At 71.7% G+C, this 55,624-nt stretch carries 57 protein-coding genes and 6 tRNA genes (1 of these 63 cut by a window edge); 39 read left to right on the top strand and 24 right to left on the bottom strand.

Going from position 1 to position 55,624, the window contains the following annotated elements:
• A protein-coding gene (locus ACLQ24_RS03595; protein WP_425889006.1) for a pyridoxal phosphate-dependent decarboxylase family protein crosses the window boundary here: on the top strand, positions 1-1,008 show its 3' portion. 504 nt of this gene lie to the left of the window's left edge; 1,008 of the gene's 1,512 nt are visible here — the last part of the coding sequence; the start codon falls outside the window, past its left edge; it ends in the stop codon at positions 1,006-1,008.
• Positions 1,009-1,168: 160 nt separating this feature from the next.
• Here ACLQ24_RS03595 and ACLQ24_RS03590 read toward each other — a convergent pair whose 3' ends face one another.
• The gene (locus ACLQ24_RS03590; RefSeq protein ID WP_425888962.1) at positions 1,169-2,374 is read right to left on the bottom strand and encodes a hypothetical protein; all 1,206 of its coding nucleotides are present in this window, start codon (positions 2,372-2,374) and stop codon (positions 1,169-1,171) included.
• A complete protein-coding gene (locus ACLQ24_RS03585; RefSeq protein ID WP_425888961.1) occupies positions 2,367-2,903 on the bottom strand; it encodes a SigE family RNA polymerase sigma factor in 537 nt (178 codons plus the stop codon). Before ACLQ24_RS03585 ends, ACLQ24_RS03590 begins: the two co-directional genes overlap by 8 nt.
• 178 nt (positions 2,904-3,081) lie before the next feature.
• Here ACLQ24_RS03585 and ACLQ24_RS03580 point away from each other — a divergent pair, with 178 nt between their 5' ends.
• Positions 3,082-3,663, top strand: coding sequence for an NADH-quinone oxidoreductase subunit B (locus ACLQ24_RS03580; protein ID WP_425888960.1), 582 nt, complete (start codon positions 3,082-3,084; stop codon positions 3,661-3,663).
• A gap of 34 nt (positions 3,664-3,697) precedes the next feature.
• Positions 3,698-5,014, top strand: coding sequence for a DUF2252 domain-containing protein (locus ACLQ24_RS03575; protein ID WP_425888959.1), 1,317 nt, complete (start codon positions 3,698-3,700; stop codon positions 5,012-5,014).
• On the opposite strand, the gene ACLQ24_RS03570 is transcribed toward ACLQ24_RS03575, so the two are convergent.
• Entirely contained in the window at positions 5,015-6,061 is a 1,047-nt protein-coding gene (locus tag ACLQ24_RS03570) for a glucose 1-dehydrogenase (RefSeq protein WP_425888958.1), read from the bottom strand.
• Positions 6,062-6,200: 139 nt separating this feature from the next.
• On the opposite strand from ACLQ24_RS03570, the gene ACLQ24_RS03565 reads away from it, so the two are divergent.
• Positions 6,201-6,995 (top strand): NADH-quinone oxidoreductase subunit C, encoded by a 795-nt coding sequence (locus ACLQ24_RS03565; protein ID WP_425888957.1) that lies wholly within the window; start codon positions 6,201-6,203, stop codon positions 6,993-6,995.
• Positions 6,995-7,957 carry a complex I subunit 1/NuoH family protein gene (locus ACLQ24_RS03560; protein ID WP_425888956.1) on the top strand — a complete coding sequence of 321 codons (963 nt, stop codon included), beginning with the start codon at positions 6,995-6,997 and terminating at the stop codon, positions 7,955-7,957. Before ACLQ24_RS03565 ends, ACLQ24_RS03560 begins: the two co-directional genes overlap by 1 nt.
• A 232-nt stretch (positions 7,958-8,189) precedes the next feature.
• Here ACLQ24_RS03560 and ACLQ24_RS03555 read toward each other — a convergent pair whose 3' ends face one another.
• Complete coding sequence (locus ACLQ24_RS03555) at positions 8,190-9,236, bottom strand: glutathione S-transferase family protein (RefSeq protein ID WP_425888955.1); 1,047 nt, start codon at positions 9,234-9,236, stop codon at positions 8,190-8,192.
• A gap of 103 nt (positions 9,237-9,339) precedes the next feature.
• Between ACLQ24_RS03555 and ACLQ24_RS03550 the strand changes: the two genes are divergently transcribed.
• A complete protein-coding gene (locus ACLQ24_RS03550; protein WP_425888954.1) occupies positions 9,340-9,771 on the top strand; it encodes an ester cyclase in 432 nt (143 codons plus the stop codon).
• On the opposite strand, the gene ACLQ24_RS03545 is transcribed toward ACLQ24_RS03550, so the two are convergent.
• Positions 9,752-10,327, bottom strand: coding sequence for a Uma2 family endonuclease (locus tag ACLQ24_RS03545; RefSeq protein ID WP_425888953.1), 576 nt, complete (start codon positions 10,325-10,327; stop codon positions 9,752-9,754). The two genes, ACLQ24_RS03550 and ACLQ24_RS03545, sit on opposite strands and share 20 nt — an antisense overlap.
• Before the next feature lie 95 nt (positions 10,328-10,422).
• Here ACLQ24_RS03545 and ACLQ24_RS03540 point away from each other — a divergent pair, with 95 nt between their 5' ends.
• From ACLQ24_RS03540 to htpX, 7 genes are all read left to right on the top strand, one after another.
• Positions 10,423-11,031, top strand: a complete 609-nt coding sequence (locus ACLQ24_RS03540) for a NuoI/complex I 23 kDa subunit family protein (protein ID WP_425888952.1) — start codon at positions 10,423-10,425, stop codon at positions 11,029-11,031.
• A gap of 25 nt (positions 11,032-11,056) precedes the next feature.
• Positions 11,057-11,608 (top strand): NADH-quinone oxidoreductase subunit J family protein, encoded by a 552-nt coding sequence (locus ACLQ24_RS03535; protein WP_425888951.1) that lies wholly within the window; start codon positions 11,057-11,059, stop codon positions 11,606-11,608.
• Positions 11,605-11,958, top strand: coding sequence for an NADH-quinone oxidoreductase subunit NuoK (gene nuoK, locus ACLQ24_RS03530; RefSeq protein ID WP_425888950.1), 354 nt, complete (start codon positions 11,605-11,607; stop codon positions 11,956-11,958). Before ACLQ24_RS03535 ends, nuoK begins: the two co-directional genes overlap by 4 nt.
• Entirely contained in the window at positions 11,955-13,889 is a 1,935-nt protein-coding gene (locus tag ACLQ24_RS03525; protein ID WP_425888949.1) for an NADH-quinone oxidoreductase subunit L, read from the top strand. Before nuoK ends, ACLQ24_RS03525 begins: the two co-directional genes overlap by 4 nt.
• A gap of 55 nt (positions 13,890-13,944) precedes the next feature.
• Entirely contained in the window at positions 13,945-15,453 is a 1,509-nt protein-coding gene (locus ACLQ24_RS03520) for a complex I subunit 4 family protein (protein WP_425888948.1), read from the top strand.
• A gap of 40 nt (positions 15,454-15,493) precedes the next feature.
• A complete protein-coding gene (locus ACLQ24_RS03515) occupies positions 15,494-16,981 on the top strand; it encodes an NADH-quinone oxidoreductase subunit N (protein ID WP_425888947.1) in 1,488 nt (495 codons plus the stop codon).
• Between the two features lie 104 nt (positions 16,982-17,085).
• Positions 17,086-17,961: a zinc metalloprotease HtpX gene (htpX, locus tag ACLQ24_RS03510; RefSeq protein WP_425888946.1), complete on the top strand. Its 876-nt coding sequence runs from the start codon at positions 17,086-17,088 to the stop codon at positions 17,959-17,961.
• 66 nt (positions 17,962-18,027) lie between these two features.
• Here htpX and ACLQ24_RS03505 read toward each other — a convergent pair whose 3' ends face one another.
• Both ACLQ24_RS03505 and ACLQ24_RS03500 read right to left on the bottom strand, forming a co-directional pair.
• Entirely contained in the window at positions 18,028-19,221 is a 1,194-nt protein-coding gene (locus tag ACLQ24_RS03505; RefSeq protein ID WP_425888945.1) for a hypothetical protein, read from the bottom strand.
• A complete protein-coding gene (locus tag ACLQ24_RS03500) occupies positions 19,221-20,063 on the bottom strand; it encodes a DUF6065 family protein (protein WP_425888944.1) in 843 nt (280 codons plus the stop codon). The genes ACLQ24_RS03505 and ACLQ24_RS03500 overlap by 1 nt, the downstream gene beginning before the upstream one ends.
• A gap of 191 nt (positions 20,064-20,254) precedes the next feature.
• Between ACLQ24_RS03500 and ACLQ24_RS03495 the strand changes: the two genes are divergently transcribed.
• On the top strand, positions 20,255-21,514 hold the full coding sequence (locus ACLQ24_RS03495) for an MFS transporter (protein ID WP_425888943.1): 1,260 nt from the start codon (positions 20,255-20,257) through the stop codon (positions 21,512-21,514).
• Positions 21,515-21,542: 28 nt separating this feature from the next.
• Entirely contained in the window at positions 21,543-22,109 is a 567-nt protein-coding gene (locus tag ACLQ24_RS03490; RefSeq protein ID WP_425888942.1) for a dihydrofolate reductase family protein, read from the top strand.
• A gap of 18 nt (positions 22,110-22,127) precedes the next feature.
• Here ACLQ24_RS03490 and ACLQ24_RS03485 read toward each other — a convergent pair whose 3' ends face one another.
• Positions 22,128-22,622 carry a YajQ family cyclic di-GMP-binding protein gene (locus tag ACLQ24_RS03485; protein WP_355053333.1) on the bottom strand — a complete coding sequence of 165 codons (495 nt, stop codon included), beginning with the start codon at positions 22,620-22,622 and terminating at the stop codon, positions 22,128-22,130.
• A gap of 148 nt (positions 22,623-22,770) precedes the next feature.
• Here ACLQ24_RS03485 and ACLQ24_RS03480 point away from each other — a divergent pair.
• The 11 genes from ACLQ24_RS03480 to nusG all read left to right on the top strand — a co-directional run bounded on the left by ACLQ24_RS03480 (position 22,771) and on the right by nusG (position 29,451).
• Positions 22,771-22,854: transfer RNA gene (locus ACLQ24_RS03480), tRNA-Tyr, on the top strand.
• Positions 22,855-23,630: 776 nt separating this feature from the next.
• On the top strand, positions 23,631-23,771 hold the full coding sequence (locus ACLQ24_RS03475) for a hypothetical protein (protein WP_425888941.1): 141 nt from the start codon (positions 23,631-23,633) through the stop codon (positions 23,769-23,771).
• Positions 23,772-23,821: 50 nt separating this feature from the next.
• A complete protein-coding gene (locus ACLQ24_RS03470) occupies positions 23,822-26,356 on the top strand; it encodes a putative bifunctional diguanylate cyclase/phosphodiesterase (RefSeq protein WP_425888940.1) in 2,535 nt (844 codons plus the stop codon).
• A 92-nt stretch (positions 26,357-26,448) separates the two neighbouring features.
• A tRNA-Thr gene (locus tag ACLQ24_RS03465) sits at positions 26,449-26,521 on the top strand.
• Between the two features lie 24 nt (positions 26,522-26,545).
• Positions 26,546-26,618: transfer RNA gene (locus ACLQ24_RS03460), tRNA-Met, on the top strand.
• A gap of 129 nt (positions 26,619-26,747) precedes the next feature.
• A complete protein-coding gene (gene rpmG, locus ACLQ24_RS03455) occupies positions 26,748-26,915 on the top strand; it encodes a 50S ribosomal protein L33 (protein WP_341717669.1) in 168 nt (55 codons plus the stop codon).
• Positions 26,916-27,041: 126 nt separating this feature from the next.
• Positions 27,042-27,488: an FAS1-like dehydratase domain-containing protein gene (locus ACLQ24_RS03450; RefSeq protein ID WP_425888939.1), complete on the top strand. Its 447-nt coding sequence runs from the start codon at positions 27,042-27,044 to the stop codon at positions 27,486-27,488.
• A gap of 1 nt (position 27,489) precedes the next feature.
• Positions 27,490-27,882, top strand: coding sequence for a MaoC family dehydratase (locus tag ACLQ24_RS03445; RefSeq protein ID WP_425888938.1), 393 nt, complete (start codon positions 27,490-27,492; stop codon positions 27,880-27,882).
• A gap of 129 nt (positions 27,883-28,011) precedes the next feature.
• Positions 28,012-28,084, top strand: a tRNA-Trp gene (locus ACLQ24_RS03440).
• A 212-nt stretch (positions 28,085-28,296) separates the two neighbouring features.
• Positions 28,297-28,689, top strand: coding sequence for a preprotein translocase subunit SecE (secE, locus tag ACLQ24_RS03435; protein WP_357134040.1), 393 nt, complete (start codon positions 28,297-28,299; stop codon positions 28,687-28,689).
• A 39-nt stretch (positions 28,690-28,728) separates the two neighbouring features.
• On the top strand, positions 28,729-29,451 hold the full coding sequence (gene nusG, locus ACLQ24_RS03430; RefSeq protein WP_355053308.1) for a transcription termination/antitermination protein NusG: 723 nt from the start codon (positions 28,729-28,731) through the stop codon (positions 29,449-29,451).
• A 67-nt stretch (positions 29,452-29,518) separates the two neighbouring features.
• On the opposite strand, the gene ACLQ24_RS03425 is transcribed toward nusG, so the two are convergent.
• Positions 29,519-31,096 carry an MDR family MFS transporter gene (locus tag ACLQ24_RS03425; RefSeq protein WP_425888937.1) on the bottom strand — a complete coding sequence of 526 codons (1,578 nt, stop codon included), beginning with the start codon at positions 31,094-31,096 and terminating at the stop codon, positions 29,519-29,521.
• A gap of 112 nt (positions 31,097-31,208) precedes the next feature.
• Here ACLQ24_RS03425 and ACLQ24_RS03420 point away from each other — a divergent pair, with 112 nt between their 5' ends.
• Positions 31,209-31,823, top strand: a complete 615-nt coding sequence (locus tag ACLQ24_RS03420) for a TetR/AcrR family transcriptional regulator (RefSeq protein ID WP_425888936.1) — start codon at positions 31,209-31,211, stop codon at positions 31,821-31,823.
• 11 nt (positions 31,824-31,834) lie between these two features.
• Here ACLQ24_RS03420 and ACLQ24_RS03415 read toward each other — a convergent pair whose 3' ends face one another.
• Both ACLQ24_RS03415 and ACLQ24_RS03410 read right to left on the bottom strand, forming a co-directional pair.
• A complete protein-coding gene (locus ACLQ24_RS03415; RefSeq protein ID WP_425888935.1) occupies positions 31,835-32,344 on the bottom strand; it encodes a GNAT family N-acetyltransferase in 510 nt (169 codons plus the stop codon).
• Positions 32,341-32,562, bottom strand: a complete 222-nt coding sequence (locus ACLQ24_RS03410) for a biotin/lipoyl-binding carrier protein (RefSeq protein WP_007464729.1) — start codon at positions 32,560-32,562, stop codon at positions 32,341-32,343. The genes ACLQ24_RS03415 and ACLQ24_RS03410 overlap by 4 nt, the downstream gene beginning before the upstream one ends.
• 209 nt (positions 32,563-32,771) lie before the next feature.
• Here ACLQ24_RS03410 and ACLQ24_RS03405 point away from each other — a divergent pair, with 209 nt between their 5' ends.
• Positions 32,772-32,846, top strand: a complete 75-nt coding sequence (locus ACLQ24_RS03405; RefSeq protein ID WP_369814844.1) for a 50S ribosomal protein bL37 — start codon at positions 32,772-32,774, stop codon at positions 32,844-32,846.
• Positions 32,847-32,964: 118 nt separating this feature from the next.
• Here the strand turns inward: ACLQ24_RS03405 and rsrA are convergent, their stop codons facing one another.
• From rsrA to ACLQ24_RS03380, 5 genes are all read right to left on the bottom strand, one after another.
• On the bottom strand, positions 32,965-33,252 hold the full coding sequence (rsrA, locus tag ACLQ24_RS03400; RefSeq protein ID WP_425888934.1) for a mycothiol system anti-sigma-R factor: 288 nt from the start codon (positions 33,250-33,252) through the stop codon (positions 32,965-32,967).
• 1 nt (position 33,253) lies between these two features.
• Entirely contained in the window at positions 33,254-34,072 is an 819-nt protein-coding gene (locus tag ACLQ24_RS03395; protein ID WP_425888933.1) for a sigma-70 family RNA polymerase sigma factor, read from the bottom strand.
• A 215-nt stretch (positions 34,073-34,287) separates the two neighbouring features.
• On the bottom strand, positions 34,288-34,806 hold the full coding sequence (locus ACLQ24_RS03390; protein WP_425888932.1) for an alpha/beta family hydrolase: 519 nt from the start codon (positions 34,804-34,806) through the stop codon (positions 34,288-34,290).
• Between the two features lie 53 nt (positions 34,807-34,859).
• Complete coding sequence (locus ACLQ24_RS03385) at positions 34,860-35,252, bottom strand: WhiB family transcriptional regulator (RefSeq protein WP_425888931.1); 393 nt, start codon at positions 35,250-35,252, stop codon at positions 34,860-34,862.
• A 195-nt stretch (positions 35,253-35,447) separates the two neighbouring features.
• Positions 35,448-36,158: an SOS response-associated peptidase gene (locus ACLQ24_RS03380; protein WP_425888930.1), complete on the bottom strand. Its 711-nt coding sequence runs from the start codon at positions 36,156-36,158 to the stop codon at positions 35,448-35,450.
• Positions 36,159-36,260: 102 nt separating this feature from the next.
• Here ACLQ24_RS03380 and aroA point away from each other — a divergent pair, with 102 nt between their 5' ends.
• The 4 genes from aroA (at position 36,261) to ACLQ24_RS03360 (ending at position 40,455) form a co-directional block, all read left to right on the top strand.
• Entirely contained in the window at positions 36,261-37,562 is a 1,302-nt protein-coding gene (gene aroA, locus ACLQ24_RS03375) for a 3-phosphoshikimate 1-carboxyvinyltransferase (RefSeq protein WP_425888929.1), read from the top strand.
• A 121-nt stretch (positions 37,563-37,683) separates the two neighbouring features.
• Positions 37,684-38,694 (top strand): ribosome small subunit-dependent GTPase A, encoded by a 1,011-nt coding sequence (gene rsgA, locus ACLQ24_RS03370; protein WP_425888928.1) that lies wholly within the window; start codon positions 37,684-37,686, stop codon positions 38,692-38,694.
• Positions 38,695-38,722: 28 nt separating this feature from the next.
• The gene (hisN, locus tag ACLQ24_RS03365; RefSeq protein ID WP_425888927.1) at positions 38,723-39,541 is read left to right on the top strand and encodes a histidinol-phosphatase; all 819 of its coding nucleotides are present in this window, start codon (positions 38,723-38,725) and stop codon (positions 39,539-39,541) included.
• A gap of 26 nt (positions 39,542-39,567) precedes the next feature.
• Entirely contained in the window at positions 39,568-40,455 is an 888-nt protein-coding gene (locus ACLQ24_RS03360; protein WP_425888926.1) for a hypothetical protein, read from the top strand.
• Between the two features lie 48 nt (positions 40,456-40,503).
• On the opposite strand, the gene ACLQ24_RS03355 is transcribed toward ACLQ24_RS03360, so the two are convergent.
• Positions 40,504-41,703 carry a glycosyltransferase gene (locus ACLQ24_RS03355; RefSeq protein ID WP_425888925.1) on the bottom strand — a complete coding sequence of 400 codons (1,200 nt, stop codon included), beginning with the start codon at positions 41,701-41,703 and terminating at the stop codon, positions 40,504-40,506.
• Positions 41,704-41,905: 202 nt separating this feature from the next.
• Here ACLQ24_RS03355 and ACLQ24_RS03350 point away from each other — a divergent pair, with 202 nt between their 5' ends.
• Positions 41,906-42,901, top strand: coding sequence for an SDR family oxidoreductase (locus ACLQ24_RS03350; RefSeq protein ID WP_425888924.1), 996 nt, complete (start codon positions 41,906-41,908; stop codon positions 42,899-42,901).
• A gap of 51 nt (positions 42,902-42,952) precedes the next feature.
• Positions 42,953-43,525 (top strand): DUF5709 domain-containing protein, encoded by a 573-nt coding sequence (locus tag ACLQ24_RS03345; protein WP_425888923.1) that lies wholly within the window; start codon positions 42,953-42,955, stop codon positions 43,523-43,525.
• Positions 43,526-43,530: 5 nt separating this feature from the next.
• On the opposite strand, the gene ACLQ24_RS03340 is transcribed toward ACLQ24_RS03345, so the two are convergent.
• Both ACLQ24_RS03340 and macS read right to left on the bottom strand, forming a co-directional pair.
• Positions 43,531-44,178, bottom strand: coding sequence for a response regulator (locus ACLQ24_RS03340; RefSeq protein ID WP_425889005.1), 648 nt, complete (start codon positions 44,176-44,178; stop codon positions 43,531-43,533).
• Positions 44,179-44,192: 14 nt separating this feature from the next.
• Complete coding sequence (macS, locus tag ACLQ24_RS03335) at positions 44,193-45,317, bottom strand: MacS family sensor histidine kinase (protein ID WP_425888922.1); 1,125 nt, start codon at positions 45,315-45,317, stop codon at positions 44,193-44,195.
• 118 nt (positions 45,318-45,435) lie between these two features.
• Between macS and ACLQ24_RS03330 the strand changes: the two genes are divergently transcribed.
• Positions 45,436-45,876, top strand: coding sequence for an ATP-binding protein (locus ACLQ24_RS03330; RefSeq protein ID WP_425888921.1), 441 nt, complete (start codon positions 45,436-45,438; stop codon positions 45,874-45,876).
• A gap of 54 nt (positions 45,877-45,930) precedes the next feature.
• On the opposite strand, the gene ACLQ24_RS03325 is transcribed toward ACLQ24_RS03330, so the two are convergent.
• Positions 45,931-46,869, bottom strand: coding sequence for a ribose-phosphate diphosphokinase (locus ACLQ24_RS03325; RefSeq protein ID WP_425888920.1), 939 nt, complete (start codon positions 46,867-46,869; stop codon positions 45,931-45,933).
• A gap of 77 nt (positions 46,870-46,946) precedes the next feature.
• Between ACLQ24_RS03325 and glpK the strand changes: the two genes are divergently transcribed.
• Both glpK and ACLQ24_RS03315 read left to right on the top strand, forming a co-directional pair.
• On the top strand, positions 46,947-48,431 hold the full coding sequence (gene glpK / locus ACLQ24_RS03320) for a glycerol kinase GlpK (protein WP_425888919.1): 1,485 nt from the start codon (positions 46,947-46,949) through the stop codon (positions 48,429-48,431).
• Between the two features lie 3 nt (positions 48,432-48,434).
• Entirely contained in the window at positions 48,435-48,584 is a 150-nt protein-coding gene (locus ACLQ24_RS03315) for a hypothetical protein (RefSeq protein ID WP_425888918.1), read from the top strand.
• 19 nt (positions 48,585-48,603) lie between these two features.
• Here ACLQ24_RS03315 and ACLQ24_RS03310 read toward each other — a convergent pair whose 3' ends face one another.
• Complete coding sequence (locus tag ACLQ24_RS03310) at positions 48,604-49,437, bottom strand: phosphoribosylaminoimidazolesuccinocarboxamide synthase (protein ID WP_425888917.1); 834 nt, start codon at positions 49,435-49,437, stop codon at positions 48,604-48,606.
• Between the two features lie 95 nt (positions 49,438-49,532).
• Between ACLQ24_RS03310 and ACLQ24_RS03305 the strand changes: the two genes are divergently transcribed.
• Positions 49,533-50,936, top strand: coding sequence for an ABC transporter substrate-binding protein (locus tag ACLQ24_RS03305; protein WP_425888916.1), 1,404 nt, complete (start codon positions 49,533-49,535; stop codon positions 50,934-50,936).
• Positions 50,937-50,974: 38 nt separating this feature from the next.
• Here ACLQ24_RS03305 and ACLQ24_RS03300 read toward each other — a convergent pair whose 3' ends face one another.
• Positions 50,975-51,226, bottom strand: coding sequence for a hypothetical protein (locus ACLQ24_RS03300; RefSeq protein ID WP_425888915.1), 252 nt, complete (start codon positions 51,224-51,226; stop codon positions 50,975-50,977).
• A gap of 180 nt (positions 51,227-51,406) precedes the next feature.
• Between ACLQ24_RS03300 and ACLQ24_RS03295 the strand changes: the two genes are divergently transcribed.
• Complete coding sequence (locus ACLQ24_RS03295) at positions 51,407-55,177, top strand: S8 family serine peptidase (protein WP_425888914.1); 3,771 nt, start codon at positions 51,407-51,409, stop codon at positions 55,175-55,177.
• Between the two features lie 152 nt (positions 55,178-55,329).
• Here the strand turns inward: ACLQ24_RS03295 and ACLQ24_RS03290 are convergent.
• A tRNA-Met gene (locus ACLQ24_RS03290) sits at positions 55,330-55,406 on the bottom strand.
• A 140-nt stretch (positions 55,407-55,546) separates the two neighbouring features.
• Positions 55,547-55,620, bottom strand: a tRNA-Met gene (locus ACLQ24_RS03285).
• Positions 55,621-55,624 lie beyond the last annotated feature (4 nt).

Genomic DNA, 55,624 nt, shown 5'->3' with positions numbered 1-55,624 from the left:
CCCGCCGCGATGGCCGCCGCGATCGGGCCGGATACGGTACTCGTCGCCTGCTCCGCGCCCTCGTACGCGCACGGGGTGGTGGACCCGGTGGCTGAGATCGCCGCCGTGGCCGCCGAGGCCGGGGTGCGCTGCCACGTCGACGCCTGCTTCGGCGGCTGGACCCTGCCGTACCTGCGTCGGCTCGGCGCGCCGGTGCCGGCGTTCGACTTCACGGTCCCCGGCGTCACCTCCATCTCGGTCGACCTGCACAAGTACGCGTACGCGCCGAAGGGCGTGTCGGTGCTGCTGCACCGCGACGCGGCGGGACGCGCCCCGCAGTACTTCGCGTACGCCGACTGGCCCGGGTACACGATGATCAACCCGGTGATCGCGTCCACCCGATCGGGCGGGCCGATCGCCGCCGCGTACGCCACCCTGCGGCACCTCGGGGACGCCGGCTACCTGCGCCTGGCCGCCACCACCCGGGATGCGGTCGCCGGCCTGGCCGACGCGGTCCGCGCCGTCGACGGGCTGCGGCTGATGGCCGAGCCGGAGTCCACAGTGGTCTGCTTCACCGCCACCAAGGGCGGCCCCGACCTGTTCGTCCTGGTCGACGAGCTGACCGCCCGTGGCTGGCACACCCAGCCCCAGTTGTCGTACGCCGATCTGCCGGCCAGCGTGCACCTCACGGTGACCGCCTCGGTCGCGCCCCGGGTGGCCGAGTTCGGCCCGGAGCTGGTCGCCGCCGTGGCGGCGGCCCGGGCGGCCGGCCCGGTACGGTTGCCCCCGGAGTTGGCGTCCCTGGTCGGCGCCCTCACCCCCGAGGCGCTGACGCCGGAGGTGGTGGCCGGCCTGGCCGCCGGGCTGGGTCTGAACGGGGGGCCCGACGCCAGCGGTGCGGGGTCCCTGCCGGATCGGATGGCGGTCGTGAACACGCTGCTCGACGCCGCCCCGCCGGCGCTGCGCGAACGGTTGCTGGTCGAGTTCGTTGGTCTCCTGCAACGCCCCACCTGGGGTTCGGGCGAGTGAACGGCGGTGCCCCGGGCGCCGGTAACACTCCATTGCGGTGTACGCGGTTGCGGCCGGTACGGCCGCGAATCCGACAGTCGGCGCGAGGGACGCGACGGTTGGCACGCCGACACGGCCATGCCCGATGAGCGCGGCCGTGTCCCGTCCCGTTCGGATCGGCTCACCGGTAGGTGATCACCACCGTGTTGTCCGGGTCGTAGACCTCCTCCACGAAGTCGAAGCTCGCGTTCATCGGGCGTGCGTCCACGTCGGCCTTCCCCGTGCCGGCGGTGGCGCCAGCGGCGACCCGGAAGCCCAGCGTGAGCCGGACCTCCTTGCCGGCCCCGAGTTTGTTCAGGTCGCAGGTCACCGGCGATCCGGTCTTCGCCGGGTCATCGCGGCAGGCCGCCCAGCCGTCACCGTCCGGGCGGACCGCCGCCGGCAGGCCGAGCCGCAGGGCCACGTAGGTGGCGGGTCCGTTGCCCCCGTTGCGGATGCGTACGGTGATCGTGCCGGTCCGGGAGCCGTCCGGCGCGTCGGCCAGCACGAGGTTCGTGGCGGTGACGACGAGGTTGACGTCGTGCGGGTTCGGCCCGAAGCTCGTCGGCCCGGAGACCTGCGCGAAGGACCCGCCCTTGAAGCGGTAGCCCCGCCACTGTCGCTGTGACCATTCACCGGGCCAGCCACCACCGGGCGCGATGTCGCCGACCTGCACCCGCACGGTGCCGTCGTCCACCACGTCGAGGGCGATCAACCACTGCGGCTTGTCGATGCTCGCCGCGACCACCCGACCCAGTGTGACGATCCTGCCCTGCTGGTCGCGGTCGAAGGCGACCACCTGCATGGGTCCGCCGGTGCCGAGCACGCACTGCACCAGCGCCACCGCCTCCACCATGCCGTCCCCGTCGACGTCCCCCTGGTCGAACGCCAGCAGCCAGTTGGCGCCCTCGCGGTCGTCAGCGCTGAGCCGGATGCCCACCGTGGGGCATCCGGGCCCGGCTCGCCACGCGGGCAGGGTCACCGACGCGCCCAGCAGTTGGGCTCGGCTGATCTTCCCGCTCGGCGGGGTGGCCGTCGGGCTGCCGCTCGTAACGGACGGGCTGGGGGCCGGGCTCGCCGTGCCGCTCGGAGTGGGCGACGCGGAGATGGTCGGCGTGGGGTCGACCGGGCCCGGCTCGCGATCCGGGCCGCTCATCGCCGCGTACCCGACGGCGGCTCCGCCGAACAGCGCGAGCACCGTCGCGGTGGTGGTGGCCAGCCGGCGACGGCCGCGCCCGGATGCCGTCCGCCGCACGGCGGCGGGCCCGGGCACCTCGACCTCCGCCAGGACGGTACGGCGATAGTGGGCGAACTCTTCGGCGAGGCCGAGGATCTCCTGCTCAGACATCTCGCACCTCCTCGGTGGTGTCGCGCAGGTGCGTCGCGAGGGCCGCCCGGCCCCGGTGCAGCCAGGACTTGACGGTCCCCTCGGCGACCCGTTCCTCGGCGGCGATCTCGGCGACCGTCAGGTCGGCGAGGTAGTGCAGCACGACGGCCCGTCGCTGCTTCGGCGGCAACTTGGCCAGCGCGGTGTGGAGGGCGACCCGGTCGGGGCTCGGCTCGGCGACGTGTGTCTCCCGCTGCCGCAGCAGCCAGGCCTGCGCGGTCCGCAGCCGACGCCAGCGGTTGTGGCCGAGGTTCCAGGCGACGCGGCGCACCCAGGCCAGCGGATCGTCGTACCGGGCGAGCCGGCCCCAGTTGGCGTACGCCCGGCAGAAGGCCTCCTGAACCAGGTCCTGCGCCTGCCCACGATCACCGGTGTACGCGGTGAGCTGCACCACCAGTGCTCGGAAGTGGGCATGGTAGAAGTCGTCGAAGACCAGTTCGGCAGTCGCGGGGACGGGGCTTCCCGGCGGGTCGGGCGGCGGTCCGCCCACCCGTACTTCTCTCGTCACAAGCACTCGTCCTCCCCGTGGTGGCCGCAGGCGGCGTGTTCGCCAGCACCGGTCACACACTCGGCTGCGCCCGCCGGTTGCGGTCGAACCGGATGGGCTTGCCTGTCCGGTCCGTGACAAGCGGCTGTGGTTCACTGTGGGGTGAGGAGAGGGGACGTCCGTGCAGCTACCGGCAGTGCTCGGTGAGCCGATCCGGTTCGTGCTGAACTGGGGGCGCCGCTACTCGCTCTGGGTGTTCAACTTCGGCCTGGCCTGCTGCGCGATCGAGTTCATCGCCACCAGCATGGGCCGGCACGACTTCATCCGACTCGGCGTGATCCCGTTCGCCCACGGCCCTCGACAGGCCGACCTCATGGTGGTCTCCGGAACGGTGACCGACAAGATGGCCCCGGCCATCAAACGGCTCTACGACCAGATGCCCGAGCCGAAGTACGTCATCTCGTTCGGCGCCTGCTCCAACTGCGGCGGCCCCTACTGGGACTCGTACTCGGTGACCAAGGGTGTCGACCAGCTCATCCCGGTCGACGTCTACGTGCCCGGCTGCCCGCCCCGCCCGGAGGCGCTGCTGCACGGCATCCTGCGCCTGCAAGAGAAGATCGCCGCCGAGCAGTCCGGGATCGGCGGCGTGCCGCAGCGGGATCTGCTCGCCGCGCCGCTGGACGCCGCGCCCCGCGAGGCCGCCGCGCCACGCTCCGTCGACTCCCTCACCGCCCCACCCGTACGCCCACCCGCCGCGGGTTGACTGACGGTGGGCCCGTCGAGCTAGCCTGCCCACTATGAGCAGCTCAGGGGACCAGCGGTCCGCCCACATCATCGACGTGCTCAGCGCGGAGTTCGGCGCGTCGATGGCGGTCGACCCGGCGGCCTTTCGCCGCAAGTTCCGCAAGATGGCCGCCTCGCCGTTCGCCTTCTACCGGGGCAGCGCCGCCCTGTTCTACGCCGACCAGCGCGGTGACTTCGCCGACGACCGCTTCCTCGACGAGCGGACCGGCCGGGTGTGGATCCACGGTGACCTGCACGCGGAGAACTTCGGCACGTACATGAACGCCTCCGGGCAACTGGTGTTCAACGTCAACGACTTCGACGAGGCGTACGTCGGGCCGTTCACCTGGGATCTGCGGCGGTTCGTGGCCAGCGTGGCGTTGCTCGGCTACAGCAAGGCCCTCTCCGACACGGTGATCGGTGAGCTGGTCACCGGCTTCGCCCGCGCCTACCTGACCGAGCTGCGGGCGATCGCCGCCGGCGGGGACGACGCCATCGGCTCGATCACCCTGGACAACGCCGACGGGGTGCTGCGTCGGGTGCTCCAGCAGGCCCGCCTCAACACGAGGGTCGACCTGCTCGCCGCGCAGACCACCGTCGACAACTACGAGCGGCGCTTCTCCGTCGGCGAGGGCATCTTCGAGGTCGACGCCGCGACCCAGGACAAGGTGCTCGCCGCCTTCGAGGAGTACCTGGGCACCCTGCCCGCCGCCTCGGCCCGGCTGCGTCCGGGAGCCGCGCGGATCAAGGACGTCGTGCTGCGCAAGGGGGTGGGCATCGGCTCGGCAGGGCTGCCGTCGTACAACCTGCTGCTGGAGGGGCACACCCAGGCGCTGGAGAACGACGTGGTGATCTACATGAAGCAGGCGCAGGTGCCGGCGGTGGCCCGCTACAGCACCGACGAGTCGGTGGCCGGCTACTTCCAGCACCAGGGTCACCGGACCGCCGAGTCGCAGCGGGCGTTGCAGGCGCATGCCGATCCGTGGCTGGGCTTCACCGAGCTGGACGGGGCGGGCCAACTGGTCGCCGAGGTCTCCCCGTACGCCGCCGATCTGGACTGGTCCAACGTCAACGAGCCGGACGAGCTGACCGGGGTGCTGGCCGATCTCGGCCGGGCGGTGGCCCGGATGCACTCGGTCGCCGACGACGAGTCCAGCCACGACCTCGTGGACTACTCCACCGAGGAGGCGATCGTCGCGGCCGTGGACGCCGACGAGCAGGGGTTCGTCACCCACCTGGTGGACTTCGCGCACGTGTACGGGGTGCGCGCCCGGCAGGATCACCAGCTCTTCGTGGACCTGTTCCGCAACGGACGGCTACCGGGGATCTAGCTAGGAGGCGAACTCCAGCACCACTTTGATGTCGTCCGGCCCGGCGGTGTACGCGTCGGCGTACCTGTTCACCGGCACGCGCCTGGTGATCAGGGAGGAGAGCCAGACCTGATCGGCGCGGGAGAGCGCCTGAGCGGCCATGCTCCAGTGCCGGCGGTTGGCGTTCACCGAGCCGAACACCACGTTGTTCTCCAGCACCAGCGCCCGGTTCAGCGCTCCCGCGTCGAAGTCGATGCTTCGACCGCCGCTGGACACCCCGGCCAGGCAGACGATCCCGTTCGGCGCCGCCTTGCACATGACGTCGAGGACGACGCTGGGCGCGCCGGTGCACTCGATCACCACGTCCGGCTCGAAGGGCAGGTCGTTGACCGGCACCGCGTGGTAGGTGGCCCCCAGCCCGGCGACCAGCTCCGGCTTGGGCCCGTCGGTGGCCCGGTCCAGCACGTGGACGGTGAGCCCGCGCTGGGTGCCGAGCAGCGCGGCCAGCAGCCCGATCGGCCCGGCCCCGGTCACCAGGACGGTCTGCGGCTGCCACTCGGCCCGGTGCCCGATCCGTTCGATGTGGTCCCACGCCTTGGCCACCACGCTGGTCGGCTCCAACAGCACACCGACCTGGGCCAACGCCGGATCGAGAGCGACCGCGAACTGCGGCTCGATCCGCCAGCGGTCGCGGGCGAAACCGGGAAGCGCCTTGATGCCGTGCTCGGTGTACTGGCCGTTGCGGCACATGTCCCACTCGCCGACAGCGCAGTTGGGGCAGGGCACCGGGTCGGGATGCCGGACGATACCGGCCACCAGGTCGCCGGGTTGGAGTGTGCCGGTCGGGTCCTCGAGCACCCGGCCCAGCGACTCGTGCCCGATCACCAGGCGGTCCACGCCCGGCGGCGCCTCGCCGTAGGCGCCCGCGATGATCTCGTGATCGGTGCCGCAGATGCCCACGGCCAGGGCCTCGACCAGGACAGCGCCCTCCTCGGGCACCGGCTCCGGCTGGTCCTCGGTGAGGCTCAGCGAGTTGGCGACTCCGGGTTTCACCGTCACAGCGCGCACGCCCTCATCTTTCCCCATCGACGGGACCGCCGCCGGTAAAGCCGCGCAGATCACCACGGGTCCGTCGCGGACCGCGGGCGTCGCCCGGACTCCGCCTCGGCTCGACCGCCCTCATGAAACAGACCCTAGGATCAGCGGCATGACGTCAGAAGAGGTCGGCGCTCGGCTGGTCGCGTTGCTCGCGCCGGTCGAGGCGACCGCGTCGGTCTCCGGCGGGCAGCGGTTCGCCCGGGCCACCGTCGACGTACCCCCGGCGAGCTGGTCGGCCGCCGTCCGCGTCGCCCGCGACGACAGCGAGTTGGCCTGCGACTTCTTCGACTGGCTCTCGGCGGTCGACGAGTTGGCCGACGGATTCGACGTGGTCGCGCACCTCTGGTCGACCCGGCTGCGGCACGGCGTGCTGCTGCGCACCCGGGTGCCCCGCGACGCGCCCTCGGTCGCCTCGGTGGTGGACATCTACCCGGGTGCGGCCTGGCACGAGCGGGAGACCCACGAGATGTTCGGCATCGGCTTCGACGGGCACGGGGAGCTGCGACCGTTGCTGTTGCCACCGGAGTTCGAGGGCAATCCGCTGCGCAAGGAGTTCGTGCTGGCCTCCCGGGTGGCCAAGCCCTGGCCGGGCGCGAAGGAACCGGGCGAGTCGGAGGCCGGCGGTGGCCGCCGACCGATCCGCCCGCCGGGCGTGCCCGCTCCGGGTGAGTGGGGGACGACGCCGACCCCGGCCGGCGCGGGTGGCGTCGGGGAGGGGCCGCGTGGCGGTACCCCGGCCCGACCGGCCGGCGAGCGGCCAGCGCGGCCTGCGCCGGGGGCCCGTCCGGCGCGTACTCCCCGGGCTGCCGGCACCGGCGACGGCCCGGCCGGGTCCGCGCGGCCCGGACCGGTCGCGGACCCGGCGGCGAGCGACGACAGCGACGACGACGGGGGTACGCGCTGATGCCGCTCTGGGTGGAGCTGGTGCTCCGGATCGGCGCCGTGGTGGTCGCGTTCCTCACCCTGCCGTTGCTGGTGGGCCAGGCCGAGCACAAGGTGATGGCGCAGATGCAGGGCCGGCTCGGCCCGATGTACGCGGGCGGCTTCCACGGCTGGGCGCAGCTCGTGGCGGACGGTGTGAAGTTCGTGCAGAAGGAGGACATCACCCCACGCGAGGCGGACCGGGCGGTGTTCCGGCTGGCCCCCGCGGTGGCGTTGGTGCCCTACCTGCTGGTGCTGCTGGTCATCCCGCTCGGCCCGAATGACCTGGTCGGGCAACCGTTGGACATCGGCCTGTTCTTCGTGCTGGCCGTGGTCGGCATCGGTGTGGTGGCGGTGCTCATGTCGGCGTGGGCGTCGGCCAACAAGTACAGCCTGCTCGGAGGGCTGCGCGGGGCCGCCCAGCTGCTCGGCTACGAGCTGCCGCTGGTGCTGGCCGCCGCGTCGGTGGCGATGGCGGCGGGCACGCTGAGCCTGTCCGGCATCGTCGCGGCGTGGCAGCCCTGGTGGCTGCTCTGGCAGGCGCCCGCCATGATCATCTTCTTCGTCGCCGGGCTGGCCGAGATCCGCCGGCCGCCGTTCGACATGCCGGTGGCCGACTCGGAGCTGGTCTTCGGCTACATGACCGAGTACACGGGGCTGCGGTTCGCCTTCTTCCTGCTCGCCGAGTACGTCGGCATCGTGGTGATCGCGGCGCTGACCACGGTCCTGTTCCTCGGCGGCTGGCAGGGCCCGTTCGCCGACGACCAGCTCGGCTGGCTCTGGACCCTGCTCAAGATCTTCGCTGTGGCCTTCGTGATCATCTGGCTGCGGGTGTCCTACCCCCGCCTGCGCGAGGACCAGCTCCAACGCCTCTGCTGGCTGGTCCTGGTCCCCGCCTCCCTGGCCCAACTGGTCCTCACGGCGGCCGTCCGCATCGCCCTCTGACCTCGCGCGACAGTGCCCGGGCCTCGCGCGCGATCAGCCGGTGCGAGGTGGGCCGGATCGCTCAGCGCGGCGCTTCGAGGTGGTCCCGAGAGCCGCTTTCGAGCTGATGTCGTAGACGAATCGCTGCCGCCGTTGCCGCCGTTGCCGCCTCCGCCAGGCGGGAGACACCAACACCCCTGATGCCCTGATATTGCGCGGATCTTGGCGAGTAGCCCGGCGCGAGGTGGGACGCTCAGCGCAGCGGGGTGTGGGCGGGGTCTACTGGCTCTGCGGGGGGTGGGGGTGGGGTGCCGTCGCCGAAGGGGCGGCCGCCCAGGGACTCCCGGTCGTGTGGGGTCAGCCAGTTGGAAAGGTCGGGGCCGAGCGGCACGATCCCGGTCGGGTTGATGTCGCGGTGCACCTCGTAGTAGTGCCGCTTGATGTGGTCGAAGTCGATGGTGTCGCCGAAGCCGGGAGTCTGGAACAGGTCCCGGGCGTACGCCCACAGCACCGGCATCTCGCTCAGCTTCTGCCGGTTGCACTTGAAGTGCCCGTGGTAGACCGGGTCGAAGCGGACCAACGTCGTGAACAGCCGCACGTCGGCCTCGGTGATGGTGTCGCCGACCAGGTACCGCTGGTCGGTCAGCCGCTCGGTCAACCAGTCCAGCCGGTCGAACAGCCGGTGGTACGCCTTGTCGTACGCCTCCTGGCTGCCCGCGAACCCGCACCGGTACACGCCGTTGTTGACGTCCCGGAACACCACCGCGCTGACCTCGTCGATCTGCTCGCGCAGGTGCTCGGGGTAGAGCTGCGGGGCGCCCTCGCGGTGGTACGCGGTCCACTCGGTGGACAGGTCCAGGCTCATCTGCGCGAAGTCGTTGGTCACCACCTGCCCGGTCGGCACGTCCACGATCGCCGGCACGGTGATGCCGCGCTCGTAACCGGGGAAGCGCTTGAAGTACGCCTCCTGGATGCGCTCGATGCCGAGCACCGGGTCGCGCCCGTCCGGGTCGAGGTCGAAGGTCCAGCTCCGGGCGTCGTGGGTCGGGCCGGCCACCGCCATCGAGATGGCGTCCTCCAGGCCGAGCAGCCGCCGCACGATGATCAGACGGTTGGCCCACGGGCAGGCCCGGCTGACCGCCAGTCGGTACCGGCCCGGCTCCACCGGGTACCCGTCCCGCCCGTCCGCAGTGATCCGTGTGGCGATGTACCGCTGATCCCGGGTGAACTCGCTCCCCGGCTCGACGTACTTCCCGCCTGTCTCCGCCACGTCGTTACCCTCCGCTCCGGTTGCCCTCACCGCCCATCCTTGCCGAAATCGGCGGCTCCGGCTCGGCTCGGGCCAACCTCGGTCGCTGCCGGTGCTGGGCCGATGGCGGATCTTTCTTGGCTACCCTGCCGTCATGACGGATGTGGAGACGGCGGCCCGGCGCTTCATCGCCGACGTGTGGAACGCCCGCCGGGAGGAGTCGGCGTACGAGTTGATCGCCGAGGAGTGCCCCGGGCTGAGTGGGACGGGCCCGGAGGCGACGCTGGCCTGGCACCGCGAGCGCCGTGCGGCCTTCCCGGACCTCCGCTACAAGATCGTCGACGTGGTCGCCGCAGGTGAGCGGGTGGCCGTGCACTGGCGGGCTGCCGGCACCCACGCCGGGCAGTTCGGCCCGGTGCCGCCGACCGGGCAGGTGGTCAGCTATTCCGGGGCGGCGTTCCTGCGCTTCGACACCTCCGGGCGGATCATCGAGGTGTGGAGCTGCAACGAGTTGCTCCAGCTCCTTCAGCAGCTCGGCGTCGAGATGGTGCCGCCCGCCGGTGGCCTCAGCGGCTCCGAGGTGTGATCCGACTGATCGGCAGGTTGATCGGGAAGGGCTCGCCGGTGTCGACGAACTTCGTCCACCGCCCGGTCTCGGTGTAGACCTCGTTCACCGCGTCGATCCGGTAGGTCACGACCTCCAGGTCGCCGTCCAGGGTCTCGATCCGCCAGTAGTAGGGGATGCCGGCCTGGGCGTACAGCGCCGGCTTGAGCACCCGGTCGATCGAACGGGTGCTCGGCGAGACGATCTCGATGGCGACGACCACCTCGTGCGGCTCGTACCTCGACGGCTCGCGAGCTGCCGCGGCGGCCGTGGTGATCAGCACGTCGGGGATGAAGGAACGGGTGCGGTTGATCCGTACCTCGACAGCCTGGGTCACGTCGTAGCCGTCGGGGCAGTCCTCGTCGAGCGCGGCCATCAGCCGGCCGGCGATGCTCTGGTGGGTACGGGTGGGGGAGGGGGACATCAGCAGCACTCCATCGAGCAGTTCCCGGCGACGGCCATCCTCGGGCTGCGCGTCCAGATCGTCAGTCGTCCACTCGCTCTCGGGCGGGTAGTCGCTCTGCAGCGCGGCGGTCATGGCGGGTCCTTCCAGGTGCGATCGCTCTCCCCGCGACCACGGTACCGTCTCGGACCTGTGGGTGGTGGTCGCGCGCGCCGGGGTCACAGGGCAGGATGGTCCACATGACCGACCCCAGCGAGCACGGCGATCCGGCCGGCGGCGCCAGCGAGCGCGGCCTGCCCGGCGCCGGCCTGGTGAAGGGGCTGGCGGTCACCTTCAAGACGATGACCAGCCGCTCGACCACACAGCAGTACCCGGACGTCGCCCCCGAGCTGCCGCCGCGCTCGCGCGGAGTGATCGCGCTGTCGGAAGAGAACTGCACGGTCTGCATGCTCTGCGCCCGTGAGTGCCCGGACTGGTGCATCTACATCGACTCCCACAAGGAGGAGGTGGCGGTGCCGGGTGCCGCCCGCCCCCGCCAGCGCAACGTGCTCGACCGGTTCGACATCGACTTCTCGCTCTGCATGTACTGCGGCATCTGCATCGAGGTCTGCCCGTTCGACGCGCTCTACTGGTCGCCGGAGTTCGAGTACGCCGAGTACGACATCAAGGACCTGCTGCACGACAAGGACCACCTCGGCCAGTGGATGGCGACGGTCCCGCCGCCGCCCGCGCACGACCCCAACGGTGAGCCGGCCAAGGAGGAGACCGCCGCCGTGCGCAAGGCCGCGCGGTCGGTCCCACCGGGGGTACGCCCCGGCGACCAGGGCCCGGCGTCGTGACCGCCCGATCCGCGGGGGCGGCCCGGTGACCGGTGCGGATCTGCTGCTGCTCGCGTTGGGCGCGGTCGCGTTCGGCGCCGGCGTGCTGGTGGTGACCACGAAGCACCTGGTCCGGGCCGGGCTCTACCTGGTGGTCTGCCTGGGCGCGCTGGCCGGCGACTACCTGGTGCTCGGCGCCGAGCTGGTCGCCTGGGTGCAGGTGCTGATCTACGTGGGCGCGGTGGTGGTGCTGCTGCTGTTCGCGGTGATGCTGACGCGCGCACCGATCGGGGCGTCCGACGACCTGGACCGGCCCGGCTGGCCCGCCGCGCTGATCGGTGGCGGTGCCGGCCTGGGGCTGAGCGTGCTGTTGGTCGACGCGTACCGGTGGAGCACCGTCGCGCTGCCCGGCGCGGGTACGGCGGAGCGGCTCGGGGAGCAGATCTTCCAGTCCTGGGTGCTGCCGTTCGAGGTGCTCTCCGTGCTGCTGCTGTCCGCGCTGGTCGGCGCGGTGGTGCTGTCCCGACCGGACATCGGTCGGCGGGCCGCCGACGCGCCCACGCCGGCAGAGGAATTGGCTTCCGGGGGGCGTCGGTGAGGCCGGTCATCCCGTACGTCACCGCCGCGCTGCTGTTCGGCCTCGGCGTGTACGGCGTGCTGCGGCGACGCAACGCCGTGCTGGTGCTGATGTCGGTCGAGCTGATGTTGAACGCGGTGAACCTCATTCTCGTCACGGCGGACACCACGGCCCGCGCGGTGCTGCCGCACTCCGGTCAGGTGTTCGCGCTGTTCGTCATCGTGCTCGCCGCCGCGGAGATCGGGGTGGGGTTGGCGATCGTCCTCCAGCTCTACCGCCTGCGGTCGACCGTGGCGGTGGACGACGTGCCGTTGACCGAGCCGGCGACGTCGACGCGGGCCGTCGCCCGGGACGCGGAGGAGAGCCGGTGACCGGGCTGCTCGGGGCGGCGCTGCCCGCCGGACCGCTGGCCGCCGGCCTGCTCGGTCTGCTGCTGCCGCCGGCCCCGCGCAACGCGACCGGCGCATCGGGCGGCGACCGGGCCCGGACGGCAGCCGTGACGATCGGCGTGGCCGGTGCGGCCGGGGCGCTGGCGCTGGCCGTGGCCCTGCTGGTGACGGTCGACGGTCCGACGGAGACGTCGACGACGTGGGTGGACGTCGGCGGGTTGGCCGTGACCCTCGGCGTACGCCTGGACGGCGCCGCCGCGCTGGTCGCCGTCGCGGTCGCCGCGGTGGCCTTGGCCGTGCAGGTCTACTCGATCGGCTACCTGCGGCGCGGTCCCCACGACGACGTCGACGTCGACCACCGCTACCCGCCGTACGCCGCCGAGATCAGTCTGTTCACCGGGGCGATGCTGCTGGTGGTGGTCGCCGGTGACCTGCTCATGCTGCTGGTCGGGTGGGAGGTGATGGGCCTCTGCTCGTACCTGCTCATCGCCCACGACCGCCGGCTCGCGGGCGCGCCGGCCGCCGCGATGAAGGCGTTCCTGGTGACGCGGGTCGGTGACGTGGGTTTCCTGCTCGGCATCGCGTTGCTCGGCGTCTCGACGGGCAGCTTCCGGATCGCCGACGTGCTCGCGCACGACCACTCCGGCGTGACCCTGACCGCCGCCGGCCTGCTGCTGCTGGCCGGGGTGGCCGGTAAGAGCGCCCAGTTCCCGCTGCACACCTGGTTGCCGGACGCCATGGCCGGCCCGACGCCGATCTCCGCGTTGATCCACGCCGCGACGATGGTCGCCGCCGGCGTGTACGCGGTGACCCGGCTCTACCCGCTGTTCACCGCCGCGCCGGTGACGTTGACGGTGCTCGGGGTGCTCGCCGCGATCACCCTGCTGCTCGGGGCGCTCGCCGCCACCGCCCAGGACGACATCAAGCGGGTGCTGGCCTGGTCGACCGTCTCCCAACTGGGCTACATGACCGGCGCGCTGGCCGTCGGCTCGCCGTCGGCAGCGCTGTTCCACCTGCTCACCCACGCTGCGTTCAAGGCGCTGCTGTTCCTCGCCGCCGGTGCGGTGATCCACTCGGTGGGCACCACGCTGATGTCGGAGATGGGTGGCCTGCGCCGGAGCATGCCGGTGACGTTCTGGTGCACGGTGATCGGCCTCGGCGCTCTGGCCGGGGTGCCGCCGCTGGCCGGTTTCTGGAGCAAGGACGGCGTGCTGACGGTCGCCGAGTCGGCCGCGCTGGAGGGCACCGGCCCCGTCCCGTCGTGGGTGGGCTGGCTGGTGTGGCTGGCCGGCCTGCTCGGCGTGGCGATCACTGCCTGGTACGCGGGTCGACTGCTGCTGCGGGCCTTCTTCGGTCAGCCCCGACTGCCGCTGGTGCACCCACACGATCCGCCAGCGGTGCTGCGCTGGCCGGTGCTGCTGCTCGCCGTACCGGCCGCGCTGCTGGGCCTGGCCGGGTTCGTCGGTGCGTTCGCCGACCGGCTGCGGTTCGCCACCGTGCCCGTCGCGGGCGCGGAGGACGGCCTGGTCCACGTCGGGCCGGGGCTGCTGCTGCCGCTGGCGCTGCTGCTGGTGGGCGCGGGGCTGGTGTGGGCCCGCTGGCGTCGGGACACGGCCGCCGATCCGGCGGCCGCGCTGGGTCCGCTGCGGCCGGTCTTCGCCCGCGCGTTCCGGCTCGACGACGTCCAGCACACCCTTGTCGTACGCCCCGTCCGGGCGTTGGCCCGCCTGGCACGTACCGGTGACGAGGTGGTGGTGGACGGGGCCGTGGAGGGCAGCGGTCGGGCCGCCACGGGCCTCGGCGCCGGGCTGGCCGCGCTGCACCGGGCGGCGCTGCCCCGGGCCGCCGCCGGTGTGCTGGCCGGCGCATTGCTGATCGGCCTGGCCGCCGCGGTGCTGGGGGTGGTCCAGTGAGTGCGAGGAGTGCGCCGGGTTTGCGAGCCCCGCAGTCGCGAACAGAGGCGGTCCGATGACTCTTGGGCAGGTTCTGCTGGTCGCGGCCCTGGGCGTGCCGGCGCTCGGCGCGGTCGCGGTGGCGGCGACGCCCAGGGACCGGGCGGCGCGAATCGTCGGCACGGTCGCGGCGGCGCTGACCCTGTTGGCCGCCGTGGCACTGGTGTCCGGTGGGCGGGGATGGTTCGCCTGGTCGGCCGGTACGCCGGCGGTGCGCCCCTGGCACCAGGTGGACCTGCCCTGGGTGCCCGGCCTGGATCTGCGCTTCCACCTCGGCGTCGACGGCATCTCCTGGCCGCTGGTGGTGCTGACCGCGCTGCTCACGCTGCTCTGCTGCGCGTACTCGCTGTGGCGCGTGCCCGACGGTGGCAGCGGCCGGGCGCTGGTGGCGCTGCTGCTGGTCGTCGAGGTGGGCATCCTCGGCACGTTCCTCGCCCTGGACCTGGTGCTGTTCTTCCTCTTCTTCGAGGTCGTCCTGCTGCCGATGTACGCGATCATCGCCGGCTGGGGCGGCGCCGACCGGCGTCGGGCGGGCCGCAAGTTCGTGCTCTACACGCTCGTCGGCTCGGTGCTGCTGCTGGTCGGCGTGTACGTCGTGGTCGCCGCGGCGGGCACCGCCGACGTGGTGGCGCTGACCGGTGGGGCCGGGCTGTCCCGGGGTACCCAGTTGGCCGCGTTCACGCTTCTCGCGCTCGCGTTCGCGGTGAAGAGTCCACTCTGGCCGCTGCACTCGTGGCTGCCCGACGCGCACACGCAGGCCCCGACGGTGGGCAGCGTGGTGCTGGCGGGCGTGCTGCTCAAGATGGGCACGTACGGGCTGATCCGGGTGGCGGTCGGGGTGGCGCCGGAGGGTGCCCGCTGGGCCGCGCCGGTGCTCGGTGTGCTGGCGGTCGCCGCGATCCTGGTCGGCTCGCTGGTCTGCCTGGCCCAGGCCGAGGTGAAGCGGCTGATCGCGTACTCCAGCGTGGGGCACATGGGCTTCGTCCTGCTGGGCGTCGCCACACTGACCGCCACCGGTATCCAGGCGGCCCTGATCGGCAACGTGGCGCACGGCGTGCTCACCGGCCTGCTGTTCTTCCTGGCCGGGGCCGTGAAGGACCGTACCGGCACGGGCACTCTCGCGGAGCTGTCCGGACTGCGGGAGACCGCGCCCCGGCTGGCCGGCCTGCTGGCGTTCGCGGCCGTCGCGTCGCTGGGCCTGCCCGGGCTGGCCGGCTTCTGGGGGGAGGCGTTCGCGGTGGTCGCGGCGATCCAAGTGGGCGGCCCGCTGTGGCTGACCCTCGGGGTGCTGGCGGCGGTCGGGGGCGCGCTCACGGCCGCGTACTTCCTGCGGTTGCTGCGCCAGGTCACCCACGGCCGGCCAAGCCCCGCAGTGGGTCGGGTCGGCTCCGGTCTGGCCGGCGCGGAGTTGACCGCGTGGACGCCGCTGGTGCTGCTCGCCCTGGCCATCGGCCTGGTTCCGGCGCTGGTCCTCGGCGTCGCCGAGGCCCCCGTCGACGCCCTCATCGAGGTGATCCACCCGTGAGCACGAGAAGAGCGCCGCGACCGCGGCCGAGGGCGGTCCGATGAGCGTCGTGCAGAGCGTGGACAGCGTGGCGTTGCTGCCGGCGTACCTGGCCGCCGGCACCGCCGTACTCGTGCTCGTCGTCGACCTCGTGCTGGTGCGGCCCCGCGCCACGGTCGCGGTGGCCGCGCTCGGGGCGGTCGGCACCGCCGTCTGCTCGGCGCTGGTGGGCGCGGGCGGCGAGCGGCGGACGTTCTGCGTCGGCGCCGACTGCTCGTGGGTCTTCGGTGGCCGGGCGGCTCTGGTCGGCGCGGTGGTGGCGCTGCTCACCCTGGGCGTGCTCGGGTTGTCGGTGCCAGCGCTGCGGGCCGGCCGGTCGCCGGTGGGCGAGTACGCCTTCCTGCTCGCCTGCTCGATGACCGGCGGCGTGGTGCTCGGCGCGGCCGGCGACCTGATCACCCTGATCGTGGCGTTGGAGACGCTGACCCTGCCGCTGTACGTGCTGGTGGGCCTGCGCCGGGGCAGCCTGGCCAGCGCCGAGGCGGCGGTGACGTTCTTCGTGGTCAGCGTGGTGGCCACGACGCTGACGCTGCTCGGCGCGGCGCTGCTGTACGCGGTGACGGGTTCGCTGCACCTCGATCGACTCGGCGCGGTGCTGGCCGAGCGCCCCGAGGTGCGCGACCTGCCGCTGACCACCGCCGCCGTGGCGTTGCTGCTGCTCGGGCTGGCCTTCAAGGTGGCGGCGGTGCCGTTCCACGCCTGGGCGCCGGCCACCTACGACGGCGCCCCGCTGCCGGTGGCCGCGTACCTGTCGACGGCGTCGAAGCTGGGCGGCCTGGTGGCGTTGCTGGCGGTGGTGCAGCGGGCGCTGCCGGCGGACCAGACGGGTCCGGTGCTCGCCCTGCTGGCGGTGCTCACGATGACCGTCGGCAACCTGGTGGCGCTGCGTCAGCGGCGTACCGTCCGGCTGCTCGCCTGGTCCTCGGTCGCGCAGGCCGGTTACATCCTCGCCCCGCTGGGTGCGCTGGCGCTGGCCGCCGGGCGGACGGGCGAGGCGCGGTCGGCCGCGTACACCGCAGCGGTCGCGTACGCCGTGTTCTTCGTGGTGCTGGAGTTGGCGGCGTTCGCCGGGGTGTCCGCACTGCGCCCGGTGGGGGCGGACGGCGGCACGCTGGACGACCTGCGCGGCGCGGCACGCCGGCACCCGTGGCGCGGCGCCGCCCTCGGCCTCGCGCTGGTGGGTCTTGCCGGTCTGCCGCCGGGCCTGGCCGGGTTGTTCGCGAAGGTGACGGTGGTCCGGTCGCTGCTGGACGGCGGCGCGACCTGGTTGGCGCTGGTGGTGGCGCTGAACGCGGTGCTCGGGCTCGCCTACTATCTGCGGGTGACCGCCGGACTGTGGGCGTCGACGGGGACGCCCTCGCCGGGCGCGGACGGTGTGGTGGCCGTACCCTTGGTGGGTGTGGTGGCGGTGGTGCTGGCGGTGACCACGGTGGCCGCCGTGGTGCTCGGCGTCGCCCCGCAGCTCGTGCTGGATCTCGCCGCCCGCTGACGCGGGTCTCAGTCAACTCTCAGCGTTCCGACGGATGGTTGACGGGTATCGGGTTGTTGTACCGGTCAGCGGGTCGAGGCGATCCGCGCACCGAAGGAGAGATCGTGCACCACAACCGTCTGAAGACCGCCGCGCTGCTCGGCCTGCTCACCGCGCTGATCCTCGCGGTGGGCTACGGGTTCGGTGGCAGTGGCGGCCTGGTCATCGCCGTCCTCATCTCGCTGGTCATGAACGGCATTTCCTACTTCTACTCGGACAAGATCGCGCTGCGCTCGATGCGGGCGCAACCGGTCAGTGAGGCACAGTTCCCCGAGCTGTACCGCATGGTGCGCGAGCTGGCCACCGAGGCCCGGCAGCCGATGCCGCGCCTGTACGTGAGTCCGATCGCGCAGCCCAACGCGTTCGCCACGGGACGTAACCCGCAGCACGCTGCGGTCTGCGTGACCCAGGGCATCACCGAGATCCTGGACTACCGGGAGCTTCGCGGCGTGATCGGGCACGAGCTGTCCCACGTCTACAACCGGGACATCCTGATCTCCAGCGTCGCGGCTGGCCTCGCCGGCATCATCACGTTCCTGGCGAACATCGCCTGGTTCATCCCGCTCGGCGGTGGGGACGACGAGGACTCGCCGAACCCGGCCGTGCTGCTGCTGACCCTGATCCTCGGCCCGATCGCGGCCACCGTGATCCAGTTGGCGATCAGCCGTAGCCGCGAGTTCCAGGCGGACCAGTCGGGTGCCGAGCTGAGCCGGGACCCGCTGGCACTGGCCAGCGCCCTGCGCAAGATCGACGCTGTGGCCCGGCGACGCCCACTGCCGGCTCAGGGCACGCTCACCAGCACCGCGCACCTGATGATCGCCAACCCGTTCGCCGGTGGCGCGGTGGCCGCACTCTTCTCCACCCACCCCAAGATGGAGGACCGGGTCGCCCGCCTGGAGCGGATGGCCGCCAACTCGGGGCCGGTGCAGTTCCAGCGCTGACCCGCTGATTCCCGTACTCCACCCGCGTCCGCGCACGGACGCGGGTGGAGTCGTTTCCGGGGGCGGTCACTCGGGCGCGGGCAGCCGGTCCGGTCGGGTCAGCAGTACGACGGCGAGCAGGACGACGCCCGCCGTCAGGTACGACGCGGCAGGCGAGAACGCGGCGGCCACGCCACCCAGCAGGAAGATGCCGATTCCCGAGGTGACGATGTTGGCCGCGACGATCGTCGCCTCGACCTGCCCCATCCGTTCCGCGGGGGCCAGCCGGGAGAACGTGGCCTGTGCACCGATCAACCAGCCGCCACCCGCCCCGATCAACGCGTTGCCCACCGTCAGCGCCCACAGCGGCGCGTCGACGGCGACCAGGACGCCGGTCAGCACCAGCGCGCCGGCCAGCGCGACGGCGACGGCCACCTGACCGGCCAGCCGACCCAGCCAGCGGGACCGGCTCACCACCAGGACGAAGATCGCACCGCCCAGGGCCGAGGCCGCCAGCAGGGCGGGGCGCCAGGCCCCACGGGCGAGATCCGGGGCGAGCGTCTCCGGCAGCGCACCGGACAGCACCGTGGCCAGCGTGAGCAGGGCGACGCCCCGCAGCACGGGATGACCGGCGATGATGCGGACACCCGCGGTCGCCGGTGGACGAGGTCCGCGCACCCGGTGGGATCGCTTCGGCAGCCCGGCCAGGACGACCGCGGCGACCAGGAACGAGGCCAGGTCGATCAGGAGCGCCACCCGGGAGCCGAGCGCCACGGTCAGACTGGCTCCCGCGAGCAGGCCGACCACCTGACCCGCCTGGTTGGCGAAGGCGCTGAGGCCGAAGAGCGGCAGCCGCAGCGGAGCGTCCACCGCCTCGGCGACGACAGCCACGTTGACGCTCGCGTACGCGGCCCGTACCGCACCGAGCAGGCCGGCCGCCACGATCGCCGGCACCGCCGCAGGGACCGCCACGGGCACGGCGATCAGCGCGGCACCGGCCACCGACAGCCAGACCAGGAGGGTGCGGCGGGCCGGCACGTCCAGCCAGCCGCTGAAGACGGTGGCGATCAGAAGGGCCGGCAGCGTACGCGCGGCGTAGACCGCGGCCGGGCCGAGGACGGAGTTCGTCTGGTCGTACGCGAGCAGCAGCAGAGCGGCCAGGCCCACGAAGTCGCCCAGCTCGGAGATGCCCCGCGCGATGACCAGTCGGGAGGCGACCGGATGTCGGAACAGTGCCCGGTAACCGGGGGACGGCGTGAGCTGTTCGTCGGTGTCGGGCATCAGGTGGGCTGGTCCGCTTCTACTACCCCGATCGGCTGATAGGCGGCGTTCTCCCGCACCCGGCGGGACTGTTCCCGGCGGTAGCTGCTGCGGACCTCCGGGTCCTGGCGGCGTCGACGCAGCGCCACGAAGTCCGACCAGACATCCTGCGGCCACGCCGCCAGCCCCTCCCCGGTGGCCAGTTCGGCGTTGCGGAAGGCCTCCAGCGTCGACCGGTGCACCGGTTGCAGGCACATGAGGGGAATGTTCCGGTAGAAGCGCACCACCTGGCCCGCCTCGGTGAGTCGCAGGATGGTGGGCAGGAGCGAGGTGTACCAGTCGGTCTCCACCACGCCCTCGTAGAGCTGGAGACCGCGCTGGGCCGGCCAGTTCGGCACGCCCCGGGCGACGAGGCACCAGCCCGGGGACGTACGCGCCACCACCCCGGTGACCAGCTCGACGGTGTTGGCGGCGCGCGGGTCGGCATCCAGGAACGGGATGCTGGCCCCGTACCGGTCGAAGATGTCCAGGTCGCCGTGGAACTGCTCCGGCGCCGCCTGCAACTGACCGGCCGCGTCCGGCAGCTTCCCGTCGTAACCGCCGGCGAGCGAACGCCACTGGGTCGGCTCGTTCTCCTTTAGCAGCGTCCACTCGGTGTCCTGCCCGTCCCAGCGGAGCGCGAAGTCGGCCGGCGGGTAGACGTACCAGCCGAAGCCCGAGGCGGCGGCGACCGGCGGGCACTGTTGGACGGCCCGGGCCGGCAGGGAGCCGCGCAGGCTGGGCGAAGCGGTTTCACTGGGTTTGGCGTCCCCGTACAGCGAATAGATCTCGACTCGCAGCGGTGTCACGGTAGTCCCGGTCATCGGACCTCCTGCCCTGTCATGCGGTACCGACGTATGGACCCAATTCGATCAGCAACCTACCCCCTTTGTGACTGCTCGGTCAGTCCCGCCCACCGCGCTGCTGTGAGCGGATCGACCATCCACGGCCTGACCTCGGGAGTTAGGGTCGACAGGGCTTCTACCCGTTACCTGTCCCGGCGGAGGTGTATCCCGTGGCCGCACTGCGCCAGTACCTGGGTGTCTGGCGGATTCCCGGTGCGCCGATCCTGCTGGTCACCGGCATCATCGGGCGGCTCGGGATCGGCATGACGCCGCTGGCGCTGCTGCTGGTGGTCGAGCAGGTGACCGGCCGGTACGCGCTGGCCGCCATCGCCGGCGGCAGCTACGCCGTCGCCGGCGCCGCGCTCAGCCCGGTGGCCGGTCGGATCGCCGACCGGGTCGGCCCGAGCCCCGTGTTGCTCGTCACCGCCGTGGCCCACCCGCTCGCGCTCATCGGGCTGCTGCTGGCCAGCCGCTCGGGGGACGACGCCCTCGCCGCCATCTACCTGACGGCCGGCGTCGCCGGTGCGACGTACCCGCCGCTGACCGCCGCCATCCGCGGCGCCTGGAACGAGCTGACCAGCCCCGCCTCCGGCCGGTACGCCCTGCGGAACACCGCTCTGGCGGCCGAGACCTCGCTGTTCGAAATCGTGTTCGTGCTCGGCCCGCTGCTCGTGGCCGGCTTCGTGCTGGTCGCCGACGCGGCCGCCGCGCTGATCGGGGCAGCGGTGGTCACCCTGGTCGGCACCACCGCCGTCGCCCTCGGCCGGGTGATGCGCGGCTGGCGTCCGCACCCGCGCGAACACCACGCCCGCGGGCTCGGCCCACTGCGGGTCGGCGGCTTTCCGGCCCTGCTGGTCTGCGTCGCCGGGCTGGGCATCGCGTTCGGCGCCGCCGGCGTGATCGTCCCGGCGTACGCGAGCAACGCCACCACCGACGACCCGGAGAGCCTCGCCGGGCTGCTGCTGGCGGTCTGGGGGGTCGGCAGCGCGATCGGCGGCTTCTGGTTCGGTGTCCGCCGGCCGTCGCCGAACATGACCCGCCAGTTCGCCCTGCTGCTCGCCGCGTTGGCCGGCACCTTCGTGGTGTTCGCGGTGATGCCCACGCCGCTGGCGCTGGGCGTGGCCCTGGTCGTCGGTGGGGCCACCATCGCGCCCGCACTGACCCTGGAGAACACCCTGGTCGGCCGGATCGCCCCGACGGGCATGCTGAACGAGGCGTACACCTGGGTGGTCACCGTGGCCGTGGCGGCGAGCGCCGCCGGTGGCGCGGTGGCTGGCCTGATCGTGGATCATGCCGGCGGCGTGCCGTGGGCCTTCGTCTTCGCCGGGGCGGCGGTGGCCGTCGGGGCTGCGGTCGCCGCGCTGCCCGCCGGGCCCATCGCCCGGGCGGAGAACCAGGCGGTACGCGCCGAGGAGCCCGTCCCGGTCTGACCCCCTCCGTCGTCTCCAGCGGTTGTCGGTGCTGTGCACCAGACTGATCGTCGACGAGAGGGGAACCATGGCCAAGCTGCTCTACTCGGCGACCGCGTCACTCGACGGCTACATCGCCGGTCCCGGCGGTGACATGTCCTGGCTGACCGAACACCTCACCGGCGACAACCCGACGGCGGACCGCGTCCTGGCCAACGTCGGCGCGATCCTCGCCGGCAACCGCACCTACGGCGGCGACGATCCGAACCGTGGCACCGACAGCGAAGGCGCCTTCGGCGGCCGGTACCACGGGCCGGTGATCGTGCTTACCCACCGCCCATCCGACGACCCGCCCGAAGGCGTCATCTTCGCCGACGACCTGCACCGGGCCGTCGCGCAGGCCAAGGAAGCCGCCGGCGAGAGGTACGTCAACGTGCTCGGTGCGGACATCGCCAAGCAGTGCCTGCGAGCCGGCCTGCTCGACGAGATCCTGATCTTCTTCGCGCCGGTGCTGCTCGGCGCCGGCGTACGCATCTTCGACGACCCGGGCGGCGCCCGCATCCGGCTGACGCCGATCCCCGGGGAGACGGCCCACTGGTACCGCGTCGACAGGTGAGGATCGCCGGCCCGGCGGCTACCGGTAGTTCGTGAACTGAAGGGCGACGCCGAAGTCCTCACCCTTGAGCAGGGAGATGACCGCCTGGAGGTCGTCCCGCTTCTTGCCGGTGACGCGAAGCTGGTCGCCCTGGATCTGTGCCTGCACGCCCTTCGGGCCCTCGTCGCGGATCTTCTTGCTGATCGCCTTGGCCTTGTCCGTCTCGATGCCCTGGATCACCTTGCAGTCGATCTTGAACACCTTGCCGGACGGGCGCGCCTCACCCGCGTCCAGCGACTTCAACGAGATGTTCCGCTTGACCAGCTTCTCCTTGAAGACGTCCAGCGCGGCGCGGACCCGCTCCTCGGTCTCCGCCTGAAGGCCGATCGCCTCCTCACCCGACCAGGAGATCTCCGCGCCCGTGCCGCGGAAGTCGAACCGCGTCGCGAGCTCCTTCTCCGCCTGCCGGAGGGCGTTGTCGACCTCCTGGCGGTCGACCTTGCTCACGATGTCGAAAGACGGGTTCGCTGGCATGCTTCTGCTCCTGCTGTCCGGCGGTCTGGGACGTGCAGCCGGCCGCCGACCAGCGGCACGACCCCCTGACGGTACCCGGTTGCACCGGTCCCGGCGTGAGCCGCTATCCTTGCTTCCGCCGCCGCGTTGCGACGCGGTGGGGTGCCCTGGCGGGTTGCCCGAGCGGCCAATGGGAGCGGACTGTAAATCCGTCGCGAAAGCTTCAGAGGTTCGAATCCTCTACCCGCCACCAGGTGCGCGAGGAGGCCCCTGACCAGCATGAAAGCCGGTCAGGGGCCTCCTTCGTGAGTCCCGCTCGATCTCGCTGGCGGTGTCGCATACGTGTCGCCGAGATCAACTCGCGCTGCCTGCTGCGGCTTACCCGCGATCGTGGTCAGTGACCTGGCTGGCAACACGACTGGTGATCGATACCCGTAGCTTCAGCCGCATGTACGTGGTGACCGGAGAGCAGGGTGGCCTCTCGACGGATTCCGGCGAGCGGCTGGCCCAGTTCAAGCCGCTCGATCGAACTGCTCGGGGACGTCCGGGCCCGATGGCTCGCGCCACCTGCCTCGTGGCGTCCGACCGGGGGATCTCGCCGCAGCGGGACCCGGCGGCAACAAGGTCGCAAGGTTGCGGCCCGGTAACCCGTCGGCGCTATCCGGACCGCGCGGCTTGTCCGGTGTAGACCACTTGTGTCCACGGGATGAGCGGGTATGGTGGTCGATGTATTTGCTGCCCCAGCTCGACGAGATCAGTAGCGGGGAGTAACTGCGGGTAGCGGGTCGGTGGGGTGCAGCGCAGCCGGGTGAAATGCGCTGATGGTCGTATCAAGCGCCCGGTGAGGTTGCCTGAGCGTGTGAAGTGGGCTCTGATCTGGCCCGGCACGGCACGGGGAGTTGTCCGAAGGGCGGGAAGTAGCCAACGCTCGGACCGGTCCCGGCCTGACCGCTTTTCTGGGGTACGGACCGTGTGGCACGATCGTGGAACCTCCACCATCCCCGTGACACTTCCCCGACAGGAGCAAAAATGTCTGGTCGAATGCTGGGCCGGCTGCTTGGCTCGTTCTTGGTGCTCACCGCCATCGCGGCCGGCGTTTTCGTCGGCGACGGCATGGACGGCTACATGCACACGGCGGACGTCATCTGGAATATGCCCGCAGCTCGGTGAACACCGCAGTCTTCATGATGTGACCAGCGGGGCGGGCGAGGGGGCGTTGCATGGCGGGTAGTGGCCGCGCAGGTCCCCGCTCCAACGAACGCGCCTGGTTCATCACCGGGCCGATGGCGATGCTGGCTGTCGTCTGCTCCACCATCGTTGGTCTGGTTGCCCAGGAGCCCGTGGGGACCTGGCCGCTCGCGGGTGCCCTGCTGGTCGGCATGGTGGCCGCGGGGCTCCCGGTGCTCAACTTCTCGGTCCGGCGTCAGTCCATCGGCGTAACCCTTACCGAGATCCCGCTGGTCCTGGCGTTCTACCTGCTCCGGCCACTCACCGTGGTCTGCATTTACACCCTCGCGGCCGTCATCACGCACCTCAGGCACCGCTTCGGCGCGACGAAATTCTGGTTCAACGTCGCCCGAGCGGCTGCGGGCTCGTCACTGGCGGTCCTGGTGTTGCAGGCACTGCCACCTGTGCACGGGGTCGGTCCCGACACGTGGCTGACGCTCTTCGTGGCGGCCAGCATGGTCAACCTGGTGAGCATTCTCTCGGTCGCCGGGGTGCACACACTTCTGCAGGGCTGGCAGGTGGGCCGGGAGACCATCCGGAGATGCCCGCCGGCGGTGCTCACCGCCGCCATCAACATCGCCAGCGGTTTGGTCGTCCTCATCCTGATCGCCGTCACCTGGTGGTCGCTTCTGCTGTTGGCCGCTCTCGTCGCGGCGTTGGCCATCGTCTACCGGGCGTACGCGCAGTTCTTCCGGCAGCACCGCACCCTCGCCGACATGTACGAGCTGAGTCGAGCGGTGGCCGAGAGTGGCCATGACGGGACCTTGGCGGACGCGCTCCTGGGGCGGGTCCGCGCGCTCATGCAGGCGGAGTACGCGACGCTCTGGTTGCCGGCGCAGGGCCGGCATCCAGAGGTGCTGTTGACGGCGCGTAACGACGATCCGGGCTTGCTCGACCTCGCCAAGACCCCCGCCGTCCTGAGGAAACGGGCCCGGGACGAGGGCCGCGTCGTCGCGGTTGGACGGGGCATGACCACCGATGGCGACTTGCGGGGAGAGCTGACCGCAGAGCGCGTCAAGGACGTCATCGTGCTTCCCCTGCGGTCTGGTCACGTGATCATCGGCACCCTCGAGGTGGCGAACCGGCTCGGCGACAGCAACTACTTCGTCCGTAACGACGTTCCGCTCTTCGAGACGGTTGCGGCCCACGCGGCGGTGGCTCTGGAAAATTCCCGCCTGGTGGATCGTCTGCGGCACGACGCCTACCACGACGCGTTGACCCGGCTCCCCAACCGTCGGCGGATCACCGAGGCACTGGAGGAGTCGGTCAAGATCCGCGCACCCGGCGAAGTGGTGGCGCTGCTGCTCTTCGACGTGGACGGGTTGCGCCAGGTCAACGAGTCCCTCGGCCACGCCGCCGGCGACAAGGTGCTCGTCGAGGTCGCCAACCGGCTGCGCGCCAGCGCGCCGTCGTCGGCCCTGGTCGGCCGGCCCAGCGGAGACGAGTTCCTGGTGACCCTGCGTCTGGAGGACGCCGACGCGGCATTGGAGTTGGCCGAGCAGTTGCGCGACCAGATCCGCGACGAGATGGTCTTCGACGCGCTCACCCTCGACGTGAACACCGCCGTCGGGGTCGTCGTACACCCGGATCATGGCAGCGACGCCGCGACCCTGCTGCTGCGAGTCGATTTGGCGGCGAACGCCGCCAAATCGGTGCCGGGCAGTGTGCAGTTGTTCAACCCGGGCCTGGAATCCCGGTCGTTGCGCCGGCTGGGTCTCGCCGGTGACCTGCGTCAGGCGTTGAACCAGAACGAGCTAGAGGTCTACTTCCAGCCCAAGGTGACCTTGCGGGACCGGCGTCTGGTCGGTGTCGAGTGTCTGGCCCGGTGGGAGCATCCGACGCACGGCACCGTCGCTCCCGAGGACTTCGTGGCGGTGGCCGCGCACACCGGCCAGTTGAGTCGGCTCACCGAGGTGGTGCTCCGCGAGGGTCTGCGGCGCAGCCGGGACTGGGCCGAGGCCAACCAGCCGCTGCCCATCGCGGTCAACCTCGCCGCCCGCACGCTCACCGATCAGCACTTCCCGGACCGGGTGCAGGAGCTGCTGACCGAGTACGGGGTGCCGGCGCAGCGCCTCACCCTGGAGATCACCGAGTCGGGTGTGCTGGACGGCACGGACCGGCCCATCCCGACGCTGCGTCGGCTCCGCGATCTCGGCGTCCGGCTGTCGGTGGACGACTTCGGCACCGGCGACTCCTCGCTGGCCCACCTGCGGCGGCTGCCGGTGCACGAGGTGAAGGTGGACCGCTCCTTCGTGCAGGGCATGGCGACCGATCCGGGGGACCTGGCGATCGTCAACGCGGTGGTGACGCTCTCCCAGCAGTTCGGCCTGGCTGTGGTCGCCGAGGGCGTGGAGAGCGAACTGACCCTGGAGCTTCTCCAGGACATCGGATGCGAGATCGGTCAGGGCTTCCTGTTCAGCCGACCGCTGCCCTACGAGCGGCTGGCCGCCTGGTTCGGGGCCCAGGTGGACCCGGAGGCGATCTCCGGCTCCGGTGGGGAACTTCCGCGCCTGCGTGTGGTGCCCTGAGCTGGGCATACAGGGTCGCCGGGGATCCGATTTCACCTGCCGAGCCGTGCCGTGTATTCTACTTCTGCGCGCCCCACGGGGAGATCGCGCAGGCCCCCTTAGCTCAGTCGGCAGAGCGTCTCCATGGTAAGGAGAAGGTCTACGGTTCGATTCCGTAAGGGGGCTCGAGGGTTCAGCTGGACCCACCGCGGCGGTGTAGCTCAGATGGTAGAGCAAGCGGCTCATAATCGCTGTGTCGCCGGTTCAAGTCCGGCCACCGCTACTCTCGTCTTCCGGGCTTCCCGGTGGTCGTTGAGGTGGGCGCCACTGGCGCCCACTTTGCATGTCCGCGCAGTCAGCGTCTAGGCTGACGCGTCGTAGTTGTTTCCGTTAGCGAGGAAGGCACTCCGCCGTGGCGAAGGCTACCGATGTCCGGCCGAAGATCACTTTGGCGTGTGTGGAGTGCAAGGAGCGCAACTACATCACGCGCAAGAACCGCCGGAACGACCCCGACCGCATCGAGATGAAGAAGTTCTGCCCGCGCGACGGCCGGCACACGGTGCACCGCGAGACCCGCTGATCGCTGGCCGGCAACACGCCGGCCACCGTCGAAGCCTTTCCAGCCGCCGATCTGACCGGTACGGCGCGGCATTGCCGCAGCCCGCCGACCAGATCGGCGGTTGTGCTTTCCGTGTAGGTTCGCGGCATGTCCCTGGACCCTTCATTCGTCGGCCGGACGTATCCGCCGACCGCCCCCTACCAGGTGGGCCGAGAAAAGATCCGTGAGTTCGCCACGGCCATCGGCGCCACCGACGCCGCTCACCACGACCCGGCCGTGGCGCAGGCCCTGGGCCACCCGGACGTGGTCGCCCCGCCGACCTTCCCGGTGATCGTCACCATGGCCGCGACGCGCCAGATCATCGAGGACCCGGACCTGGGAGTGGACTACAGCCGCCTCGTCCACGGCGACCAGCGCTTCGCGTACACCCGACCGGTGGTCGCGGGCGACGAGCTGGTCTGCACCAACACCATCGAGGAGGTCACCAACCGGGGCGGGCATGGCCTCCTGACCACCCGTACGGACGTGAGCACCGTCGCCGGGGAGCCCGTTGTCGCCGTCTGGGCCCGGTACGTCATTCGTGGGGAGGCTTGAGATGGAACTGTCAACCAAGACGTTCCGGGTGACCCGAGCGGACCTGATCCGCTACGCCGGCGCCTCGGGTGACTTCAACCCGATCCACTGGAGCGACCGGGTCGCCACGAAGGTCGGACTGCCCGGGGTCATCGCGCACGGCATGTTCACCATGGCGCTGGTCGGCCGGGCGGTCACCGAGTGGGCCGGCGCGCCCGACGCGGTGGTCGAGTACGGCGTGCGGTTCACTCGGCCGGTGGTGGTCCCCGACGACGACCAGGGGACCGAGATCGAGGTGACCGCGCGGGTCCGCGAGGTGACCGAGGACGGCCTCACTCGGCTCGAGGTGACCGCGACCTGCCTCGGCGACAAGGTGTTGTCACAGGCCCGGGCGACCATCCGCACGGCACGCTGAACCCTCCCCGCCACGCGTGGCGGGGAGACCGGTTGGGAAAGTCGGGCGCCTACCCGTACACTGGTCCGCCGTGGGGCAAGTGATCCCTGCTCGGTCGTCTGTGACCGGGTGGGGCGAGTGTTGCCGCACAGGGGTGTAGCTCAATTGGCAGAGCAGCGGTCTCCAAAACCGCAGGCTGCAGGTTCAAGTCCTGTCACCCCTGCGCCTCAGGCCTGACCGTTCCCGTGGGTCGCGCCGCCGACAAGGCGGCGTCCGGCCCGTGGTGGTGGCATCGGCGGGGTGGTTCCGAGGCACTCGGGGCTACCGTCGAACCACCGGCCGCGGCCCGTCGCGGGACGGTTGGGTCCGGCCGGCGTGACCAGCGCCGCGTACGCCGCCCGGCGTGCGACCCGAGATTCCGCGACGGAGGGCGAAGTGGCCGACAACAAGCGGCGCGGCGAGGACGCCGGCGACGATCGTCTCGACGACGAGATCGTCGACGACGTAGCCGACGACGACGCCACTGGCGCGGACGAGCCGGTCTCCCGGGGAGGCACCGCGACGCGGGCCCGCGCTCGGGCGGAATCGGCGGACAGCCGGCCGACCACGAGGTCGGAAACCGGTCGGGTGGGCGTGTTCGGCCGCATCGCCCGGTTTTTCCGCGAGGTCGTTGCCGAACTGCGTAAGGTCATCTGGCCGACCCGCAAGGAGTTGCTGACGTACACCGCCGTGGTGGTCACGTTCGTCGCGGTGATGCTGACGATCGTGGGCGTGCTGGACTACGGCTTCGCCAAGGCCGTGTTGTTCGTCTTCGGCAACTCGGACTGACCGGCTGTCTCCAGCCGATAGTGACGGAAGTGAGCGAGCGTGCCTGAGTACGACGAGACCGCCGGAGAAGTGGACGAGCAGTCCACGGTCGCGACGGCGGCTGGTGACGAGTCGGTTGAGGCCGCCAGCGAGCCGGAGTTCCCCACCACCGAGCCTGCGCCGGACGAGGACTACGACCCGGTCGCCGAGCTGCGGCAGAAGCTGCGTTACGCGCCGGGTGACTGGTACGTGGTGCACTCGTACGCCGGTTACGAGAACAAGGTGAAGACCAACCTCGAGACCCGGATCACGAGCCTCGACATGGAGGACTTCATCTACCAGGTCGAGGTGCCGACCCGGGAAGAGGTCGAGGTCAAGAACGGTAAGCGTTCGCAGGTCCAGGCCAAGGTCTTCCCCGGTTACATCCTGGTCCGGATGGAGCTGACCGCCGAGTCGTACTCGTGTGTCCGCAACACCCCGGGCGTGACCGGCTTCGTTGGCGCGACCGACCGGGCCGACCGGCCCGCGCCGCTGTCGCTCGACGAGGTGCTGAAGTGGCTGGCGCCGGCCGTCGAGACCGAGCAGAAGAAGGCGAAGCCGGAGATCAAGGTCCTCGACTTCGAGGTCGGCGATTCGGTCACCGTCACCGACGGCGCGTTCGCGTCGCTGCCGGCCACGATCAGTGAGATCAACGCCGACCAGCAGAAGCTCAAGGTGCTGGTGTCGATCTTCGGTCGGGAGACCCCGGTGGAGCTCAACTTCAACCAGGTCGCCAAGATCTGACCGGTCGTGGGGGGGGGGCCCGGCCCGCCCCCCCCCGCGGCGGGCGCGGCGCTTCTTCGGGGGAGGGTCAGGCCACGGGTGCCTTGCCGAGGGCGACCTCGGCCTCTTCCTCCGGAGTCGCCTGCGGCGGCGCCTCGTTGGCGGTGCGCAGCGGGATCTCCTTGATGAACCAGGCGAGCACCGGGATCACCACGGTGAACAGCACGGCCCAGAGGAACACGTGCGAGATCGCGTCGGCGAGGCCGCCGAGCACCACCTCACGCACCTGGGCAGAAAGATCCTTGAGCTTCTCCAGATCCATCTCGCCCTCGCCGCCGCTGAGCGCCTTGCCGGCAGCGGAGTCGGCCAGCCGGTGCGCGAAGATCGCACCGAACAGGGACACACCGAACGAGCCGCCGATCGACCGGAAGAACGTGGCCGCGCCGCTCGCCGCGCCCAGGTCCTTCTGCTCCACGCTGTTCTGGGCGATCAACATCGAGGTCTGCATGAGGAAACCCATGCCGACGCCGAGCACGACCATGTAGAGCGAGGACGTCAGCTTGCTGGTGTTGAGGTCGAGCATGGACAGCAGCGCCATGCCGCCGGCCATCACCACACCACCGACGATCGGGTACGCGCGGTACTTGCCGTTCTTGGTGATCGCCCGTCCGATGACGAGCGAGACGACGAGCATGCCGAACATCAGCGGCAGCAGCAGCAGGCCGCTGTTGGTGGCCGAGGCCCCCTGGACGGTCTGCTGGTACAGCGGCAGGAAGTTCATGGCGCCGAACATCGCGAAGCCCAGCAGGAAACCGATCACCGAGATCAGCGCGAAGTTGCGGTTGGCGAAGAGCCCCAGCGGCAGGATCGGCTCCGGGGCCCGGCGCTCCACCAGGCCGAACGCCACCAGCGTGACCAGTGCCAGCGCGGCGAGACCGAAGATCTGCGGCGAGACCCAGTCGTACTCGTTGCCACCCCACGTGGTGATCAGGACGGCCGCGGTGATGCCCACCGAGAGCAGCCCGGCGCCGAGCCAGTCGATGCGGTGCTCGGTCCGGTACTTCGGCAGGTGCATGGTGGTGATGAGCACGATCAGCGCGATGCCGCCCAGCGGCAGGTTGACGTAGAACGCCCACCGCCAGGAGAGGTTGTCGGTGATGAAGCCACCGACCAGCGGGCCGGCCACCATGGCGATGGCCATGATGCCGGCGATCATGCCCTGGTAGCGCCCACGCTCGCGGGGCGGGACCAGGTCACCGATGATCGCCATCACGCCGACCATCAGACCGCCCGCGCCCAGGCCCTGGACGGCCCTGAAGGCGATCAGTTCGATCATGCCCTTGTCGACGCCACCGAACATCGCCGAGCCGGCCATGCCGCAGAGGGCCGACCCCACCAGGAAGACGACCACCGACGTCAGGAAGACCGTCTTGCGACCGTAGAGGTCGCCAAGCTTGCCCCAGATCGGCGTGGAGACCGTGGTACCCAGGATGTACGCGGTGACGATCCACGTGAAGTGGCCGGCGTCGCCGAACTCGAAGGTGATCCGCGGCAGCGCGGTGCTGACGATCATGTTGTCGAGCATCGCGAGCATCATCGCGATCATCAGCCCGAACAGCACGACCCGTACGTTGGGTCGCACGTCGGCCTGGGTTGCCTGAGTCATGGGTAAGCTCCCCCCGAGGATTGTCCTACTTACTTGCTGCCCAGCTAGTCACCTTACTAGCCGCACGGTAAGTTGGGTACCAACTGGCGGTCAACCGAATTGGAGGGCGTGGGTGAGGGAGAGCACAGGCGGCACCCGCGAGCGGATCAAGGCCGTCGCGTTGGAGCTCTTCACCGAGCAGGGGTACGAGAAGACCTCACTGCGGGAGATCGCCGAACGCCTCAACGTCACCAAGGCCGCGCTCTACTACCACTTCAAGAGCAAGGACGACATCGTCGCCAGCTTCGTGGAGGATCGGCTCGACCAGATGGACGCGCTGACCGCCTGGGCCGAATCACAGCCCACGACCCTGGCCACCCGGCGCGCCCTCATCTCCCGCTACGCCGACACGATGTTCGGCGGCGACATGCCGTCGGTGATGCGCTTCTTCGAGCAGAACCAGACAGTGCTCAAGAGCCTCTCCTCCGGTCAGCAGATGCGCAGCCGGATGATGCGGCTCGCCAGCGCCCTCTGCCGGGGCGACGACTCCCCCGCCGCGCAACTGCGCGCCACCCTGTCCCTGTTCGCCGTGCACACGAGCTGGTTCGCCGTGCGGGCGCCGGACATCACCGACGCGGAGCGTCGCCGGCTCGCGCTCGAGGTGGCCGACGAGCTGCTGGCCGCGATCGGCGGTGCGGAGCCCGACGAGGCCGCGACGCCGAGCGACCCGGCCAACGCGCGCGGCTGACGAGCCGGCTCTCAGGTGCGGGGCAAATCCAGCCGCAGGCCGCGCAGCGCCACACCCGCCGCCGGCGACCAGTCCTTCTCCGGCGTGCGGACGAACCCGAGACGCTCGTAGAGCCGGTGAGCCGGCACGGCCATCCCCGCGCGGACGCAGATCACGACCGCCGTGCAGCCCAGCTCGGTCGCCCGGTCGACGCACGCCCGGGCCAGTGCCGCGCCGACACCCCGCCCCTGGGCCGCCGGGTCGACGGCCAGCATGCGGAACTCCGCCTCGCCCGGCCCGGACAACTCGGCGAACGGGGTGCCCGGCAGCACGAAGGTCACCGAGCCGAGCACCGCGCCGGTCGCCTCGTCCACCGCGACCAGCACCTCACCCTCGGCGGCCCGGGTCGACACGTCGGCCAGCACCGCCCCGTACCCGTGCTCGCCCTTGAGCTGACCATCCGCCTCGTAGGCGGCCACGGTCAGTCGGGCGACCGCCGGGAAATCCGCCGTGTCGGCGAGCCGGACCAGCAGGCCGGTCAACCGATCACCGCGATCAGGTCGCCGTCCTGCACGACGTCGCCCTCGTGGACGGCGAGCTGCTGGACGACGCCGTCGGCCTCCGCGACGACCGGGATCTCCATCTTCATCGACTCGAGGATCACCAGGGTGTCGCCCTCGGACACGGTGTCGCCCGCCGACGCGACGACCTTCCAGACGTTCGCCACCATCTCGGCGCGGATCTCCTCGGCCATGTCCACGGCCCTCCCTCTTCGCGATGTGCCTGCCGACGTATCCAATCACGCGAGGCTGGGGCATGGGTGCACAGCGGCGCGGGTCGGCCCCGGGGGAAGGGACGGGGTGCCGGCCGCACTACCATCAGCGGGTCGGACCCGACGCCGGGCGGCCGGTGGGTGCAACCGGCGAGGCCGCGCGCAGCGCGGATCCGACCCATCACGAGGAGGTCAGCATGGCGAAGAAGTCCCGCAAGAAGAAGGCCCGCAAGAAGAGCGCCGCGAACCACGGCAAGCGTCCCAACTCCTGAACGCGCCGACGGGCCGATGCGCCCGTCACCGGTCAGTCCCACCCGGCACAGGCCGGGTACGCCGGTGGCCCGGGTCGAAATCGACCCGGGCCACCGGTGTTTCGCCGTACGCCGACGCTCAGTCGGCCAGCTCGCGGGAATCGCTGGTCTCAAAGACCACCAGCTCGGTGAGCTTGATCCGCAGCCGCTCACGCAGCTGATCCGGCGCGGTCTCGTTGCCGCAGCAGCGGGCGACCAGCGCCCGGACCTCCTGCTCGAGCCCGTACTCGCGCAGGCACGGCCCGCACTCGTCGAGGTGGTGCCGGATCAACGCGCGCCGCTCGTCGGCGCACTCGAGATCCAGGTAGAGGTAGACCTCCGCGAGCACCTCGCGGCAGTCCGTCTCGTGCGGCTCTCCACAGCTCACGTCACACCTCCCGGCCGGCAGCGGCGGCGGTCGAGCCCTTCGCGGAGCGGGCCGGGCTGAAGCCCCGCTCCGCGGCGTACTGCTCGAGCAGCTTGCGCAGATTACGACGGCCACGGTGCAGACGCGACATCACGGTGCCGATCGGCGTGCCCATGATGTCGGCGACCTCCTTGTAGGAGAAGCCCTCGACGTCGGTCAGGTAGACGGCCAGGCGGAACTCCTCCGGCAACTGCTGGAGGGCCTCCTTCACGTCGCTGTCCGGCAGCCGGTCCAGAGCCTCGGTCTCGGCCGAGCGCAGACCGCTGGAGGTGTGCGACTCGGCCTCGGCGAGCTGCCAGTCGGTGATCTCCTCGGTCGGCGCCTGGATCGGCTGGCGCTGCCGCTTGCGGTAGGAGTTGATGTAGGTGTTGGTCAGGATCCGGTAGAGCCAGGCCTTCAGGTTCGTGCCCTGCTCGAACTGGTGGAAGGCCGCGTACGCCTTCAGGTACGTCTCCTGGACCAGGTCTTCGGCATCCGCCGGGTTACGCGTCATGCGCAGCCCAGCAGCATAGAGCTGATCGACGAATGGCATCGCGTCCCGCTCGAACCGGGCCCTGCGCTCGTCCGTCTTCTCGGTGGTCAACCGCACATCCCCTCGCGTCGGATGCTTCCCCGCCGAGGATACGCGCACGGACCTGCCCACAGATTCACTTCCGGCCGGTGTGCTCGTGCTCACTGCACCCACCCCGCCCGGTCCCGCTGTCACGGGCCAGTCCGGACCATCCAACAGCCGCCGTAGCTGCCGGGCGTCCCGCTCCAGGCTTCGTGTCTCGGTCGGCACCGGTCACCCCCCTCGCAGAAAGTCGTCCGGGGTTAGTAACGCGAGATGACCACCGGGGCATTCCGGCCGGCTCTCCCGTTCCTGGTCCCGGCCCCGGTGGTGCCGGCGCTGGGACCAGGAAGGGCCTGGGAGGACTGGCACCGCCTGTCCGAATCGGTCCGACGGCGCCATCGGTTGCAACGACCCGCGCCCGGCACCGGAAACGGTCCGCCGGGTCAGTCGGCCGTCCAGCCGTGGGAGCGCAGCCAGTCCCGTACGACGGTGGCCGTGCCGGCCGGGTCCCGCCGCAGGTCGTGCGTCTCCCCCGGACGGCTCACCACCCGCACGTGCGGCCCGGACGCCGGCATCCCGAACGGGTCCCGGTCGCCGTTGACGACAAGGGTCGGCAGGCCGGTGGCGAGTTCGGCGGCCCGGGAACGCTCCGGCCGGCCGGGTGGGTGCAGCGGAAAGGCCAGCGCGACGACGCCGACCGCGCCGACCGCGCGGGCCGTCCGACAGGCCACCCGCGCGCCACTGGAACGACCGCCGACCAGGATCGTGGGTACGTCGGCGTGCCGCTCGCGCAGCACGGCCAGCACGGCGGTCCACGCCTCGTCGAGGTGCCCGGCCGGAGCCGGCGCACGAGCCGGCGCGACCGCGGCCGCGCGGTCCGGCGGACCGGCCGGACCGGCCGGCAGGTCGGTGTCGATCCGCGCAGGACCGCGCGGGGTGTCGATGTCGTCGCTGGGCAGCACCGGCCCATTCTGCTCCGGCCCGGCCGGTCACCGGGATCGGTCCGCCGCGTTGGTCAGCTCAGCGGCACCAGGGCGAGCAGGCGGTCGCGGACCGGAGGGCCCGCATCGTCGACCGCGTCCGGATCGGGCTCGACCTCGCCGCGCCACGCGACAAGCATCGCCCGCCGCTCGCGGGGCGTGGTCGCGCCCCACACGCCGTGGCAGTCGCCCACCTCCAGCGCCCATGCCAGACAGGAACCCTGCACGTCGCAACTGCGGCACAACGCGACGGCGGCGTCCGCCGGTTCGTTCGGCGCCGGAAAGAACGTCTCCGGATCGACGCTCTGGCACGTTCCTCTGGTGCGCCACGCCTCGTCCTGCCGCCGTTCTCGCAGAGCCCGCAGCAGCCGCGGATCTCTGCGTGCCGCAGCCACCTCGTGCGGGCGGGGCATACGTGCCCGTGTCATTCCACCCACCTCCCCCGTGGGACCGGCAGGATCGATGAAGTCGTCCGCCCCGTGCGAATCGACAGCCACTACCGGCGCTGTGTTGTATCGCACTTTCGGACACCGGGACAAGGGGCTTCCGAGAACATGGCTGAACGGCCAGGCGACGAATCGATCAGAACCTGGCAAATCAGTGCCCGACGATGCCTCTCATCTTCAGAACAGGGTCAGCTCCGGTGGGGACGACATCGACGGGACGGGCACCCGGACGGTCAACCCCGGGCCGTCGTTGCGGACGTCGCCCACGGCCGGCCCGACCGGACGGATCTCCAACCCGGCGAGGAGGTCGGGCGACGCGGGCGTGAGCAGGCGCTCGGGCTCGTCACACGGCGTCAGCCACGACGACCACCGCTCGGGCGCCAGCAGCACCGGCATCCGGTCGTGCACCTCGGCCAGCTCGCCGAGGGCCGCGGTGGTCAGCACGCTGAAGGTGAGCCGGCTGTCGGCGCCGGACTCCCAGACCGACCAGATGCCGGCCAGGGCGAGCACCGAGCCGTCGGCGGGGGTCATGAAGTACGCCTGCCGACCGCCGTCGGGTCGGCGGACCCACTCGTACCAGCCGTCGGCCGGAACCAGGCAGCGACGCCGGGCGAACGCGCCGGCGTACGCCCGGCTGGTGGCCACCGTCTCGGCCCGCGCGTTGATCATGCGCGCCGCGCCGGCTGCGGACCGGGACCAGTGCGGCAGAAAACCCCAGCGGGCGACGCAGAGACTGCGGTGGCCCTCGGGGGTCAGCCGGACCAGCGGCACGCGATCGGTGGGCGCGACGTTATGATCCGGACGGATCACTCCGTCGGTGTCGTCGGACGACTCGAACAGGGCGCTCAGCTCACCGGCGCCACGGGTCGTCGCGTACCTGCCGCACATGCGCCCACGCTAACCCCTCAGGGGCCTCGCCGGATGTCTCGCCAACCGGGAGTACGACCGCCGGTCGATGCCCTCCACCGGCCGACACGGCAGAATGTAACCGTGGGGAATCTGACCGCGACCCGGCCGCCGCAGCCGTGGACCGCACCGACCGCATCCGATCCGGTGGCGGCGACGCTGCGCCTGCCCGGCTCCAAGTCGATGACCGCGCGCGCCCTGGTGCTCAGCGCCCTGGCCGCCGGGCCGTCGACCCTGGCCGAGCCGCTGCGCGCCCGCGACACCGAGCTGATGTCCGCCGGTCTGCGCGCGATGGGCGCGCACGTCTCGATCAGTGACGAGGAGCGCTGGCTGGTCCGGCCGCACCCGCTGGTCGGCCCCGCCCACGTGGACGTGGGACTGGCCGGCACCGTGATGCGGTTCCTGCCGCCCGTGGCGGGCCTGACCGACGGGCAGGTCACCTTCGACGGCGACCCGTACGTCCGCACCCGCCCGCTCGGCCCACTGGTCGCCGCGCTGCGCTCGCTGGGCGTCCGGATCGACGTCACCGGCACGGGCAGCCTGCCGCTGACCGTGCTCGGCACCGGTGGGGTCACCGGCGGTGAGGTGGTGATCGACGCGTCCGCGTCCAGCCAGCTGGTCTCCGGGCTGCTGCTGGCCGCTCCCCGCTTCGACAGAGGTCTCGTGGTGCGCCACGTCGGCCCGCCGGTGCCGTCCGCGCCCCACCTGCGGATGACCGTGCAGATGCTGCGCGCCGCCGGCGCCGCCGTCGACGACAGCACCCCCGACGTGTGGACCGTCGAGCCCGGCCCGCTCACCGGGCGCGGCTGGGAGATCGAGCCGGACCTCTCCGGCGCCGTACCGTTCTTCGCCGCCGCCCTGGTCACCGGCGGCGAGGTGACCCTGCAGGGTTGGCCGCACCGCAGCGCACAGCCAGTCGAGCAACTCCGTTCGCTGCTACAGCGGATGGGCGGCGAGGTCACCCTCTCCACCACCGGGCTGACCGTCCGGGGCACCGGGGTGGTGCACGGCGTGACCGCCGACCTGTCCGACGTCGGTGAGCTGACCCTGGTGCTGACCGCGCTGGCCATGCTGGCCGACTCGCCGTCGGTCTTCACCGGCATCGGGCACATCCGCGGCCACGAGACCGACCGGCTCGCCGCGCTGGCGCGGGAGTTCGGCGGGCTCGGTGCGGACATCACCGAGACCACGGACGGGTTGGAGATCCGGCCCCGCCCGCTGCGCGGCGGGGTCTTCCACACCTACCACGACCACCGGATGGCGCACGCCGCCGCGGTGGCCGGGCTCGCCGTTCCGGGCATCGAGGTGGACGACGTCGGGTGTACCGCCAAGACGATGCCCGAGTTCCCGGCACTATGGTCAGCGATGGTGACCGGCAAGAGCTGACGCGAGAAGAGGACGGGTCCTGGCGACCAGACGGCGGGAGTACGACGAGGACGACGTACGGGTCCGGCCCGGCAAGTCGTCGCGTCCGCGTACGCGCACCCGACCCCAGCACAGTGACGCGGTGGACGGCTTCGTCATCGCCGTCGACCGGGGGCGCTACCAGTGTGTGCTGGCCGGCGCCGAACGCGGCGTGGTCGGGGCCGAGCTGCCGACGGTGACCGCGATGCGGGCCCGGGAACTGGGCCGCAAGTCGGTGGTCGTCGGTGACCGGGTCAGCCTCGTCGGGGACACGTCCGGCGCGCAGGGCGCTCTCGCCCGCATCGTCCGGATCGCCGAGCGCCGCTCGGTGCTGCGCCGCACGGCGGACGACGACGAGACCACCGCCGAGGGCCGGTTGGAGCGGGTCGTCGTGGCGAACGCCGACCAGTTGGTGATCGTCAGCGCGTTGGCCGACCCGCCGCCGCGTACCGGGTTCATCGACCGCTGCCTGGTGGCCGCGTACGACGCGGACGTCGAGCCGCTGCTCTGCCTCACCAAGGCCGACCTGGCCGGGCCGGAGGCGGTGCTGGGCTACTACACGGAGCTGGAGCTGCCGTACGTGCTCAACCGCCCCGACTCCGACCTGGGCGCGCTTCGTGCGCTGCTGAGCGGCAAGGTGTCGGTACTGGTCGGGCACTCCGGGGTGGGCAAGTCGACGCTGGTGAACCGCCTCGTCCCGGACGCCGCGCGCGCGGTCGGCGTGGTCAGCGCGATCGGCCGCGGCCGGCACACCTCGACCAGCGCCGTGGCGCTGCGACTGCCACCGGTGCCAGGCGTCGACACCGACCCGGGCTGGATCATCGACACCCCGGGCATCCGCAGCTTCGGGCTGGCGCACGTCTCCGCCGACAGCCTGCTGCACGGCTTCCCCGACCTGGTCGAGGGCACCGTCGACTGCCCGCCCAACTGCCAGCACACGGCCGACGAGACCGACTGCGCGCTGGACGCCTGGGTGGCCGCCGGCAAGGCCGACCCGCGCCGGCTGGCATCGTACCGCCGGTTGCTCGCCTCGCGTGCCGGCGACGGCGACGCGCGCGGCGACAGCGACCAGCGCGGGCCCGGCGAGGGCGACCGGCGCGGGCCCGACGAGTGAGCCGGCGGGCGTCGGCTAGGTTGCCGGCATGACCGGGTACGCCGACGACCTCGCCCTCGCCCACCTGCTCGCCGACCGCGCCGACGCCATCGCCACGGCCCGGTTCCGGGCGCTCGACCTGCGGGTGGACACGAAGCCGGACCTGACACCGGTCTCCGACGCGGACACCGCCGTCGAGCGGGAGATCCGCGCGCTGCTGGCCGAGCACCGGCCCGGCGACGGACTGCTCGGTGAGGAGTTCGGCGCGGCACCGGCTACCGACCCGGGTGGTCGCAGGTGGATCGTCGACCCGATCGACGGGACCAAGAACTTCGTCCGCGGGGTGCCGGTGTGGGCCAGCCTCATCGCGCTGTACGACGGTGACCGCCCGGCGGTCGGCGTGGTGTCCGCTCCCGCGCTGGGACGGCGTTGGTGGGCGAGCGCGGGCGCGGGCGCGTACGCCGGTCCCGGCCCCGACGCGGGCGAGCGGATCGGCGTCTCCGCGGTCCGCAGCCTCGGCGACGCGAGCGTCTGCTACTCGTCGCTGACCGGATGGGAGGACGCCGGACGGCTCCACGCGATGCTCGACCTGCTGCGGGCCGGCTGGCGCAGCCGGGCGTACGGCGACTTCTACGGCTACATGCTGCTGGCCGAGGGCGCGCTGGAGGTGATGGTCGAGCCGGAGCTGTCCCTGTGGGACGTGGCGGCGCTGGTGCCGATCGTGACCGAGGCGGGTGGCACGATCACCGATCTGCGCGGTCGACCCGCGCCGACGGGCGAGCCCGGCACCGAGAGCAGCGTGGTCGCCACCAACGGTGTGCTGCACGCCGACATCCTCGCCCGCCTGGATCGACCAGCCGAGCGCTGACTCCCGACAACCTCTATCCTCGCCAGGTGGTCTCCTCCGGCTGGTGCTTCCTCGCGGCGATGATCGTCGCGTACGGCTTCGCCAACCTGCTCCAGTCGGTGGCCGCGGCCCGCACCACGGTGCACCACACCTTCGATCCGGGTCTGCTGCTGAGACTGGCCGGGCACCGGACGTACCTGGTCGGGCTGACCTGCCAGATCGGCGGTTTCGTGCTCGCCTTCCTGGCCCGGCGCGATCTGCCCCTGTTCCTGGTGCAGGCGAGTGTGGCGGCCGGGCTCGGGGTGACCGCCATCATTGGCGTACTGGTGCTGAAATGGCGGTTGCCGATGGCGGAGGTGGCCCTCCTGGCCCTGCTCTTCGCCGGGATCACCGCGCTGGTGCTGGCCGCGCGGCCGGCGCCGTCGAAGCAGCTCGGCACCGCCGGTTCGGTGGCGCTGCTGGTGGCGCTCGGGGTCATCGCGGTCCTCGGCGTCTTCGCCGTCCGGCTGCACGGCGCCCCCGGCTCGGTGGCACTGGGCTCGCTGGCCGGGTTGGCGTTCTCCTCGGCCGCGGTCGCGGCCCGACCCCTGGCCTCCGCGCCCTCGGCCGAGGCGTTCCTCGCCAACCCGCTGTTCTACCTGCTGGTCGCCCACTCGGTCGTCGGCCAACTGCTGCTCGGCCTGGCCATGCAGCGCGGCTCGACGACCGCCGCGGTCGCCGCCATGGATGCCGCCGGGGCGGTACCCGCGGCGATCGTCGGTCTGCTGCTGCTCAACGACAAGATCTGGCCGGGGCGGGAGTGGCTGGCCGCCGCCGGTTTCCTGGTCACCCTGGCCGCCGTGATCGGCCTGACCCGGTACGCCCAGCCGCAGCAGCACCGCACGGTGGCGCACCGCCGCGACCGGGCCATGGTCGGGGTGGGTCGGCCCATCTGAGCGAAAGCCCACGCCACTTTGTGCGGGCGTGGCGTGGGCTCTGCCGTCTCAAGCCTCGACCGGCTTGCGGCGGCTCACCACCCGCTCGTAGAGGCGTTCCAGCGCGCCGGCGGTCCGTTCCCAGGTGTAGCTGCTGCGGACCCGGTCCACGGCGGCGTGACCGTAGGCGAACCGGCCGGCGTTGTCGGCGAGCAGCCGACGCAGCGACAGTCCGAGGGTCCGGACGTCACCGGGTGGCACCAGGCTGCCGGTGACCTCGTCGACGACGGCGTCCGCCAGGCCGCCCATCGCGTAGCCGACCACCGGCACCCCGCAGGCCATCGCCTCCAGGGAGACCCGCCCGGCGGAGAAGTAGTGCGGGGTGCAGGCCACCACGTCGGCCGAGCGGTACCAGGTCGCCATCTGGTCGTGCGGCACCGCCCCGACCAGGCGTACCTGCTCGGCCACCCCGGCGCGCTCGGCGAGCTCGCGCAGGCGGCGCGCTTCGGCGTGGTGGGACAGTTGGTCGGCCGGTGGGCCACCGGCGATCACCAGCTCGGCGTCGCCGATCAGCCGCATCGCCCGGATCAGGTCGTCCTGGCCGTGCCCCGGGGACAGTCCACCGACGGAGAGGATGCGGGCCCGCTGTTCGCGTGGGGCCGCCTCGCCGTCCGGGTGGAACTGTGCGATGTCCACCCCGGCCGGCACCATCGCCACCGAGGTCCGTTGCAGACCCATCCGGGTCAGCTCGTCCACCTCGTCGTTGGACTGGGCGACGGCGATGTCCACCGCCCGGGTCAGCGCCCGTTCCAGCGGGATGCGCTCCCCCGGGCCGTCGTACCCGCCGCCGAGGTGGCGGAGTTGCTCCACGCCGAGGGAGTGGAAGGTCTGCACGACCGGGATGTCGGTCTCCCGGACGGCGTGCGCGGCGGCCAGGCCACCGATCCAGTAGTGCCCGTGCACCACCTCGGGACGCCAGGCGCCGCTCCACTCGTCGGTCAACCAGCGCCCGAACTCGGTGACGTGCGGGACGAGCCCGGCGGTGGGCAGGGCGGTCGGAGGGCCGACGGGCACCCGGTGCACCCGGTAGCCGTCGACGTCCGCCGTCGCCGGCAACGCCGGATCGTCCCGGCGCTCGTAGATCCGGACATCATGGCCTCGGCCGGCCAACTCGGCGGCGACCCGCTCGATGTGTTGTCGGGTGCCGACCGGCGGGCCGTCGGCGTGCCGGTACGAACTGCTGTGCGCGCAGACGAGGCCGACGCGCATGGGTCACCTCCCTGCGATCTTTTCCTCGGCGGTCCCGGTCAGAGCGTCCCATTAACCTGAGGAAGCCGAGCCGAAACCTGGCAGATCGGGAACAGTCACCGCAGGTGCCACCGACACTTGCGCCACGGCAATCACAGCTGCCCCGATTCGGATCGTCGACGGCCGGTGGTGTGACCGGGCCCGACCGGGGTACCGCTGGAGAATGCCGCTGACCCGGAGCCTCGACGACTCGACCGTGGTGATCACCGGCGCGTCCAGCGGGATCGGCACGGCCACCGCGTACGCGCTGGCCCGCCGCGGCACCACCGTGGTCCTCGCCGCCCGCAGCGAGCAGGCGCTGCGGCAGGTCGCGCAGCGTTGCCGGCAACTGGGCGGCCAGGCGTTGACCGTACCGACCGACGTGACCGACCTCGAGTCGGTCCAGCACCTGGCCGAGCGGGCGGTGGTCGAATTCGGCCGCGTCGACGCGTGGGTGAACAACGCCGCGGTGAGCGCGGTCGGTCTGTTCGACGAGATCCCCGTCGCCGAGTTCCGGCGGGTGCTGGAGGTCAACCTGCTGGGCACCGTGCACGGCATCAAGGCCGCGCTGCCGCACCTCGAAGCCGCCGGTGGGGGCGTGCTGGTCAACAACGCGTCGGTGCTGGCCGAGGTGGCGATGCCGTACCAGTCGGCGTACAACGCCGCCAAACACGGCATCCGCGGCCTGGCCGACACCCTCCGGCAGGAACTGCGGGTCACCGGTCGGGGGCAGATCTCCGTCTGCACCGTGCTGCCGGCCACCATCGACACCCCGTTCTTCCGGCACGCGGCCAACCACAGCGGCCGGGAGTTGGTGCCACCCCCGCCGGTCTACCCACCGGAGGTGGTCGCCGAGACGATCGTGCGGTTGCTGCGCCGGCCGCGCCGCGAGGCGTACGCCGGTGGGGCCGCCCGGCTGATCGGCGTGCAGTGGCGGCTGGCGCCGGCCCTGGTCGAGCGGACCCTCGGCTGGTACGCCCACCGCACCCAGTTCGGCCCGGGCGCCCGACTGGACAGCACCGGCAACGTGTTCCACGCCGACGGGCAGGCCAGCCGCGACGGTGGCTGGCACGGTCGGCGGCGTCAGTTGGTGCGGATGACGGCGTTCGGTCTCGCCGCGGCCGGCACCGCCGTCGGCACGATGGCCGCGATGAACCGCCGCTCCCGGTCCGACCGCTGATGACCGGCCCTGCTCCGGTTACGGCGGGAGGGCAGCGGGTAGTGATCAGACATGCGCGACAACGAGTACCCGACCCCCGTGTCCGACACCGAGGCGCAGGGCCTGCCCGACACCGCCGATGACGACTCCACCGCCAACGACGACGTGCTCACCGGGCGCGAGGCGGACGGCCCGGACCCGGCGCAGTTGCCCGGCGACCGGACGCCGGTGGCGGTGGACCGCTTCGGGACGACCGCCGAGGAGCAACTGGACGGGGAGTCGTTGGACTACAAGCTCGGTCGGGAGGTGTACGAGCGCCCGGTGAACGATCCGCTCGCCGGCCCGGTCGATCCGAAGATCGCCTTCGAGGCGGAGAACGAGGCCGCCGCGGCGGAGGCCCAGCTCGACGCCGACGTGATGGACCCGGGGCCCACCTCGGACCCCAACTCGCCGGTCTCCCTCTACGACCACGGCCAGCTCGGCACGGTGGCCGACGCGACAGTGGGCCGGCTGGTGGAACCGGACGAGGGGGCGCACACCGACCAGGAGACCGACTCCGTGGCGTACGACGCCGGTTCGGCGGGTGGCGGGGCGACCGCGGAGGAGCTGGCCATCCACGAGACTGAGCCGCCGCGCTCGGTCTGAGCCGGTCAGTCGTCCAGGCCACGCTCGATGGCGTAGCGGGTCAACTCGACACGGTTGTGCAGTTGCAGCTTGCCGAGCGTGTTCTGCACGTGGTTCTGCACCGTACGGTGGGACAGGCCGAGCCGCTGGGCGATCTGCTTGTACGACATCCCCTTGGCCACCAGGCGCAGCACTTCCGTCTCCCGACCGGTGAGCCGGGGCGTACCCGGCTCACCGTCGTCGGCCGTGCCCGGGTCCGGCCCGGCGGCCAACCGGCGGTACTCCCCCAGCGCCAGCCCCGCCAGGCCGGGCGTGAAGACCGGGTCGCCGGCGGCGGTGCGGCGTACCGCGTCGAGGAACTCACCGGGCGCCGTCGACTTCACCAGGTAGCCGGTGGCGCCCGCCTTGACCGCGTCGAGCACACTCTGCTCCTCGCCGCTGGCACTGAGCATCAGCACGCGCACGTCGGGCAGGACGGCGCGCAGCCCGACAACCACCTCGACCCCGGAGATGTCCGGTAGTTGCAGGTCTAGTACGACCACGTCGGGTCGGACGGCGGCGGCGACCCGGATCGCCTGCCGCCCCTCGCCGCTGGTCGCCACCACCAGGAAGCCGGCCTCGGCCAGGTCACGGGCCACGCCCTCGCGCCACATCGGATGGTCGTCGACCACCATCACCCGCACGGCGGTCACCGCTGCGTCCTCGGCACGGTCAGCTCGATCTCGGTGCCGGCGTCGGGGCTCGACATGATCCGGACCGTCCCGCCCAGGTCGGTCACCCGACCGCGGATCGACTGGGTCACACCGAGCCGCCCCTGCGCGGCGGCCTCGGCCAGTCTGCCTTCCGGGATGCCCGGCCCCTCGTCACGGATCGACACGGTCACGGTCTCCCCCTCGTCCTCGATCAGCACCCAGGCCCGCCCCCCGGCGTGGCGGCCCGCATTGTCCAGGGCCGCCCCGGTGGCGGCCGCCAACTCGCCCGCCACCTGCCGGGGCAGGGTCACCGGGGTGGCGGGCGCGGAGAGCGACACCGCCGCCGTGGCGTACCGGCCGAGCAGGCCGCGCAGGTCCACCGCGTCCGTCCCGGCCACCGCGGTCGGGGTGGCGTCGGCGATCAGGGCGCGCAGCGCGGCCTCCTGCTCACCGGCGAGCCGAGCCAACTCGCCGGCCTCACCGGGCAGGTGCGCACCGCGCCGCTGCACGAGCGCCAGCACCTGGAGGACCGAGTCGTGGATGTCGCGTGCCAGCCGCTCCCGCTCCCGGGTGGCAGCCTCCAGCTCCACCGCGTGTTGCAGGCGTTCCTCGGCGGTCACGGCGAGCCGGGCGACGTGCCCGACCACCACCCCGGCGAGCAGCAGCAGGATCACCCCGGTGAAGGAGGACTGGCTGATCCGCTCCCTGGTGGCCAGGTCCGCGCCGGCTACCAGCAGCGCGGCCACCGTGCCGCGCCGACGGCCTCCGGAGACGGCCCAGGCCAGCACCGGGCCGGCCATCCAGGCCACCCCGAGAGTGGGTACGCCGTGCCCGAGCGCCTCCCGTCCCACCACCCACGGGCTGGACAGCACGATGGCGATCACGACGCCGAGGTCCACCAGCAGGAGCGGCCAGCGACGCCAGGCCGGCCGGGCGTACGCGACGGCGGTCACCCCGGTCCAGATGATCATCAGCAGTACCAGGGCGCCGACGGCGATCGGATGGGTGTACCGGTCGACGTCGCGCACGGCGAGCGCGCAGACGTACACGAGGGAAGCCAGCCGGAACACCGTGAGCGCCCGCCAGAGCGGCACCTCGAAACCACCCGGCGGCGACGGCATGGCGGTCAGGATGCCACAGCCGGTCGGCCGCGCGGGGGCACGGCGTGCGGTCCGAGAAACACTGACGTACGGTTGAAAAGCCGCGAAATACTCCGAGATCCGCAGCCGGGACAGGGCCATGACGAATGCAGATCCGCACGCACCGCGTACGGTTGTGCCCATCGAACCCGCCCTCCTGATCGCCGAGGCCTTCAACCAGGCCCAGGTGACCGAGATTCGACACTCGGTCACCTCCTGCGCGCACGCCTGCGGTCTCGACGGCCAACGACTGGACGACTTCGTGCTCGCCGTCAACGAGCTGATCACCAACGCGGTGCGGCACGGCGGTGGGACCGGGTGGCTGCGGCTCTGGCAGGAGCCCGGTGAGCTGCTCTGCGAGGTGGCGGACCACGGCCACGGCATCACCCCACAGCGGCTGGGCGACCGGAGCCGCCCCGCCCCGGACACCGCCGGCGGATGGGGCCTCTGGCTGGCCCGCGAACTGACCGACGCCATCGAGATCGCCACCAGCTCCGCCGGCACCACCGTCCGCATCACCGCCATCCTCCCCCGGACCTGAGGGCTGCACCGGGCTGCCGCCGACACGGCGTGCAGGATCGCGGAGCGGCCCTGGTCAGCCGAAGAGGGCGGAGACCGACTCCCCGTTGTGAATTCGGCGCATCGCCTCGGCCAGGGCCGGGGCCACCGAGAGGACCTGGAGCTTCTCCACCCGCTTCTCGGCCGCAATGGGGACCGTGTTGGTGCAGACGATCTCCAACACGCCGTCCTGGTCGCTGAGCCGACGCAGCGCGTCGCCCGAGAACAGGCCGTGCGTGCAGGCCAACCGGATCGAGCGGACCTTCAGGTCGCGCAGGTGCTCCATCAGCTCGATCACCGTGCTGCCCTTGGCGATCTCGTCGTCCAGCACGATCACGTCCCGGTCGGCGACCTCACCGATCACCGCGCTGATCTTGACCAGGTCGTCGCTGAACCGCTGCTTCGCACCGGCCGCGACGGGCGTGCCGAGCAACCGGGCGAAGGCGGCGGCCTCCTTGGCGTTGCCGAGGTCGGGCGAGACCACCACGGTGTTGCTGAGGTCGTACCGCCGGAAGTGGGTGGCCAACTCCCGCAGCGCGTGCAGGTGGTCGACGGGGACGCTGAAGAAGCCGTGCACCTGTGGCGAGTGCAGGGTCAGCGCGAGCACCCGGTCCGCTCCCGCCGAGGTCAGCAGGTCGGCGACGAGTCGGGCGCCGATCGAGATCCGCGGTGCGTCCTTCTTGTCCGAGCGGGCGTACGCGTAGTGCGGCAGCACCACGGTGATCCGACCGGCGGACGCGCCCCGCGCCGCGTCGATCATCAGTAGCAGCTCGACCAGATTCTCCTGGACCGGTGGCACCAGCGGCTGGATCAGGAAGACGTCCCGCTCCCGGCAGTTGGCCTGCAACTGCACTTCGAGACAGTCGTTGGCGAACCGGGAGACCCGTACCGGATGCAGCGGCACCCCCAGGTGGGCGCAGATCTCGGCAGCCAGGTCGGGATGGGCGGTTCCACTGAAAACGGCGATGTCACGCACGTTCGCACATCGTAGGCGAAGCGGAGGCCGACGTGACGGCGGTCGCTCCGCGCCGCCGGTTTGGGTACGGTGCTGCCGTGACCCCCGAGTACGTCGCCGCCATCGACCAGGGCACCACCTCCTCGCGGTGCATCGTCTTCGACTCCGCCGGGGAGATCGTCGCCGCGGCCCAGCGCGAGCACCGCCAGATCTTTCCCCGCCCCGGCTGGGTCGAGCACGACGCCGAGGAGATCTGGGACAACGTGCAGCAGGTGGTCGCCGAGGCGCTGCGGTCCGCCGGCATCGACGCGAGCGGGCTCGCCGCCGTGGGCATCACCAACCAGCGGGAGACCACCGTCGTCTGGGACCGGGCCACCGGCCGTCCGGTGGCCAACGCCATCGTCTGGCAGGACACCCGCACCGGCCCGCTGCTGCGCGAGCTGGCCTCGGCGTACGGCGAGGAACGCTTCCGGGCCCGCACGGGCCTTCCGCTGGCCACCTACTTCGCCGGCCCGAAGCTGCGGTGGCTGCTCGACGAGGTCGACGGCCTGCGCGAGCGCGCGGAGTGCGGCGAGGTGCTGTTCGGCACGATGGACAGCTGGCTGATCTGGAAGCTCACCGGCGAGCACGTCACCGACGTGACCAACGCCAGCCGGACCCTGCTGATGGACCTCACCACCCTCGACTGGGCCCCGGAGCTGCTGAACGCGCTCGGCGTGCCGGCCGCAATGCTGCCGGAGATCCGCTGCTCCGCCGAGGTGTACGGCACGGCCACCGGCGTCCTGGCCGGCGTGCCGGTGGCCAGCGCGCTCGGCGACCAGCAGGCCGCCCTGTTCGGGCAGACCTGCTTCCAGCCGGGCGAGGCGAAGTGCACCTACGGCACCGGCAGCTTCCTGCTGCTCAACACCGGCGCCAGCCCGGTGCCCTCGACGCACGGCCTGCTCACCACGGTCGCGTACCGGATCAAGGACCAACCACCGGCGTACGCGCTGGAGGGCGCCATCGCGGTCACCGGATCGCTCGTGCAGTGGCTGCGGGACAACCTCGGGTTGATCTCCTCCGCCGCCGAGGTGGAGGACCTGGCCCGTACCGTGGACGACAACGGCGGCTGCTACATCGTGCCGGCGTTCTCCGGCCTCTTCGCTCCGCACTGGCGCAGCGACGCGCGCGGGGTGATCGCCGGCCTGACGGGCTACATCACCAAGGGGCACCTGGCCCGGGCGGTGCTGGAGGCGTCGGCGTGGCAGACCCGCGAGGTGGTCGACGCGATGGACGCCGACTCCGACGTGGCGCTGCGCCGGCTCCGGGTGGACGGCGGGATGACCGCCAACGCGCTGCTCATGCAGTTCCTCGCCGACGTGCTCGACGTCCCGGTGGTCCGCTCCCGGATCACCGAGACCACCTGCCTCGGCGCCGCGTACGCCGCCGGTCTGGCGGTGGGCTTCTGGCCCGACCTCGCGACCCTGCGCGCGCAGTGGCGTTCCGACGCGCGGTGGGAGCCGGCCATGGCCCCCGAGCTGCGCGAGAGGGAGTTGCGTCAGTGGCGCAAGGCCGTCCAGCGCACTCTCGACTGGGAGGAGTGAGTCATGCCGCAGGTCGTCCTGACGATCCTGGCGGGCCTCGGTGTGGCCGGGATGGCGTACGCCCTCGTCCGGTTCTGGCGAGACCTCGGCCTGCTGCGCCGGGTCGACAACCTGTGGTCAAGGTTGTTCGGGAACGACGCCTGGAACCACTGAGGGCCCCAGGCCGGAGCGGTTACTCCCAGCGGTTGCCGGTGAGCTTCTCGTACACCTCGACGTAGCGGGCGCGGGTCGCCTCGACGACCTCGGCGGGCACGTCCGGCGCGGGCGGCAGCTTGTTCCAGCCGCTACCGGTGGCCCAGTCCCGCACGTACTGCTTGTCGTAGGAGAACTGCACACGGCCCGGCTGGTACGACTCGGCCGGCCAGAAGCGCGACGAGTCGGAGGTGAGCAGCTCGTCGGCGAGCACCAGGGTGCCGTCCGGCGCCCACCCCAGTTCGATCTTGGTGTCGGCGACCAGGATGCCCCGGTCGGCGGCCAGCTCGGCCCCGCGCCGGTAGACGTCGATGGTGATCTGCCGCAGCCGCTCGGCGGTCTCCTGGCCCACCTTGGCCACCACGTCGGCGTACGTGATCGGCTCGTCGTGCTCCCCGGCCGGCGCCTTGCTCGACGGCGTGAAGATCGGCTCGGGCAGGATCGACGCCTCGCCGAGCCCTCGGGGCAGCGGTACGCCGGAGACCGCGCCGGTACGCTCGTACTCCCGCAGGCCGCCGCCGGTGAGGTAGCCGCGGGCGACGCACTCGACGGGGACCATGTCGAGCCGCTGGCAGCGGATCGCCCGCCCGGCGAACTCGGCCGGCACGTCGGTGGCCGAGATGACGTGGTTCGGCACCAGGTCGGCCAGCTGCTCGAACCACCACAGCGACAGCGCAGTGAGGAGCCGGCCCTTGTCCGGGATCGGTGTCGGCAACGCCACGTCGTAGATCGAGATGCGGTCCGACGCGACCAGGATCAGGTCGTCGCCGTCGGCGTACACGTCCCGGACCTTGCCCGAGTGCAGAAGTTCCACGCGCCCTAGTACACCACGTGACGAGGCAGCGCCTGTTCCGGCCACCCATCCGCCCACGGGCCGACCGGGATGACCGGGGTGACCGGGGTGACCGGATGGACGTTGACACCCTCCTGCGCCGCCTGCGTGAATGGTCCGGCCCCCGTCCGTCGGTGCCAGGAGACCCCGTGCCCGCTGTTCGTCCCCCGATCGACCGGTTTGGCGCCGACCCGGGCCGACGCCGGGTGCTCACCGCGCTGCTCGGCGCTCCCCTGCTGGCCACCGGTGGGCTGGCCGGGTGCAGCGACGGCGCCGACACCTCGACCGCGAACGGCCCGATCGAGCTGTCGGTCTTCTGGTGGGGCGGGGCGAAGCGGGCCGAGCTGACCGAGAAGGCCCTCCGGCTGTACTCGGAGCGCAACCCGGGGGTCACCTTCCGGGTCACCTGGCAGGGCGCCGACGGGTACTACGAGCGGCTGGCGACCCAGGCCGCCGGCGGCAACGTTCCGGACCTGATCCAACTCGACGACTCGATGCTGACGGAGTACACCCAACGCCAGATCGCCCTCGACCTGACCGACGCGATCGCCGGTCATCGACTGGACCTGCGTAATTTCCCGGAGGGTCTGGTCCGCTACGGCACGGTGGACGGGCGGACGACGGGGGTGGCAGCCGGGCAGACACTCGCGGCCGTGGTCTTCAACCGGGACCTGCTGCGCGAGCTGCGGGTGCCCGAACCGCGCAGCGGGATGCCCTGGGCGGACTACATCGCGTGGGCACAGGAGGTCACCGAGGCCAGCGACGGCCAGGTGGCCGGCACGATGGACGCGTCCGGCGACTACCGCGCCCTCTGGCTCTGGCTCCGGTCCCAGGGCGGCGAGTTCTACCGGGAGCGGGAGCTCGGCTTCGGTGCCGACGAGCTGATCGCCTGGTTCGAGCTGTGGCAGCGCGCCCGCGCCGGGCGGGCCACGCCGGGCGCGGCCCTGGTCGAGCAGGCCGACAGCGGGGAGCCGTCCCGGCAACCGGTGGTCACCGGGTTGACGGCCGCGTCCTTCACCTGGTCTCACCAACTGCCGGAGCTGCAACGACTCACCGAGTCCGAGCTGGATGTGGTGGGCTTTCCCGGGCCTGCGGGCGCCCAGTGGCCGCGCGCGTCGATGTACTGGGCCGGCTTCCGGGGCACCCGCCACCCGGACACGGTGGCCGAAGTGATCAACTTTCTGACCACCAACGGCGAGGCCGGCACCGTCCTCGGCCACGAGCGCGGCCTCAACCCCAGCCTCGCCGTCCGCCGGTACGCGCAGGGCAGCATCACCGACCCGGCGCAGCGACGCGCGGCCGCCCTCGGCGACAACCTGGCCGACCAGCTCGGGCCGGCACCGGCGCCACCGCCGAAGGGCCACGCCAAGGTACGCACCCTGCTGGTCACCGCCGCCGAGCGCGTCCGGGTCAGGCGGGACGGCACCCGCGAGGCGACCGCCCGCTTCCTGTCCCAGGCCATCGGCGCCCTCGCGGGCTGAGTCGGGTCGTCAGCGCGGGCGGCCCGAGCCTCGACCGATCAGCGCGGCGGGCCGCCACGACGGTTACGCGTGAAACGCAGCACCAGGAACACGATGATCGCCACCACCACGAGGCAGCACAGCAGACCGAGGAAGCCGAAGCCACCGCCACGGGACCGCCGCCGCGCGGCCTCCACCACCAACTCGCCGGTGCCCGTGGACGCCCAGGCCGCAACCGGCACGAAGACCGCCAGGACGACCGCACCGAGAACCGCGCTGAGCCGGCCCCACCACTTGCCGAAGTAAGACATGCGCCCATCCTCGCCGAAGTGCGCAACCTCGGCACGTCGGTCCACGCCAAATTCACGGGACCGGGCCCGGCCGGCCGGCCAGCCGCGCAATATTCCCGCAACCCAACGGTGACGAAGATGATCTTTACATGATTCCACCTAGATGATCAGATTCGGCAACTGGTCATCTCTGGAGGCACTGTGCGGCTCTCTCTCACCCGAAGATCTGCGGCAACAGCGGTCGGCGTCACCCTCGCCGCCGCTCTGGTCACCCCGACGACAGCCCACGGCGCTCCGGCGTCCCCACCACCGCCGACACCACCCGGCCGGGCCGCTGACGCCCACGCCTCTCCCGTGACGGTCACGCTCATCACCGGCGACAAGGTGACGGTGACCCCGGGGCGCGACGGCGCGGCGCCCACGGTGGACGTCGCGCGCGCGTCGGGCGCCACCGGGTCCGTACGCGTCGCCACCGAGGGCGGCGACACCTACGTGTATCCGGACGAGGCGCTGCCGTACCTGGCGACCGGTCGCCTCGACAAGCAGCTCTTCGACGTCACCCAACTCGTCGCCCAGGGCCTCGACGATGCCCGGGCCAGCGCGCTCCCGCTGATCGTCACCCGCGCCACGGGCTCGGCGACGCTCCGGACCCGCACCGACCTGCCGGGCGCGGAGACCACACTGGACCTACCGTCGGTCCGTGGCCAGGCGATCCGCGCCCACCGCCCGCAGGCCGCCGACTTCTGGTCGGCCCTCACCGGCGGACGTCCCGGCGCGGCGGCGTCGACGGGCCGCTCCGCCGGACCCACGGCACCCTCCTTCACCGCCGGCGTCGACAAGGTGTGGCTCGACGGCAAGGCGAAGGCGGCCCTCGCCGACACCACCGCGCAGATCGGCGCACCGGAGGCCTGGGCCGCCGGTGGAACGGGCAGCGGCGTACGGGTGGCCGTGCTGGACAGCGGAGTGGACACGACCCACCCGGACCTCGTGAACCGGATCGCCGCGTCCCGCAGTTTCATCCCCGGCCAGGACGTCATCGACCGCAACGGGCACGGCACCCACACGGCCTCCACAGTCGCCGGGACCGGCGCTGCTTCGGGTGGCCGGGAGAAGGGTGTCGCCCCTGGTGCCGACCTCGTGATCGGCAAGGTCCTCGACGACTTCGGGAGTGGACCGATCTCGGGGGTCATCGCCGGCATGGAGTGGGCGGCGCGGACCGAGCGCGCCAAGGTGATCAACATGAGTTTGGGCGTCGGCGCCTGGCGCAGCCAGGACGATCCGCTGAGCCAGTCCGTCAACCAGCTGACCGCCGAGACGGGCGCTCTCTTCGTCGTCGCCGCCGGCAACAGCGGCCCGGACCCGTACACCCTGGGAGCGCCGGGAACCGCCGACGCCGCGCTCACCATCGGCGCGGTGGACGGCGCAGACCACCTGGCCGACTTCTCCAGCGCCGGGCCCCGGATGATCGACGACGGCCTCAAGCCCGACCTGACCGCCCCGGGCGTGGACGTGCTGGCGGCGCGCTCGCAGCACATCGAGTGGGGCGAGGGCTTCTACCGGTTGGACAGCGGCACCTCCATGGCGGCGCCGCACGTCGCCGGGGCCGCCGCCCTGCTGGCGCAGAAGCACCCGACCTGGAGCGGTCGCCAGATCAAGGACGCCCTCATGGGCACCAGCGTGCCCACGCCCGACTACAGCGCCTACCGGGCCGGTAGTGGCCGGTTGAACGTGGCCGCCGCCTACCAGCAGGACCAGATCATCGCGACCGGATCGGTCGACGCGGGTCTCGTCCGGTGGTCGCCCGGTACGCAGCCCCAGCGGACCACTCGGAAGATCACCTACACCAACACCACTGACAACGCCGTCACGTTGGCGCTCTCCGTCGACGGCGCCGACGCCCCCGCCACGACCTTCGCGGCGGGCGCGACCCGGGTGACGGTGCCGGCGCGGGGCACCTCGACGGTGGACGTCGTGGTGGATCCGAAAGGGCTCGCCCCCGGCCGGTACTCCGCCCGGGTCACTGCCCGCCACGCCGCCGGTGTCGTGCACACGGCCGTCGGGATCGCCGTGGAGTCCAAGAAGTACGACCTCACGATCCACCTGAAGGACCGCACGGGCCAGCCGATCAGTGGTGAGGTCGAAATCGTTAGCGCCGACGGCGTCTCGACGTCCATGTGGGTACAGGACGGAAAGCTCACGAGCCGCTGGGCCCCCGGCTCCTACACGGTGGTCGGCGCGGTCGACGTGGAGGGTCTGCACGGCGACCGTTCGCTCGGCCTCGCGATGCTGACCGTGCCCGAGGTCGAGCTGACGACCGACCGGGTCGTCGAACTCGACGCCTCGAAGGCCCGCCAGGTGAAGGTGGCGACACCCCAACCGACCGCCATCACCAACAGTCGCATCGACGTCTACCGCTCGTTCACCTCTCGCGAGCCGACGCCCAGCGACACCAACGCCCTGCACGAGACGGTTTGGCCCGGCGCCACCTACGACAGTCTCTGGGCGCTTCCGACCAGGAGCCCGGTGCGCCAGGGCAGTTTCGTCTTCACCACCCGGATACGGGCGGAGCAGACGCCGCTGGAGATCAGCCACAACGGGCGGCGCATGGGCGACCCACTCGCGCAGCCGGGTTCCCGGCCGCTGACCGACGGCACCTCGCGCCTGGACGCCATCTTCGCCGGCACCGGCTCCACGGCGGACTACACCGGCGTGTCAGCCCGGGGCAGGGCCGTCGTCGTCCGGCGGGACGACGCCGTACCCCCGGCGGAGCAGGTGAAGGCGGCGACCGCCGCCGGCGCGGCGCTGCTGCTGGTCGTCAACGACGGCGACGGCCGGGCCAGCGAATGGTACGGGAGCTCCGACGGATCGACGACCGGGCCGATCCCGGTCGCGTCGCTGATCACGGGTGAGGGCGAGAGCCTGATCAGCAGGATCACCGCCGCCGGCCACAAGGGGGTACGGCTCACGGTCACCGCCCACCCCTCGTCGAAATACCTGTACGACCTGGTCGACTACCACCGTGGCGGCGTACCCGCCGACCCGTCGCCCAGGACGGACCCGAAGCACCTCGCCCGGATCGACCTCGTGTTCGCCCCGCCGCCCGGCCAGCAGGCCACCGAGACGCGGAGGGACTTCCCGCCGTACGAGTGGGCGGCCGCCCGCGGGTTCGGCCTTCAGCCGGTGGCCCCCGGGCCGCGTACCGACTGGGTCTCCGCCGGCGACGGCGTCCGCTGGAAGCAGTTCGCGGACGTGGTCGACTGGGGAAGCTCGTACACGGACGAGATCGCCTACCAGCCGGGCAGCGTCCAGAAGGACCGCTGGTACGGGCCGATCACGCGACCACGCCTACTGACGCTCGACATCCCGTTCCGGAGCGAGTTCGGGATCAGCGCCTACATCCAGGGGTTCGGCGATGGGGGTGCCGCCCACAGCGGCGGCGCGCCCATGCTGCAACGGATCTCGTTCTACCAGGGTGACAGACAACTGACGCAGTTCGAGAACTGGCCGGAGCTGTTCACCTGGGAGCTGCCGGCCCAGAGGTCGCCGTACCGGTTGGTCGTCGAGACGGAGACCAAACCCGAGTACAGCCCGTACTCCTCGACGACGCGTACCGACTGGACCTTCTTCTCCGGCGCGGTCACGGACGTGCAGGCGATGCCGCTGGTCCAGTTGGACTACGACACCGACGTGGACCTGGCCGGCCGCGCGCCGCGCAGGAACGACCTCACCATCACCCCGGTGGTGGTGGGCAGCACCGCCGCGAAGGACGGGGTCTCCGCACTCGGTCTCGAGGTCTCGTACGACGACGGGCGCACCTGGCAGCGGCAGAGCCTCAAGGAGCGCAAGGGTGCCTGGACGGCAGCCCTGAACGCGCCGGGCCGGGCCGAGTACGTGTCCATCCGCGTCACCGCCCAGCAGCGCAACGGCGGTGGTGTCACCCAGACCGTCATGCGGGCCTACGGCCTGAGGTGACGTACGCGTGGGGGGCCAGCGCTCGGTGGGTGCCGGCTCCCGCACGCGATGCCCGGTGGTGCCGACCTCCGCACGTGATCGCGGTGATGTCGCAGGAAGCAGAGAACCCGGCCCCCATCATCTGGGGGCCGGGTTCTGTCGTGCGCTTTCCCTGGTAGCGGGGACAGGATTTGAACCTGCGACCTCTGGGTTATGAGCCCAGCGAGCTACCGAGCTGCTCCACCCCGCGTCGGCTAGATAAGCGTAGCGCACCCGTTCTGGACGATGATCACGGGGGTCACCGAACCTCGGTATCCGCCCCTGCCCGGCGTGCCGAAGAGAATGCAGAAAACCCGCCTCCGGAATTCCGGAGGCGGGTTTTCTCTCTCGTAGCGGGGACAGGATTTGAACCTGCGACCTCTGGGTTATGAGCCCAGCGAGCTACCGAGCTGCTCCACCCCGCGTCGG

The organism is Micromonospora sp. DT4, from assembly GCF_049841675.1.
GTDB lineage: Bacteria > Actinomycetota > Actinomycetes > Mycobacteriales > Micromonosporaceae > Micromonospora.
The sequence above is the reverse complement of the archived record's forward strand: the minus strand, read 5'-3'. Positions and strand labels throughout refer to the sequence as shown.

Coding starts and splice junctions, on each gene's coding strand:
- ACLQ24_RS03590 (WP_425888962.1), bottom strand. CDS start 2,374: ATGTCTGAGCAGGAGATCCTCGGCCTCGCCGAAGAGTTCGCCCACTAT.
- ACLQ24_RS03575 (WP_425888959.1), top strand. CDS start 3,698: ATGAGCAGCTCAGGGGACCAGCGGTCCGCCCACATCATCGACGTGCTC.
- ACLQ24_RS03565 (WP_425888957.1), top strand. CDS start 6,201: ATGACGTCAGAAGAGGTCGGCGCTCGGCTGGTCGCGTTGCTCGCGCCG.
- ACLQ24_RS03560 (WP_425888956.1), top strand. CDS start 6,995: ATGCCGCTCTGGGTGGAGCTGGTGCTCCGGATCGGCGCCGTGGTGGTC.
- ACLQ24_RS03550 (WP_425888954.1), top strand. CDS start 9,340: ATGACGGATGTGGAGACGGCGGCCCGGCGCTTCATCGCCGACGTGTGG.
- ACLQ24_RS03545 (WP_425888953.1), bottom strand. CDS start 10,327: ATGACCGCCGCGCTGCAGAGCGACTACCCGCCCGAGAGCGAGTGGACG.
- ACLQ24_RS03540 (WP_425888952.1), top strand. CDS start 10,423: ATGGTCCACATGACCGACCCCAGCGAGCACGGCGATCCGGCCGGCGGC.
- ACLQ24_RS03520 (WP_425888948.1), top strand. CDS start 13,945: ATGACTCTTGGGCAGGTTCTGCTGGTCGCGGCCCTGGGCGTGCCGGCG.
- ACLQ24_RS03515 (WP_425888947.1), top strand. CDS start 15,494: ATGAGCGTCGTGCAGAGCGTGGACAGCGTGGCGTTGCTGCCGGCGTAC.
- ACLQ24_RS03505 (WP_425888945.1), bottom strand. CDS start 19,221: ATGCCCGACACCGACGAACAGCTCACGCCGTCCCCCGGTTACCGGGCA.
- ACLQ24_RS03500 (WP_425888944.1), bottom strand. CDS start 20,063: ATGACCGGGACTACCGTGACACCGCTGCGAGTCGAGATCTATTCGCTG.
- ACLQ24_RS03485 (WP_355053333.1), bottom strand. CDS start 22,622: ATGCCAGCGAACCCGTCTTTCGACATCGTGAGCAAGGTCGACCGCCAG.
- ACLQ24_RS03475 (WP_425888941.1), top strand. CDS start 23,631: ATGTCTGGTCGAATGCTGGGCCGGCTGCTTGGCTCGTTCTTGGTGCTC.
- ACLQ24_RS03470 (WP_425888940.1), top strand. CDS start 23,822: ATGGCGGGTAGTGGCCGCGCAGGTCCCCGCTCCAACGAACGCGCCTGG.
- ACLQ24_RS03450 (WP_425888939.1), top strand. CDS start 27,042: ATGTCCCTGGACCCTTCATTCGTCGGCCGGACGTATCCGCCGACCGCC.
- ACLQ24_RS03445 (WP_425888938.1), top strand. CDS start 27,490: ATGGAACTGTCAACCAAGACGTTCCGGGTGACCCGAGCGGACCTGATC.
- ACLQ24_RS03425 (WP_425888937.1), bottom strand. CDS start 31,096: ATGACTCAGGCAACCCAGGCCGACGTGCGACCCAACGTACGGGTCGTG.
- ACLQ24_RS03385 (WP_425888931.1), bottom strand. CDS start 35,252: ATGACACGGGCACGTATGCCCCGCCCGCACGAGGTGGCTGCGGCACGC.
- ACLQ24_RS03380 (WP_425888930.1), bottom strand. CDS start 36,158: ATGTGCGGCAGGTACGCGACGACCCGTGGCGCCGGTGAGCTGAGCGCC.
- hisN (WP_425888927.1), top strand. CDS start 38,723: ATGACCGGGTACGCCGACGACCTCGCCCTCGCCCACCTGCTCGCCGAC.
- ACLQ24_RS03355 (WP_425888925.1), bottom strand. CDS start 41,703: ATGCGCGTCGGCCTCGTCTGCGCGCACAGCAGTTCGTACCGGCACGCC.
- ACLQ24_RS03350 (WP_425888924.1), top strand. CDS start 41,906: ATGCCGCTGACCCGGAGCCTCGACGACTCGACCGTGGTGATCACCGGC.
- ACLQ24_RS03345 (WP_425888923.1), top strand. CDS start 42,953: ATGCGCGACAACGAGTACCCGACCCCCGTGTCCGACACCGAGGCGCAG.
- ACLQ24_RS03340 (WP_425889005.1), bottom strand. CDS start 44,178: ATGGTGGTCGACGACCATCCGATGTGGCGCGAGGGCGTGGCCCGTGAC.
- macS (WP_425888922.1), bottom strand. CDS start 45,317: ATGCCGTCGCCGCCGGGTGGTTTCGAGGTGCCGCTCTGGCGGGCGCTC.
- ACLQ24_RS03330 (WP_425888921.1), top strand. CDS start 45,436: ATGACGAATGCAGATCCGCACGCACCGCGTACGGTTGTGCCCATCGAA.
- ACLQ24_RS03315 (WP_425888918.1), top strand. CDS start 48,435: ATGCCGCAGGTCGTCCTGACGATCCTGGCGGGCCTCGGTGTGGCCGGG.
- ACLQ24_RS03305 (WP_425888916.1), top strand. CDS start 49,533: ATGGACGTTGACACCCTCCTGCGCCGCCTGCGTGAATGGTCCGGCCCC.
- ACLQ24_RS03300 (WP_425888915.1), bottom strand. CDS start 51,226: ATGTCTTACTTCGGCAAGTGGTGGGGCCGGCTCAGCGCGGTTCTCGGT.